Annotated in this window: 57 protein-coding genes (2 of these 57 cut by a window edge); 28 read left to right on the top strand and 29 right to left on the bottom strand. The window is 31.5% G+C overall.

Annotated features, from left to right (window positions below; all coding sequences use genetic code 11):
- Positions 1 to 346, bottom strand: partial view of an ABC1 kinase family protein gene (locus tag MUN68_RS10720; RefSeq protein WP_249996539.1) — the beginning only. 965 nt of this gene lie to the left of the window's left edge; the window shows 346 of its 1,311 coding nt (coding positions 1-346); its start codon is at positions 344 to 346; its stop codon lies beyond the left edge, outside the window.
- A gap of 14 nt (positions 347 to 360) precedes the next feature.
- Positions 361 to 1,014 carry a TetR family transcriptional regulator C-terminal domain-containing protein gene (locus tag MUN68_RS10715; RefSeq protein ID WP_249996540.1) on the bottom strand — a complete coding sequence of 218 codons (654 nt, stop codon included), beginning with the start codon at positions 1,012 to 1,014 and terminating at the stop codon, positions 361 to 363.
- Between the two features lie 286 nt (positions 1,015 to 1,300).
- On the opposite strand from MUN68_RS10715, the gene MUN68_RS10710 reads away from it, so the two are divergent.
- The gene (locus tag MUN68_RS10710; RefSeq protein ID WP_249996541.1) at positions 1,301 to 2,149 is read left to right on the top strand and encodes a DUF2911 domain-containing protein; all 849 of its coding nucleotides are present in this window, start codon (positions 1,301 to 1,303) and stop codon (positions 2,147 to 2,149) included.
- Between the two features lie 71 nt (positions 2,150 to 2,220).
- Here the strand turns inward: MUN68_RS10710 and MUN68_RS10705 are convergent, their stop codons facing one another.
- The 6 genes from MUN68_RS10705 to dnaA form a co-directional block, all read right to left on the bottom strand.
- Positions 2,221 to 3,924, bottom strand: a complete 1,704-nt coding sequence (locus MUN68_RS10705) for a sodium:solute symporter (protein WP_249996543.1) — start codon at positions 3,922 to 3,924, stop codon at positions 2,221 to 2,223.
- Positions 3,925 to 4,040: 116 nt separating this feature from the next.
- Positions 4,041 to 6,542, bottom strand: a complete 2,502-nt coding sequence (locus tag MUN68_RS10700) for a PIG-L family deacetylase (RefSeq protein ID WP_249996544.1) — start codon at positions 6,540 to 6,542, stop codon at positions 4,041 to 4,043.
- Between the two features lie 84 nt (positions 6,543 to 6,626).
- Entirely contained in the window at positions 6,627 to 7,343 is a 717-nt protein-coding gene (locus tag MUN68_RS10695) for an SAM-dependent methyltransferase (RefSeq protein WP_249996545.1), read from the bottom strand.
- A 6-nt stretch (positions 7,344 to 7,349) separates the two neighbouring features.
- Positions 7,350 to 8,720, bottom strand: coding sequence for a PQQ-dependent sugar dehydrogenase (locus MUN68_RS10690; protein ID WP_249996546.1), 1,371 nt, complete (start codon positions 8,718 to 8,720; stop codon positions 7,350 to 7,352).
- Positions 8,721 to 8,790: 70 nt separating this feature from the next.
- Complete coding sequence (locus MUN68_RS10685) at positions 8,791 to 9,255, bottom strand: low molecular weight protein-tyrosine-phosphatase (protein WP_249996547.1); 465 nt, start codon at positions 9,253 to 9,255, stop codon at positions 8,791 to 8,793.
- 8 nt (positions 9,256 to 9,263) lie between these two features.
- Positions 9,264 to 10,691, bottom strand: a complete 1,428-nt coding sequence (dnaA, locus tag MUN68_RS10680) for a chromosomal replication initiator protein DnaA (protein ID WP_249996548.1) — start codon at positions 10,689 to 10,691, stop codon at positions 9,264 to 9,266.
- A gap of 191 nt (positions 10,692 to 10,882) precedes the next feature.
- On the opposite strand from dnaA, the gene MUN68_RS10675 reads away from it, so the two are divergent.
- The gene (locus MUN68_RS10675) at positions 10,883 to 11,293 is read left to right on the top strand and encodes an acyl-CoA thioesterase (protein ID WP_249996549.1); all 411 of its coding nucleotides are present in this window, start codon (positions 10,883 to 10,885) and stop codon (positions 11,291 to 11,293) included.
- Here the strand turns inward: MUN68_RS10675 and MUN68_RS10670 are convergent.
- From MUN68_RS10670 to MUN68_RS10650, 5 genes are read right to left on the bottom strand one after another with little or no spacing between them, the layout of a single operon-like run.
- Positions 11,290 to 11,910: an IMPACT family protein gene (locus MUN68_RS10670; RefSeq protein ID WP_249996551.1), complete on the bottom strand. Its 621-nt coding sequence runs from the start codon at positions 11,908 to 11,910 to the stop codon at positions 11,290 to 11,292. The genes MUN68_RS10675 and MUN68_RS10670 overlap by 4 nt on opposite strands.
- Positions 11,910 to 12,773: a DMT family transporter gene (locus MUN68_RS10665; RefSeq protein WP_249996552.1), complete on the bottom strand. Its 864-nt coding sequence runs from the start codon at positions 12,771 to 12,773 to the stop codon at positions 11,910 to 11,912. The genes MUN68_RS10670 and MUN68_RS10665 overlap by 1 nt, the downstream gene beginning before the upstream one ends.
- Positions 12,770 to 13,384 (bottom strand): HAD family hydrolase, encoded by a 615-nt coding sequence (locus MUN68_RS10660; protein ID WP_249996553.1) that lies wholly within the window; start codon positions 13,382 to 13,384, stop codon positions 12,770 to 12,772. The genes MUN68_RS10665 and MUN68_RS10660 overlap by 4 nt, the downstream gene beginning before the upstream one ends.
- A 47-nt stretch (positions 13,385 to 13,431) precedes the next feature.
- Positions 13,432 to 14,478, bottom strand: coding sequence for a bifunctional diaminohydroxyphosphoribosylaminopyrimidine deaminase/5-amino-6-(5-phosphoribosylamino)uracil reductase RibD (gene ribD, locus MUN68_RS10655; RefSeq protein WP_249996554.1), 1,047 nt, complete (start codon positions 14,476 to 14,478; stop codon positions 13,432 to 13,434).
- Entirely contained in the window at positions 14,479 to 14,934 is a 456-nt protein-coding gene (locus MUN68_RS10650) for an LEA type 2 family protein (protein ID WP_249996555.1), read from the bottom strand.
- A gap of 53 nt (positions 14,935 to 14,987) precedes the next feature.
- Here MUN68_RS10650 and MUN68_RS10645 point away from each other — a divergent pair, with 53 nt between their 5' ends.
- The 4 genes from MUN68_RS10645 to MUN68_RS10630 all read left to right on the top strand — a co-directional run bounded on the left by MUN68_RS10645 (position 14,988) and on the right by MUN68_RS10630 (position 19,357).
- Positions 14,988 to 15,479, top strand: coding sequence for a GNAT family N-acetyltransferase (locus MUN68_RS10645; protein WP_249996556.1), 492 nt, complete (start codon positions 14,988 to 14,990; stop codon positions 15,477 to 15,479).
- Positions 15,480 to 15,533: 54 nt separating this feature from the next.
- The gene (gene prmC, locus MUN68_RS10640; protein WP_249996558.1) at positions 15,534 to 16,403 is read left to right on the top strand and encodes a peptide chain release factor N(5)-glutamine methyltransferase; all 870 of its coding nucleotides are present in this window, start codon (positions 15,534 to 15,536) and stop codon (positions 16,401 to 16,403) included.
- A gap of 114 nt (positions 16,404 to 16,517) precedes the next feature.
- Positions 16,518 to 18,512, top strand: coding sequence for an NAD-dependent DNA ligase LigA (gene ligA / locus MUN68_RS10635; RefSeq protein ID WP_249996559.1), 1,995 nt, complete (start codon positions 16,518 to 16,520; stop codon positions 18,510 to 18,512).
- Between the two features lie 98 nt (positions 18,513 to 18,610).
- On the top strand, positions 18,611 to 19,357 hold the full coding sequence (locus MUN68_RS10630) for a hypothetical protein (RefSeq protein WP_249996560.1): 747 nt from the start codon (positions 18,611 to 18,613) through the stop codon (positions 19,355 to 19,357).
- Here MUN68_RS10630 and MUN68_RS10625 read toward each other — a convergent pair.
- Complete coding sequence (locus tag MUN68_RS10625) at positions 19,354 to 19,737, bottom strand: DoxX family membrane protein (protein ID WP_249996561.1); 384 nt, start codon at positions 19,735 to 19,737, stop codon at positions 19,354 to 19,356. The genes MUN68_RS10630 and MUN68_RS10625 overlap by 4 nt on opposite strands.
- A 184-nt stretch (positions 19,738 to 19,921) precedes the next feature.
- Here MUN68_RS10625 and MUN68_RS10620 point away from each other — a divergent pair, with 184 nt between their 5' ends.
- Positions 19,922 to 20,671, top strand: coding sequence for a hypothetical protein (locus MUN68_RS10620; RefSeq protein ID WP_249996562.1), 750 nt, complete (start codon positions 19,922 to 19,924; stop codon positions 20,669 to 20,671).
- 13 nt (positions 20,672 to 20,684) lie between these two features.
- Here the strand turns inward: MUN68_RS10620 and MUN68_RS10615 are convergent, their stop codons facing one another.
- Complete coding sequence (locus tag MUN68_RS10615) at positions 20,685 to 21,596, bottom strand: bifunctional metallophosphatase/5'-nucleotidase (RefSeq protein WP_249996563.1); 912 nt, start codon at positions 21,594 to 21,596, stop codon at positions 20,685 to 20,687.
- A 4-nt stretch (positions 21,597 to 21,600) separates the two neighbouring features.
- A complete protein-coding gene (locus MUN68_RS10610) occupies positions 21,601 to 22,356 on the bottom strand; it encodes a 5'-nucleotidase C-terminal domain-containing protein (protein WP_249996565.1) in 756 nt (251 codons plus the stop codon).
- 72 nt (positions 22,357 to 22,428) lie between these two features.
- Between MUN68_RS10610 and MUN68_RS10605 the strand changes: the two genes are divergently transcribed.
- From MUN68_RS10605 to MUN68_RS10530, 16 genes are all read left to right on the top strand, one after another.
- Positions 22,429 to 22,947, top strand: coding sequence for a DUF6913 domain-containing protein (locus MUN68_RS10605; RefSeq protein ID WP_249996566.1), 519 nt, complete (start codon positions 22,429 to 22,431; stop codon positions 22,945 to 22,947).
- Positions 22,948 to 23,826 (top strand): 4-hydroxy-tetrahydrodipicolinate synthase, encoded by an 879-nt coding sequence (gene dapA, locus MUN68_RS10600; RefSeq protein WP_249996567.1) that lies wholly within the window; start codon positions 22,948 to 22,950, stop codon positions 23,824 to 23,826.
- A 123-nt stretch (positions 23,827 to 23,949) separates the two neighbouring features.
- Positions 23,950 to 24,765, top strand: coding sequence for an outer membrane protein assembly factor BamD (locus MUN68_RS10595; protein ID WP_249996568.1), 816 nt, complete (start codon positions 23,950 to 23,952; stop codon positions 24,763 to 24,765).
- Between the two features lie 11 nt (positions 24,766 to 24,776).
- Positions 24,777 to 25,112 (top strand): DNA-directed RNA polymerase subunit omega, encoded by a 336-nt coding sequence (locus tag MUN68_RS10590; protein ID WP_249996569.1) that lies wholly within the window; start codon positions 24,777 to 24,779, stop codon positions 25,110 to 25,112.
- A gap of 2 nt (positions 25,113 to 25,114) precedes the next feature.
- On the top strand, positions 25,115 to 26,326 hold the full coding sequence (gene coaBC / locus MUN68_RS10585) for a bifunctional phosphopantothenoylcysteine decarboxylase/phosphopantothenate--cysteine ligase CoaBC (protein WP_249996570.1): 1,212 nt from the start codon (positions 25,115 to 25,117) through the stop codon (positions 26,324 to 26,326).
- Positions 26,319 to 27,206, top strand: a complete 888-nt coding sequence (gene porD, locus MUN68_RS10580) for a type IX secretion system protein PorD (protein WP_249996572.1) — start codon at positions 26,319 to 26,321, stop codon at positions 27,204 to 27,206. The genes coaBC and porD overlap by 8 nt, the downstream gene beginning before the upstream one ends.
- A 93-nt stretch (positions 27,207 to 27,299) precedes the next feature.
- A complete protein-coding gene (recN, locus tag MUN68_RS10575; RefSeq protein WP_249996573.1) occupies positions 27,300 to 28,952 on the top strand; it encodes a DNA repair protein RecN in 1,653 nt (550 codons plus the stop codon).
- 113 nt (positions 28,953 to 29,065) lie between these two features.
- Entirely contained in the window at positions 29,066 to 29,878 is an 813-nt protein-coding gene (locus MUN68_RS10570; protein ID WP_249996574.1) for an enoyl-ACP reductase FabI, read from the top strand.
- Positions 29,879 to 30,067: 189 nt separating this feature from the next.
- Positions 30,068 to 32,383 carry a T9SS type A sorting domain-containing protein gene (locus MUN68_RS10565; protein WP_249996575.1) on the top strand — a complete coding sequence of 772 codons (2,316 nt, stop codon included), beginning with the start codon at positions 30,068 to 30,070 and terminating at the stop codon, positions 32,381 to 32,383.
- Positions 32,384 to 32,495: 112 nt separating this feature from the next.
- Positions 32,496 to 34,220, top strand: a complete 1,725-nt coding sequence (locus tag MUN68_RS10560; protein ID WP_249996576.1) for an FG-GAP-like repeat-containing protein — start codon at positions 32,496 to 32,498, stop codon at positions 34,218 to 34,220.
- Positions 34,221 to 34,355: 135 nt separating this feature from the next.
- Positions 34,356 to 36,269 (top strand): T9SS-dependent choice-of-anchor J family protein, encoded by a 1,914-nt coding sequence (locus tag MUN68_RS10555; protein ID WP_249996577.1) that lies wholly within the window; start codon positions 34,356 to 34,358, stop codon positions 36,267 to 36,269.
- Positions 36,270 to 36,342: 73 nt separating this feature from the next.
- Positions 36,343 to 37,356 (top strand): glycosyltransferase, encoded by a 1,014-nt coding sequence (locus MUN68_RS10550; protein WP_249996579.1) that lies wholly within the window; start codon positions 36,343 to 36,345, stop codon positions 37,354 to 37,356.
- A 67-nt stretch (positions 37,357 to 37,423) separates the two neighbouring features.
- Positions 37,424 to 38,314 carry a CdaR family protein gene (locus MUN68_RS10545; protein WP_272792363.1) on the top strand — a complete coding sequence of 297 codons (891 nt, stop codon included), beginning with the start codon at positions 37,424 to 37,426 and terminating at the stop codon, positions 38,312 to 38,314.
- Complete coding sequence (gene coaE, locus MUN68_RS10540) at positions 38,311 to 38,910, top strand: dephospho-CoA kinase (protein WP_249996581.1); 600 nt, start codon at positions 38,311 to 38,313, stop codon at positions 38,908 to 38,910. Before MUN68_RS10545 ends, coaE begins: the two co-directional genes overlap by 4 nt.
- Before the next feature lie 63 nt (positions 38,911 to 38,973).
- The gene (locus MUN68_RS10535) at positions 38,974 to 40,545 is read left to right on the top strand and encodes a sensor histidine kinase (protein WP_249996582.1); all 1,572 of its coding nucleotides are present in this window, start codon (positions 38,974 to 38,976) and stop codon (positions 40,543 to 40,545) included.
- 3 nt (positions 40,546 to 40,548) lie between these two features.
- The gene (locus tag MUN68_RS10530) at positions 40,549 to 41,259 is read left to right on the top strand and encodes a response regulator transcription factor (RefSeq protein WP_249996583.1); all 711 of its coding nucleotides are present in this window, start codon (positions 40,549 to 40,551) and stop codon (positions 41,257 to 41,259) included.
- A 104-nt stretch (positions 41,260 to 41,363) separates the two neighbouring features.
- Here the strand turns inward: MUN68_RS10530 and MUN68_RS10525 are convergent, their stop codons facing one another.
- The 8 genes from MUN68_RS10525 to MUN68_RS10490 all read right to left on the bottom strand — a co-directional run bounded on the left by MUN68_RS10525 (position 41,364) and on the right by MUN68_RS10490 (position 48,883).
- A complete protein-coding gene (locus MUN68_RS10525) occupies positions 41,364 to 41,555 on the bottom strand; it encodes a cold-shock protein (RefSeq protein ID WP_249996584.1) in 192 nt (63 codons plus the stop codon).
- 96 nt (positions 41,556 to 41,651) lie between these two features.
- Complete coding sequence (miaA, locus tag MUN68_RS10520) at positions 41,652 to 42,500, bottom strand: tRNA (adenosine(37)-N6)-dimethylallyltransferase MiaA (protein ID WP_394357621.1); 849 nt, start codon at positions 42,498 to 42,500, stop codon at positions 41,652 to 41,654.
- 75 nt (positions 42,501 to 42,575) lie between these two features.
- Positions 42,576 to 43,457, bottom strand: coding sequence for an ion transporter (locus MUN68_RS10515; protein ID WP_249996585.1), 882 nt, complete (start codon positions 43,455 to 43,457; stop codon positions 42,576 to 42,578).
- A 20-nt stretch (positions 43,458 to 43,477) separates the two neighbouring features.
- Positions 43,478 to 44,854 (bottom strand): exonuclease domain-containing protein, encoded by a 1,377-nt coding sequence (locus MUN68_RS10510; protein ID WP_249996718.1) that lies wholly within the window; start codon positions 44,852 to 44,854, stop codon positions 43,478 to 43,480.
- A 69-nt stretch (positions 44,855 to 44,923) separates the two neighbouring features.
- Complete coding sequence (locus tag MUN68_RS10505) at positions 44,924 to 45,592, bottom strand: YggS family pyridoxal phosphate-dependent enzyme (protein WP_249996586.1); 669 nt, start codon at positions 45,590 to 45,592, stop codon at positions 44,924 to 44,926.
- Between the two features lie 77 nt (positions 45,593 to 45,669).
- Complete coding sequence (locus MUN68_RS10500) at positions 45,670 to 46,908, bottom strand: DUF1015 domain-containing protein (RefSeq protein ID WP_249996588.1); 1,239 nt, start codon at positions 46,906 to 46,908, stop codon at positions 45,670 to 45,672.
- A 72-nt stretch (positions 46,909 to 46,980) separates the two neighbouring features.
- Positions 46,981 to 47,871, bottom strand: coding sequence for a 3-hydroxybutyryl-CoA dehydrogenase (locus tag MUN68_RS10495; protein WP_249996589.1), 891 nt, complete (start codon positions 47,869 to 47,871; stop codon positions 46,981 to 46,983).
- Between the two features lie 52 nt (positions 47,872 to 47,923).
- The gene (locus MUN68_RS10490) at positions 47,924 to 48,883 is read right to left on the bottom strand and encodes a Gfo/Idh/MocA family protein (RefSeq protein ID WP_249996590.1); all 960 of its coding nucleotides are present in this window, start codon (positions 48,881 to 48,883) and stop codon (positions 47,924 to 47,926) included.
- A gap of 156 nt (positions 48,884 to 49,039) precedes the next feature.
- On the opposite strand from MUN68_RS10490, the gene MUN68_RS10485 reads away from it, so the two are divergent.
- Positions 49,040 to 49,681 carry a protein-L-isoaspartate(D-aspartate) O-methyltransferase gene (locus MUN68_RS10485; RefSeq protein WP_249996591.1) on the top strand — a complete coding sequence of 214 codons (642 nt, stop codon included), beginning with the start codon at positions 49,040 to 49,042 and terminating at the stop codon, positions 49,679 to 49,681.
- A gap of 3 nt (positions 49,682 to 49,684) precedes the next feature.
- A complete protein-coding gene (locus tag MUN68_RS10480; protein ID WP_249996592.1) occupies positions 49,685 to 50,962 on the top strand; it encodes a T9SS type A sorting domain-containing protein in 1,278 nt (425 codons plus the stop codon).
- A gap of 5 nt (positions 50,963 to 50,967) precedes the next feature.
- On the opposite strand, the gene MUN68_RS10475 is transcribed toward MUN68_RS10480, so the two are convergent.
- From MUN68_RS10475 to smpB, 3 genes are all read right to left on the bottom strand, one after another.
- Positions 50,968 to 51,339 (bottom strand): cytochrome c oxidase assembly factor Coa1 family protein, encoded by a 372-nt coding sequence (locus MUN68_RS10475; RefSeq protein WP_249996594.1) that lies wholly within the window; start codon positions 51,337 to 51,339, stop codon positions 50,968 to 50,970.
- A gap of 84 nt (positions 51,340 to 51,423) precedes the next feature.
- Positions 51,424 to 53,892, bottom strand: a complete 2,469-nt coding sequence (locus MUN68_RS10470) for a DUF5686 and carboxypeptidase regulatory-like domain-containing protein (protein WP_249996595.1) — start codon at positions 53,890 to 53,892, stop codon at positions 51,424 to 51,426.
- A 174-nt stretch (positions 53,893 to 54,066) separates the two neighbouring features.
- On the bottom strand, positions 54,067 to 54,525 hold the full coding sequence (gene smpB / locus MUN68_RS10465) for an SsrA-binding protein SmpB (RefSeq protein ID WP_249996596.1): 459 nt from the start codon (positions 54,523 to 54,525) through the stop codon (positions 54,067 to 54,069).
- A 72-nt stretch (positions 54,526 to 54,597) separates the two neighbouring features.
- On the opposite strand from smpB, the gene MUN68_RS10460 reads away from it, so the two are divergent.
- A complete protein-coding gene (locus tag MUN68_RS10460; RefSeq protein WP_249996597.1) occupies positions 54,598 to 55,344 on the top strand; it encodes a DUF6503 family protein in 747 nt (248 codons plus the stop codon).
- Here MUN68_RS10460 and MUN68_RS10455 read toward each other — a convergent pair.
- Complete coding sequence (locus MUN68_RS10455; RefSeq protein WP_249996598.1) at positions 55,337 to 55,846, bottom strand: phosphoglycerate mutase family protein; 510 nt, start codon at positions 55,844 to 55,846, stop codon at positions 55,337 to 55,339. The two genes, MUN68_RS10460 and MUN68_RS10455, sit on opposite strands and share 8 nt — an antisense overlap.
- A 10-nt stretch (positions 55,847 to 55,856) precedes the next feature.
- Positions 55,857 to 56,153, bottom strand: a complete 297-nt coding sequence (locus MUN68_RS10450; RefSeq protein ID WP_249996599.1) for a hypothetical protein — start codon at positions 56,151 to 56,153, stop codon at positions 55,857 to 55,859.
- Between the two features lie 149 nt (positions 56,154 to 56,302).
- Between MUN68_RS10450 and MUN68_RS10445 the strand changes: the two genes are divergently transcribed.
- Positions 56,303 to 56,884, top strand: a complete 582-nt coding sequence (locus MUN68_RS10445; RefSeq protein ID WP_249996601.1) for a Crp/Fnr family transcriptional regulator — start codon at positions 56,303 to 56,305, stop codon at positions 56,882 to 56,884.
- 112 nt (positions 56,885 to 56,996) lie between these two features.
- On the top strand, positions 56,997 to 57,671 hold the 5' portion of the coding sequence (locus MUN68_RS10440) for a pyrimidine-nucleoside phosphorylase (protein ID WP_249996602.1). The gene runs 624 nt beyond the window's last position; only the first 675 of its 1,299 coding nucleotides appear in the window; its start codon is at positions 56,997 to 56,999; the stop codon falls past the right edge of the window.

Genomic DNA, 57,671 nt, shown 5'->3' with positions numbered 1-57,671 from the left:
GAAGTTTTCCAAAGTATTTTTTAAATGTTTTTATTACCAAAGGTGGTGAAAGAGGTGGTACAGAAAATTGGGCTAAAGAGAATTTTTCTACATAGGCTTGAGGCATTATGCTTTTTTCCATACTTAGCATTTGAGCAACTTTTAGAGCACTTCCTTTTAATTGTTTTAATCCATCGTAAATATCTGTAGCATTATTTTTGTTTAAACGTTCTTTTGCTTCTAGTTCTGTTTTGGTTAATTTATCTCCATAATACTTTAGATAGTTCACGCCAACTTTGGCACCTGTTGAAACTAATTTCGATGCACGTTGTATTTTTGATGTTGGTATGTTATCTATCGTTTTCATTTTGGACTAATTTATTACATTTGAATTTTTTCTTTGAAAATAAATTTTCCAAAGTCTATAATGCTTTTCATAGGTGCAACGTCGAGAATATCAAAACTTGTATTGATTGATTTTTCAATAAAAATGTCTGTTTTCTCAAAGCTAGAAGATGTATCATCCATCCAGAATTTGAGAGTTATTAATAGCTGTAACCAAGCAGATTCTTTGAGCCCACGACGTTGAATTTTATCTATTTGCGCTTGCTTAACGTCTATAAGTTCTATTTCTAAACCTCCAATGTAATTGATAAAAGCATGTTTTAGTTCAGAAAGTAGTTGTAAACCCTTTAAGCTATTTTTGTGGTTTTCAAGAGCATAAATAACGTAGCTTCTGTTGGCTGTTAAATTTTCGAAAAATGTAAAATAGAAGCTTAGCAATTTATGTCTTGCATCAAACGAATGGTAGTCATCATTTCTTTCTAGAGCATTATATGTATTATCATAAAATGCTTTGAATATGTGTTTCTCTATGGATTTGAAAGAACTGAAGAATTCATAAAATTTTTGCTCTTCAAAATTATTAGCTTTTGCAAATGCATATACAGTTTTAGGATTATGGTTGTGTTCTAAAACGTAATCCATGTAGAAAGTAATTAAATCATTGCTATTTATGTTTTTCTTTTTTCCCATGATAAAATATTACGATGTAAATATACGATATGTTTAACTATTTTAGATATATGTTAAACAAAATTTAACAAGACATTAGTAATACTTAAAAATTTAATACAGCATCCATCTTGAAAATAGAAAACTTGTAAGATATTAAGAAGGACTTTGTGGTTTAGTTTTGAATTTTTAATGTAGTGGTTTTGAATAGTTCAGTACACTTTAATTTATAGTTTTATTAACAAATAAAGACTCGTCTAGTTCGTAATTTTACAAGAATTATAAACTAATCAATAAATCTAATACTATGAAAAAATTATTACTCGTATTTGCAGTGTTTGCAATTGCTTTCAATGTAAATGCTCAAATTGAAACACCACAACCTAGTCCATTTTCTAAAGTGGAACAAAAAGTTGGGTTAACAGATGTATCTATTGAATATTCTAGACCTAACATGAGAGGGCGTACTATTTTTGGAGATCTAGTACCTTATGGTAAACTATGGAGAACTGGAGCTAACAAAAATACAATGATAACATTCAGTGATGATGTTACTGTTGAAGGTAAGGAGCTTAAGGCAGGATCATATGCTATTTTTGTAACACCTTCTGAAAAATCTTGGGAAGTTGTTTTTTATTCAAACACTGAAAATTGGGGAACTCCAAGTGAATGGGATGACACTAAAGTTGCAGCAAAAGTTACTGCTGAAGTATATCCAATTCCAATGAAAATAGAAACATTTACTATTTCTTTTGATGATTTGACTAGTGAATCTGCTAATATAGGATTGATGTGGGAAAACGCATATGTTGGTGTTAAGTTTGATGTACCAACAGATAAGTCAGTTACTAATGCTATTGATAAAATTATGGCTGGACCTGGAGCAGATGATTATTATGCTGCTGCACGTTATTACTTAGAATCTGATAAAGATATTGATACAGCAGTAAAATGGATTGATAGAGCAATTGATATGACAAAAGATCAACCGCGTTTTTGGTGGTTGCGTCAGCAGGCTTTAATTCATGCTAAAGCTGGTAATAAAGACAAAGCTATTGAAGCTGCAAAAGCATCAATGGCTGGAGCTAAGGAAGCAAAGAATGATGGTTATGTTAAAATGAATATGGAGTCTTTAAAAGAATGGGGAGCAATGTAATCCTATTCATAATTATATAAAAAAAAGACCTTTTGAAATATCAGAAGGTCTTTTTTTATGTGTATTATAAGTTATGCTTCTGAATGCGTATTGTTTTTACTTAAGCTTTGAATTATACATGCTATGCTTATAACAATCACACAACCAACAAAATTCAACCATAAAAATGGAAGGTTGATCAATTCATATTCATTAAGTAGGAATAATCCAATGACAAGAACTTGTGTGATTAAAGCTGCAGAAAATACAGCATTGCCTTTTACGAACTTAAAGAAGAAGCCAAGTAGAAATATGCCTAAGACATTTCCGTAGAAAATAGAACCAATAATATTTACCAGCTGAATCAAATTTTCGGCAAGATTAGCGACACAAGCGACTCCAATAGCAATAATTCCCCATCCTAAAGTAAACCATCTAGACACTTTTACCATTTCGGTATCAGACTTTTCAGGAGTGTTCCTTTTGTATAAATCCATAGTTGTGGTACTTGCCAAAGCATTTAATTCACTAGAAGTACTAGACATGGCTGCGCTTAAAATTACAGCTAAGAGCAATCCTATTAAGCCTCTAGGTAAATTGTTTAAAATAAAGTGTATAAATACATAATCTTTATCATTACTTTCAACTTTAATATTTTGGGAATTTCCAGCTTTTTCAATCAATACTTTAGCGTCTGCTCTAAGTTTATCATTTAAAGTGTTTAAGGAAGCGATTTCTTTAGAGAGATCACTATCATTTGATGCAACAAACGATGAAATTAAAGCTTGTTTGTCTTCAAATATAAGCTGTTGTTTGTCTTGAATGGACTTGTATTCTTCAGCATATTCAGAATTTAAAACGACATCAGTGGCAGTTGGATTAAAGTTTACAGGAGCTTGGTTGAATTGATAAAAAACAAATACCATAACACCTACCAATAAGATGAAAAATTGCATTGGTATCTTTAAAAGTCCGTTAAACATCATCCCAATTTGCATTTCCTTTAAAGATTTTCCGGATAAATAACGTTGCACCTGACTTTGATCTGTTCCGAAGTAGGATAACATTAAGAATGTTCCTCCAATAAGTCCACTCCAAACAGTATAACGATTATTAAAATCAAATGAAAAATCTAGAACTTCCATTTTGCCACTAGCACCAGCAATATCAAGTGCTTTTGAGAAAGTGATGTCAGTTGGAAGCTTGTCAATAATCAAAACAAATGCAATAATCATTCCTGTGAAAATGACAATCATTTGATGTTTTTGAGTCACATTTACGGCTTTTGTTCCTCCAGAAACGGTGTAAATAATAACTAATACACCAATAATCACATTTAGTAGTAGTAAATTCCATCCTAAAACTGCTGATAATATAATTGCAGGTGCAAAAATGGTAATTCCTGCAGCCAGTCCACGTTGAATTAAAAATAAGATAGCTGTTAATGTTCTGGTTTTTAAGTCAAAACGATCTTCTAAAAATTCATAAGCTGTATATACCTTCAGTCGATGGTATAATGGAATAAACACCATACAAATTACAACCATAGCAATTGGTAATCCGAAATAAAATTGCACAAATCCCATTCCGTCATTAAAGGCTTGTCCAGGAGTAGAAAGAAATGTAATAGCACTTGCTTGAGTTGCCATTACAGATAGGCCAATGGTCCACCATTTTGATGTATTACCACCTTTTAAAAAATCTTTTACATTTTTACTGCCTCGAGACTGATATGTTCCATAAACGACAATAAGCAATAATGTACTAATAAGTACAATCCAATCTAATGTTTGCATACTAAAAGGCTTTTGTTATGAAGTAAAACGCAATGATGTAAATAACATTAGCAAGAAGTACAAGTGTGTACATTCGATTCCATTTATACTTTTCCATTGGTTGAAATTTATTTAGTTTAGTTGATATTGTTTTTTCCTAAAGACAGCATGTTTGCAAATAGTCTGTAAGCTCCTGGAACTCCAGCAGGAAATTCTCTAAAGAAACTTAGTCCTGTGTATACAAAATATCCTTTTCCGTGTTTAGCGACTAAAAGACTGCCTTCTTTTGCTGATTCACCTTTATCATGCATTGAAAGAATAGGAGTAAACTCGTTTGCCCATTCATTTGGAAAGTATAAACCACGTTCTTGAGTCCAGCCTTCAAAGTCTTTTGAAGTAATTTTATTAGGATAATTTAAAATTTCATGAGTTGTCGCTAATAAGGTGACATCAGCCAATTCATCAGTAACTCTGTCTCTAGATAATTTTAAATCATAAGGCGCAATAGCGTCAACTTTTACTCTATAACTGGTGTTGTATTGCACAATCATATTTCCGCCTTGAGCGACATAATCAAAAAGAATTTGCTGTTTGAATTTCAGCTCTTCCACTGTATTATAGGCTCTAATCCCTACAACTATAGCATCAAAATGATTTAGGTTTTCTGCTGTAATATTCTTTGGTGTAATAGTGGTTACATTATATCCAATTTGCCTCAGACTTTCAGGGACAACATCACCAGCACCTTCAATATATCCAATATTTTCACCACGTTTTTGAATGTCTAATCTTACAATTTTACTTTCACTAGGTAATAATACAGTTTGAAATGGGATATGGTCATAATCAATTTCTATTAAATCTCTGGTGTATGTTTGTTCTCCAACATGTACCATAGGTGTTAAAAGTCCTTCGCTTTGTTCTTTAGGAGGAATAATAGTAAACGTCAAACGTTGTTCTTGACCTTTGTTCGTAATATTAACTTTTTGTTTTTCTGGGAAAATACTCCAGTCTTTTGGATGCGCAATTTGAACATAGCCTTCAAGATTGTCTCGACCAGCTTTTACAATAACTTCAATGTCACGTTGTGCATCAGAATCTAAAATGATAACTCCTTCTGATAGTTTAGCGGAAGCTTCAGGAATAATTTCAAAAGGTTTGTATAATTCACCTTTATCTGGTTTAGAATAGCGATACACCACAGGTTTTGTAAATGTTATAGGAGTTTTATCAATCAACAGGTTGAAGTCAACATTGAAAACTCGAGGTGTTTCAGGAAGTCCAATATACTTAGCATCCGCTTTATACATTCCTAATGTGCCTTTCTCAGCTAACCAATATGGTGTTGTTGGGTTTTGATTATTTGGAATAGTGATTGGTTCTTTAAAATCAAACTTCATGTTTTCAATAAGTTTGATCTCTTTAGAAATTTGTAAGTTATTAGAAGTGTTAATGCTTCTTAAGGTTATAGATTGTTGACTTCGATTAAGAACTTCAATATTAAGATTGATCGTTTCATTGGAAGTAGCCCAATTAGTTTCAGCTGAAGCTTCTAAATACAATCCAGCACAAGCTACAATAATTGATTTTAATTCTTTGATTTTAATGGTTTTCCAGTGTTTGTCTTCAACTTTAGATAATAGTTGGTAAGCTTGTAATAGTTTAGGAAGGTGTTCTGAAGGATTTCTGAAATTGAAATTCGTTTCAACATCTTGAAGAAGTTCTCCAATTGCATTTCCGCCTTTTACGCGATTCCATGTTGTATCAATGCCTTCAAAAACATTAGTGCTTCCATTTAGAGATTCACCTTTTAAGAATTCTATATATTCTTCTTGAGATCCACGTTGCGTTAATCTGCCAAATCCTTGACATAAATGTTGGCTGCTTGCCATTGAAGCTAGTTCGTTATTTGAAAGTCCTTTTAATGGGTAATAAACACCAATATCAAACATGATCATATTGCTTTTATCTACTTTGTCAAATTCTTCCTTGCCGCCATATCTCCACCAAGATGTGTTATAAAATAAACGCTTTGGTTGCCATAAACCTGTTGTAGATAATTGCTCTGGATAGGATAAAGGGTTGTTTACAAGATCAAAAGCTTCCATGCTTAATAATGCTGAACTCGTATGATGTCCATGAGTTTTTCCAGCTCGTCTGTGATCAAATCTATTAATGATAACATCTGGTTTAAACTTTCTGATAGCTAATATGACATCGCTAAGTACTTTGTTTTTATCCCAAATGGACAAAGTTTCGTCTGGATGTTTTGAATACCCAAAATCATTTGCTCGTGTAAATAATTGCTCGCCTCCATCTACGCGTCTTGCAGCTAATAATTCTTGAGTTCTCATAACTCCAAGTAATTCTCTAATTTCAGGACCAATAAGGTTTTGACCTCCATCGCCTCTGGTTAATGAAAGGTAAGCAGTTCTTGCTTTGACTTCATTAGACATGTATGAAATAAGTCGTGTGTTTTCATCATCTGGATGTGCTGCAACGTATAAAACAGATCCTAAAAAGTTTAATTTTTTTATGGATTCAAAAATCTCGGAAGATGTTGGTTTTTTTTGTTGTTGTGCAAACGTTAGTGATGAAGTAAATAGTAATAAAATTAGGAATTGTAAATGTCTTTGCATATTAGATTTGTTAGCTTAAAATCAAATATAGCAAAGTAATCTAGGGTAGTGGTTTGTTTTAATGTTTCTTTAACTTAAAAGAAATTAGTCTTTATGAATTACAAAAATTGCTGGACGTTTATGTAAATCTACATTAACATGTTTCCATTCTTTAACCGTTAAAGTTTTTATATATTCTGTTGGTAAAGTAATATCACAAGCTATACAAACTCGTGTTTGAGGATGTAGTGCATTACAAATATCTTCTATGATTTTATTATTTCGGTATGGTGTTTCTATGAATAATTGCGTTTGATTTTGCTCATACGAAATACGTTCTAATTTTTTTAGAGTCGCTTTTCTTTCGCTTTTATCAATTGGGATATAGCCATTAAATGCAAAACTTTGACCATTCATTCCCGAACTCATTAAAGCCAATACAATAGAAGAAGGGCCTACCAAAGGCACTACTTGTATGTTGTTTTCATGAGCTAATTTTACAATATCTGCACCTGGATCAGCAATTCCAGGACAGCCAGCTTCAGATAGTAAACCCATTGATTTTCCGTTTTTACAAGTGTCAAGAAAATGTTGGGTTTCTTCTGGCTGTGTATACTTATTTATAATCTCAAATTTAAGAGTAGATTGTTGTTTTCTAGAATCGACTTTTTTTATAAATCGTCTAGCTGTTTTTTCATTTTCAACAATATAATGATCTACCAATTCAATTATTTTTTTTACTGAAATTGGTAATACTTCTAATGGTGGATTGTCACCTAAACGCGTTGGAATGAGATATAGTTTTCCTTTTTCAGTGTGCATCGAATATTATTTTACTATCAATTTTTTAACAATAGTAGATTTGTCATTGAATTCAATATTAATAAGATACATTCCGTTGCTTAAAAATGAAACATCTATATTTTTTTCAGATAATAAAATATTCTCCTCATTGAAGAGAACACTTCCATTTAAGCCGATTATTGAAATAGCATTAATAGTATTATTAAAAAGTGTTATGTTAAGATTTTCTGATGCAGGATTAGGAGTAATAGAAATATTTTGTTTTTCAAACTCAGAAACCGATAATACAGTCCCTTTAACTCTATAAATACTACCTGTAATATCTACGGCATACATTTCTTTATTAATATCTTCTCCAAAAGAGACCCAATACCCATTATTAAAAGCACCATGATTTATTAAATTATTTGAAGCATCAACTGTGCTGATTGTAAAGTCTCCAGTTGTGCCAAAAATATATACTCCAAATATATCACTGTAAACACTTCCTCTATAAACTTGTCCACCAGCTATATTGCAAAAACAAGGTGGAATTGGGTATTCAGCAACAGGGAAAGTTAGAGTTTCCATAGCTGGGCAGCCGTTAGTGTTGTATGTGTTTGAGCCTTCATAGCATCTCCAACCAAAATTATAACCTACAGGATTAACTGCGACTCTATTGACTTCTTCAGTGGTATTTTGTCCAACATCACCAATCCACATCTCATTAGTTTCTTCGTCAAAAGAAAACCTCCATGGGTTTCTCAATCCATAAGCCCAAATTTCTTCTAGAGCATTAGGATTTCCGACAAAAGGGTTGTCTGTAGGAATGGCATAATTATTTCCGTTAGCAACATTGTCAACATCAATTCTAAGCATTTTTCCTAGTAATTCCATTAAATCTTGAGATCTATCTCCTGGATCACCACCTGATCCACCATCACCAGTTGAAATATACAAATACCCATCATTTGGTCCAAAGTGTAAATCACCACCATTGTGATTGCTATAAGGTTGAGGTATGGTCATTAAAATTAATTCAGAACCTGAGTCTGCTGTACTTACTGTACTTCTAGAAAATCTTGAGATTACAGTATCTCCAGAATTATTAGTATAATTCACATAGAAATAACCATTAGAAGCATAGTTTGGATGAAATGCAAGGGATAATAATCCACGTTCACCACCACTAGCAACTCTTGCATCGATATCTAAAAATGGAGTTGAATTGGTTGTGCCATCAGTATTTAAAATTTGGATAGTACCATCTTGTTCAGTAACAAAAAGTCTGTCATCACCTGCGTTTTGTACTTTTATTGGGTCTGAAAATCCAGATGCAAATAATTCTAATTCAATGTTTTGAGAAAAACCATATGCGCACATCATACACATAAAGTATAGGGTAATTTTTTTCATAGCTTTGTAATTTTTTAGGACTCTTTTTGCTAAAAATACAAAAAAACAAATGAATGATTAAAGAAAATTCCTATAAGGTAATGTTTTGTAGCTTGTTTGATAATGTGTTACAAACTTTTTCGAGTAATTGAAAAACATTTTGAAAATCTGAAATATCTCCATAGTAAGGATCAGGTACATGAGTAAGTTGAATTGTGTCTTCTAGTTCCAGAATGCATTTTACTTTAGCGATATCATTAGCGCCTCTCGCTAATGCAATTATGTTTTGGTAATTGGAATCGTCCATAGTGAAAATGTAATCAAATGTATCAAAATCTGACACTTTGAATTGTCTGCCACGTTGGTTTGAAATGTCAATTCCATTAGATTTTGCAACTGCTATTGAACGATGATCTGGAGAATCTCCAACATGATAGTTTGCAGTTCCAGCAGAATCTATATAAAATTGATCAGAAGGTAATTTTGATTCTAATATACCATGAGCTAATGGTGAACGACAAATATTGCCTAAACAAACCATTAAAATACTAGTCATAAGAGAATTTATAAAGAAAGTTTTTTAGAAAGATCTTCTACATACTTTCTAAATTGTTTGTCGGTAGATGATAAGTTGTCTACAGTTTTACATGCATGAAGAACTGTAGCATGATCTCGCTTACCAATTTGAGAACCTATACTTGCTAATGAAGCTTTTGTGTATTTTTTAGCAAAAAACATTGCTAGCTGTCTTGCTTGAACAATATGACGTTTTCTTGTTTTAGATTGTAAAGTGCTAACATCCATTTGGAAATAATCTGACACGACTTTTTGGATGTAATCGATAGAAACTTCTCGTTTAGTGTTTTTAACGAATTTTTCAACAATCTCTTTAGCAAGATTAACAGTGATTTCCTTTTTGTTGAATGATGATTGTGCGATTAATGAAATGATAGCGCCTTCAAGTTCACGAACATTTGTTTTTATATGCTTTGCAACATACTCGATAATATCATCAGGCATTTCAACACCATCACGATATAATTTGTTTTTTAAAATTGAAACTCTAGTTTCAAAGTCAGGGCTTTGTAATTCTGCAGAAAGTCCCCATTTAAAACGAGATAATAAGCGTTGCTCAATATCTTGCATGTCAACTGGAGCTTTGTCACTCGTTAATATGACCTGTTTTCCGTTTTGATGTAAATGGTTGAAAATATGGAAGAATACATCTTGGGTTCCAGATTTTCCAGAAAGAAACTGAACATCATCAATAATTAAGACATCTATAATTTGATAGAAGTGTATAAAATCATTCCTATTATTCTTTTTTACAGAATCAATATATTGCTGTGTGAATTTTTCAGCAGAAATATAAAGGACTGTTTTTTCAGGATACTTATCTTTAATGTCAACACCAATAGCATGTGCTAAATGTGTTTTTCCTAAACCAACACCACCAAAAATCAATAACGGATTAAATGAAGTGCCACCAGGTTTGTTAGCAACAGCTAAACCAGCGTTTCTTGCTAATCTGTTAGAATCTCCTTCTAGGAAATTTTCAAAACTATAATTCGGATTGAGTTGAGATTCGATCTTAACGTTTCTAATTCCAGGAATTATAAATGGATTTTTGAGTTCAGGATTTTTATTATTAAGTGGAACATCAACATCTTGAGATTTCATAGCTCCACGATTTGAACTTGGAATCTTTTCCGTAAATGGTTGTTTGTTACCATACGTATTTTCCATTTTGATAACATAAACTAATTTTGCTGTTTCTCCTAATTCTTTAGTTAAAGCTACTTTAAGAATTTTTACATAATGTTCTTCAAGCCACTCGTAGAAAAATTTACTTGGTACTTGAATGTTCAAAGCATTATCAGAAAGTTTAACTGCTACTATAGGCTCAAACCATGTTTTATAGGCTTGAGGTTGAATATTGTCTTTTATAAAAGACAGACAGTTAGTCCAAACCGATTGCGCAGTTACATCCATTCTCTAAGTGTAATTTTTGTGTTGTTAGTTAGTTAGCAAAAAAAAGAGAAATTCGAGTTTCTCTGTGTTGATTTTTACATGGCAAATATGTGAACAAATTATTTAATAAAAAAATCAAAATGTGTTGATTTTCTAGAATTTTTTCCTCATGTTTAAATCGATTCGAATTTACAAAAAAAATATCAATAACGATGTCCAATTTAACTAAACCCGATGAAATACAATTTAGAGTCCGTTATGGCGAAACTGATCAAATGGGAGTTGTTTATCATGGTAATTATGCGCAATATTTTGAAATAGGCAGAACAGAGTGGTTGCGTAAAATGGGGTTTTCTTATAAACAAATGGAAGAAGATGGAATTATGTTGCCAGTTGTTAGTTTGTCTATAAAATACAAAAAGTCAGCGTGTTATGATGATCTCATTAAAGTGAAAACTAAACTCGTAAAAAAACCAACGGCTAAAATTGAATTTGATTATGAAATTCTAAATGAAAAAGACGAAGTTTTAACAACTGGAAATTCTGTTTTAGTATTTATGGATATTAATAAGAATCGACCTACAAGATGTCCAGACTATATTTTAGACCAACTGCTAATTTAATCGTTTAAAGTTTTGATTTCAATTTCATAAAGTCTGTCAAATATTTCAAATATGGAAGTTGCTTCTTTTAACCTTACAGAAATGATTAGTTCACAACTTAATTCTAAAGTTTGATTTATGACATTTAGATTTTTTTCTTTTACTATACGCATCACTTTATTCATGTTTTTGTAATCAAAAGTAATTGCATATTCAAAGTTAATTGTTTTTGAAATTATTTTTGAGGCTTCTAAAGCCATTTGTGCGCTAGTTCTGTATGCGTTTATAAGTCCGCTAACACCTAATTTTACACCACCAAAATATCTTACCACAACAATAAGAACATTTGTAACTTCAAACGATTGTATTTGTCCATAAATTGGCATTCCTGCACTATTATTAGGTTCACCATCATCATTAGCTCTATACGTGTAGTCTTTTTTTGATTTTCCGATTTGATAGGCATAACACCAATGTCTAGCTTGATGATGTTCTTTTTTTAGTGTTTCTAAGTGTGATTTAACGTCTTCTTCAGTAGTTACAGGAAACGCATAACCAAAAAATTTACTATTCTTATCTTTGAAAAGTACTTCAGGTGATGCTTTGGTAATTGTTTTGTAAATATCTTTTTCGGTCATTAAGACAAAGTTACTAATACAATTGAAATTAGAGCCAATATGATTCCAAACCAATTTGTTTTTGATATAGTTTCTCTAAAAACCATAAGCCCTAAGAGTGTTGATACCATTACAATAGCTACATTGTTCACTGTGAATATTGTAGAGCTTTCTAGGCTTTCGTGATTGAGAGCTTTTAATAAATAATAAATAGAAAAGTAATTCACAATTCCTAAAATACTACCTGCAATAATGGTTCTTAATTGAATTTGTCCAGGTTTCTTAATGTATTTATATATAAGGATAAATGATCCAATAATAAAAGCAAAAGCGAATATGGTTGCTGAAAAAATAGGGATTCCATTTTCTGAAACATAGGTGGTTTCAAGATACTTTATTGAGGTGTCAATAACTCCTGAGCCAAAAAACAATAATATTGGTAGCAGTAAACCTTTTGCAAAATTGCTTGTAGTTTTGGGTCTAACAGAAGTGAGATATACAGCAATTAGTGCGAAAATTATTCCAATAATTTTTTGAAACCCAACTCCTTCATTATAGGCATAAACTCCAAAAATCACTGGTATAATGACACTCATTTTTGAAGCTACAGATACCACTGAAATCCCGTTGCGTTGAGCCGTTAGCGCCATGACATTAAAGACTGCAATAAATAAAAAGGCGAGACCAATTGCACCAAATAACCATTGCGATTCTAAAATGCTTTTTACGTTTAAAGGTTCATCATAACTCCAGATTCCAAATAGGCAAGCAGTGAAATAATTCACAACAATCGCCTGAAATGTATTGATGTTGAATCTATCTAAGAGTTTAAAAATGATAAATAAAAGGGTAGAAGCAGTTATGCTTAAAAGTAGATATATCAAAACAAGTCTTCTTTAATGGAGAATAAATCTATAACATTTTCTTTAGTTTCATCAATATTCCAAATATGAATTCCTAAAGCAGCAGCAGCATCAGTATTGTCTTTTGTGTCGTCGATAAACAAGCATTCATCTGCTTTTAGTTTATTTTGATTTAAAACAAACTGATAAATATCTTGGTTAGGTTTTCTTAAATTTATGTCATGAGATAAATAGAATTGATCAAAACAAGCTTTGAATTCCTCATAAAACGAAACATGTTCTTTAATCCAATTAATATGAATTTCGTTAGTATTACTTAACAAAATAAGTTTGTGTTTCTGTTCTTTTTTTAAGTTTTTAAGGAATGTTAAGCGTTCTTCAGGGAAATCTTTTAGGATGAAATTCCATGCATCTAAAATGTCTTTCTTTGAAAGCTTAGGAAAATTATCAGTATAGAATTCTATAAATTCATCTGAAGAGATTAAACCTTGTTCGTATAAGGTATTAATTGCTATAAGATCTTCAGGTAGTTCGTTTAATTGAAATAATGTGAGTGCATTTTGCATTGCACCTTCTTTATCTAAATTGATGAACACATCTCCAAAGTCGAATATGATTGTTTTAATTTTCATTTTTAAATTCTGTCAGGTCGAGCGCAGTCGAGACCTAATTATTATTGTCAGATTAAGATCTCTCGATTGCGCTCGAGATGACTATTAGAAGTGAGATTTATATAATGCTTCAATGAATCATCTAAAATATGATCTTCAGAAATTAATTCTCCCGAAAATTGAGGTGCTTTTGTTCCAGCTTTAAAAATGGAAGTCCCTTTAAAAACTCGAGCTTCATCCCAAAGGTTTTCATCTATAAAGGTTTGAAGTGTCTGTGCTCCACCTTCAATAATGACTGAATTGATATTTTTTGAATATAAAAATGTGCAAATTTCATGTCCTAAGGGTTTGTTGAAATCTACTTCTTTTTTAGAAATGATGATGGTCTCAGCTTCTGTATTAAAGACTGAAAAATCTTTAGGAAGTGTATTGTTTTTGTCAATTACAATTCTAATCGGGTTATTTCCTGTCCAATTTCTTACTGTTAAACTCGGATTATCTTCTAAAGCAGTATGGGTTCCAACTAAAATAGCTTGTTCTTCAGCTCGCCATTTATGGACCAATTGTTTTGAGTAGGTATTGGTAATCCAAACCGGTTCTTTTTTGTCTTTTGTTGCTGGAGCAATAAAACCATCACTCGTTTCTGCCCATTTCAAAATAATATAAGGTCGTTTTTTATTGTGAAATGTAAAAAACCGCTTGTGATGTGATTTGCATTCTACTTCTAAAATTCCTACTGTAACATGGCAACCAGATGCTTTAAGTTTTGCGATGCCTTTTCCAGCGACTTGCGGATTGTCATCGACACAACCAATCACGACATTTGGAATTTGATGCTTAATAATCAAATCTGAACATGGAGGCGTTTTTCCAATATGCGAACAAGGTTCAAGCGTCACATATAAGGTCGCTTGTTTGAGTATCTCTTTGTCTTTAACCGAATTGATGGCATTCACTTCTGCATGATTGCCACCATAAGCACTTGTGGAACCTTCGCCAATAATTTTGCCATCATAAACAATTATGCTGCCAACCATCGGATTAGGAGCTGTTATGCCTAAACCTTGTTTTGCGATGTCTATACAGCGTTTAATATATGTTTCGTGAGTGGTCAATTAGAATTTTATTTTAACATCTTCAGTTTCGTCAACCGTATAGGTATGCGAAAAGCCTAAAACTTTATATTTTATATCTCCTTTATATTGCACTTTCATTTTTTTGTTGAATAAACTTCCTAGTAAACCACTTAAATTTTTATCACTAAACAAACTATCTGTTGGAACATCAGCTCTAAGCGGAATTGAAAATTCTTTTTTTGCTGGAACTTTAAAAGATTCTGTAGATACTGAAGCCATTTCATTACCATTTACAATTACTTTTATTCCGTCAGTTTTTAATTCGCCTCCAATATCATTTGGATTCATAAATAAAGCATCAGCAGTTAAAGTAATCGTTTTGCTTGTGGATTCTAAAACTTTAATATTTTCAACACGTAAAAATTTAGGCTTTTCTTTAACCGAACAGGATATAAAAGTGAAGACTAATGTTGATAAGATTATAAGTTTCTTCATATTAGTGTTTTTAGATTTGTACTATCTTCACAGCGCAAAAATAGATTATTAAAGTGAGCAAAGATACTATTGTTATACGAGAAATCCGTCCAGAAGACAACCCGCAAATTGAAGCTGTTATAAAAGGTTGTTTTCCAGAATTTAAAATTCCATTAAAAGGCACAGCTTATGAAGATGCCGAAACACCTTTAATGTACGAATCTTATCAAGGTGATAAAGAAGTGTATTATGTTGTTGCCAGTAGCACTGAAGTTTTTGGAGGAGCTGGAATAAAACAATTGAAAAATTTTGATGGAAATGTTTGCGAGTTACAAAAGATGTATTTTTCGCCAAAAGTACGCGGAAAAGGCTTTGGTAGAAAGATGTTTGAAGCCTGTTTGAAAGCTGCAAAAGACTTCGAATTTGAAACCTGTTATCTCGAATCGGCTTTACAATTAAAAGCTGCGATTCATATTTATGAAGACTACGGATTTGAGCATAGAGAAGAGCCTTTAGGAAATACAGGTCATTATTCATGTGGTGTTTGGATGATGAAAAATTTATAATTTTTAATTAACTGTCAGGTCAAGCGCAGTCGAGACCTATTTTAAACTTAAGATTTGGTTTTAAAAGATATTCTAAACAATTATCACACGGAATTAGATGCATTATATGGTAAAGATGAAGTCAATTCATTCTTTGGTATTTTAATGGAACACTACTTAGAATCAAAACGAATTCAATTGGTCTTAAATCCTGAATATAACATAACAGCTAAACAAGGCATATTGTTTTTAAATGCGTTATCAGATTTAAAGAACCATAAACCCATACAATATGTTATAGGTGAAACCGAATTTTATGGGTTGTCCTTTAAAGTCAATAAGCATACTTTAATTCCGAGACCAGAAACCGAAGAATTAGTAACTTTTATTTTGGAAGATGTCACTTCGAACACTGTAGAAAAGTCTTTAAATATCCTTGATATCGGAACTGGAACAGGTTGTATTGCTATTTCATTAGCTAAAAACTTAGCTAAAGCAAATGTTTCAGCTCTAGATGTTTCTAAAGAAGCTTTAAGCATTGCTGAGCAGAATTCAGAATTGAATAAAGTAGTAGTCGGCTTTATTCATGATGATATTTTAAATCCAAGTCATGCTAAACTGATTTCAGTATCTCATAAATTTGACATCATTGTATCTAATCCACCTTACGTTCGCAATTTAGAAAAAGAAGAAATCAAGCCTAATGTTCTGGACAACGAGCCGCATTTAGCTTTATTTGTTGAAGATGATAATCCGTTACAGTTTTATAAAGTCATTTGTGAATTTGCGCAATTAAATCTTAAGGATAAAGGAGCTTTGTATCTGGAAATTAATGAATATTTAGGCGAAGATATGATTCAGCTTCTTAATGATTTTGGTTTCAAATCGATTGAACTGAAAACGGATATATTTGGTAAAGACCGAATGATAAAAGGGATAAAATAACTTGAATAAAAAGCTGATAAAAAGTAAGTGAATCACAATTATTCTGACATTCATTTTAGTATATTAGATGCTTTGAATTTAAAGTAGAAATACAACTTTTCACAACGATTTTTAATGAGTATAGCAGCACAAATCCAATCGCTTCGCAATGAACTACGCGAGCATAATTATAATTATTACGTACTAGATAATCCAACAATTAGCGATTATGACTTTGATATAAAACTAAAGGAACTTCAGACTTTAGAGGAAGCACATCCAGAGTTTTATGACGCTAATTCGCCTACTTTAAGAGTTGGAGGAGAAGTGACTAAGAATTTTCAAACGGTTGAGCATGAGCATCGAATGTATTCCTTAGATAATTCATATTCGAAAGACGACTTATTAGATTGGGAAAAACGGATTGAAAAAATAGTAGATGGAACGGTTGAATTTGTTTGTGAGCTAAAATACGATGGTGCTTCTATAAGTTTAACTTACGAGAATGGAAGTTTAGTAAGAGCTGTAACTAGAGGAGATGGAACACAAGGTGATGATGTGACTGCAAATGTGAAAACGATTAAATCTGTGCCTTTACAATTAAAAGGCAATTATCCTAAAAAGTTTGATATTCGAGGAGAAATTGTATTGCCTTTTGAAGGGTTTCATAAAATGAATGAAGAACGACTTGAAGCAGGAGAAGAGTTATACCGAAATCCGAGAAATACAGCATCTGGAAGTTTGAAATTACAAGACAGTGCTGAAGTAGCAAAACGCCCTTTAGAATGTTTGCTTTACAATATTAAAGGTAGGAATTTAGGATTTGCAACTCAATTTGAAAGTTTAGACAACGCTAGACAAATGGGATTTAAAGTTCCTGAAGCTTCAAAACTAGCGACGTCTGTTGATGACGTTATTGAGTTTGTTGAATATTGGGATGTGCATCGTCATGATTTGCCATATGAAACAGATGGTGTGGTCATTAAAGTAAATAATTTACAACAACAAGAAGAGCTAGGTTATACTGCGAAAGCACCACGTTGGGCAATGGCTTATAAGTTTAAAGCAGAACAAGTCTCTACGCGATTGAATGAGATTACATATCAAGTAGGTCGTACTGGAGCAATTACACCAGTTGCTAATTTAGAACCTGTAGAATTGGCTGGTACTACAGTCAAACGAGCATCATTGCATAATGCAGATCAAATAGAAAAACTAGACATTAGAGAAGGAGATGAGGTCTTTGTTGAAAAAGGAGGAGAAATTATTCCGAAGATTATAGCCGTAGATTTAAGTAAGCGTCCATCTAACTCTCAGCCTACGAAATACATTACGCATTGCCCAGAATGTCACACAGAATTAGTTCGTGAGGAAGGCGATGCAAAGCATTATTGTCCAAATTATAATGGTTGTAATCCACAAATTATTGGTCGTATTCAGCATTATATTTCTAGGAAAGCAATGGATATTGAAGGTTTAGGAGGAGAAACAGTTGCGCTTTTAGTAAATGAGGGCTTGATTTTAAACTATTCAGATTTATATCTTTTAACAAAAGAAGATATCTTGCCTTTAGAACGTATGGCAGAAAAAAGTGCTGAAAATCTAATCAATGGCATTGAAGCTTCAAAACAAATTCCGTTTGAACGTGTTTTATTCGCATTAGGAATTAGATATGTTGGAGAAACTGTGGCTAAGAAGCTAGCTAAGCATTATAAAAATATCGATGCCATAGCTAATGCTTCAAATGAAGATTTAGTTGCTGTTGATGAAATAGGTGAACGGATTGCTCAGAGTGTAGTTGAGTTCTTTTCTTCTGAATCTAATTTGGTGTTTATTGATAAACTCAGAGTATTTGGATTACAGCTTGAATTATCTGCTGAAAAACTAGCCAATCAAACAGACAAACTAAAAGGTCTATCCATAGTAGTCTCCGGAGTATTTGTCTCTCTGAGTCGAACAGAGCTTAAAAAGCTAATTGAAGATAATGGAGGGAAGGTGTCTTCTTCAATTTCATCTAAAACTAATTATTTGATTGCTGGTGATAAAATGGGGCCAAGTAAGCGAACAAAAGCAGAATCTTTAGAAATTCCAATCATCTCTGAAAATGATTTTTTATTAATGATTAAGTAAATTCTTACTTTTAAATGTATCTTATCGATTAAATAAGATTTTAAACGTTTAATATCAAGTTATTTTTATATTTGCTTCATTAATAATGAGATAATAATATGCAGATAGGGAAATTTTTAGGAGCGCTTACTTTAGTTCTTAGTTTGTTTTTTCTTGGATTACAGTTCAAGGGTCTTGAAGTTGAGGCTGCTGGAGTGAGAGCTTTAACTATTGTTATGCTGACTGCCTTATATGTAATTAGAATAAAAAATAGACATCCTCTTTTCTTATCCTTTTTAATAGTCTTCGTTTTAGCTGAAGTATTTAATTACTTTACATGGGTAGTTGACTTAGATATAGCTGAAGAAATAGACTATTATTATTATATAGGGAATACCCTTTATATATTGTCTTACTTGTTTTTAGTAGCTAGAATTACAGTTGGAATGAACATGAAAAGAATAGTTGTTAAATTTCCAATTCAAATTGTTTTGTTATTTGTACTCAGTTTATTTTTTGTGTATTTCGTTTCAGATACAGCTAAAAAAGAATTTAATACTAATGAATACTACTTGGAGTTATTTTATAACGCAGTAATTATGCTATTAATGGCATTAGCGCTTATAAATTATATGTCTAAAGATGATAAAAAATCGATGAACTTACTTCTTGGGACTATTTGTATTATGTTTTCTGAAGTCATTCAGCTTGCTTACTTTTATATTGCAGAATTTAATTTACTTAATGTTCTGTGCTCTTTGTTTTTAGTGTTTGCTTTTCTGTTCTTTTATTTACAATCACGTCTAGAAAATAGACAAATAGTAGATTATAGTCAACAGGATGTTGATATACCTGTTTCAGATTAAAGTCGTTTGCCAATTATTGGAATGTCTTTTCTGTAACTATATAGTATAATCCCAGAAAGTATAAAAGTTACTATAGCTGTACCAAACAAAACACCACCATCACCATGTATTTCGATTCCTAATTTTGTGAGATGCATCATAATTGCACCTCCAATAATTCCTAGTGTTAATATTGCTCCAGTCCAAGCAGTTTTTCTAAAAAAAAGTAAAATACCAGCAATAAGTTCTGCAATTCCAATACCAATTCTACCAATAGGTTCTAATCCTACTTTGGTGAAAATGTAAACACTATCAGGATGAGCAGAAAACTTAAATCTCAACGTTTGAATCAAAATTATTGCAACTATTATTCTTAAAACTAATGGAAAATATTTTTTCATGCTAATTATGATTTAATGATTAGACGTAACATTTCAAAAAAACTACAAAAACAGGTTGAAATCATCATTATAATCGATAAAATACGTATAAATACCGTTTAACTACATGTTTTTTTGTATGTTTGCTTACCTACTTATTAGAAATATCATGAAAAAAGCCCGTAAATTTAAACCAAATTTGATTATGGTTCTTGTTCTTGTAGTCATTGTTTTGTGTTCTGCAGTAGCAACTTATTTCAATTCTATAATGGTGCCTAAAACGGTCAAGCTTATTACTGTTACCATTTTGATGACTTTCTATTTTTGTCAATTGAATACAATGGCGAATGTGTTTTTAACTACGTTTTTAATATTTTTTATAGGAGATGCTTTTGCAGTGTTTAGTTTTGGTGAGATCATGCTAAAACTCTCTAAAAGCATGTATATTGGAGCTTATTTATTGCTAATTTTTATATTGCTTGGAAAGCTTAAAAAAATAAAATTTGATAGCCTAGTATCTGTCTATTTAATCCTCGTATTATTACTAAATTCTTATTTTTTATATGTGCTTTTCGAGGTTGCAAAAGAAAATTTTGTAGACGAAGTAAATTTAGTGTTGTATGTATTTCATGGAATAACTTTAATAGCATTGACTTATCTTTCTTTTGCTGTCTATTTAAGTAAAGAGACTGGGCAATCCATCACTTTTTTATTAATGGTATTTTGTTTTGTTTTTGCTGATGTTTTAGATTATATCAATACGTTATATATCTATTATTGGTTGTTTGAAGTCTTTGAAAGAACGCTTCATATAAGCGGCTTGTTTCTGTTGTATAAGTATGTTTATGATCACCATACTATGGTGAATGAAGATGAGAAAATGAAGTTTAGCGATTATTTTGTGCAAACAACTCAGGAATTGCGTGATATTAGAGTTGATGGAGTATTAGATTAAATGAATCATTGTTTTAAACAATAATTGATGTGCCATTAGCTGATTTATTTTTATTAGAATCAAAATAGAAATCAATTTTACCTAAATTAATTCCGTAGCAACCAACTTGATTTACTAGCGTTTTTTTGCCATTTTTATTTTTTACAACAGTTGGTTTGTCTAAGAATGTATGTGTGTGACCACCAATAATCAAATCAATATCTTTTGTTGCTTCAGCCAGTTTTAAATCACTTATTCTATGAGGCTTATTACTATAATCATAACCTAAATGGGATAAACAAATAATAAGATCGCAGTGTTCGTCTTCTTTTAAAATCCGACTCATATCTTGAGCGGTTTCAGTAGGATCATTGTAGACGGTTTCTTTGTATAAGTCTTGATTTACTAATCCGGTTAGTTGAACACCTAAACCGAATATTCCGATTTTAATTCCATCTTTAATTATGATTTTATATGGCTTGACATGCGTATCCATAATAGTATTTGAAAAATCATAATTTGCCGAAACAAAGTCGAAATCTGCATGAGGTAATTGTGCAAATAACCCATCAATACCATTGTCAAAGTCATGATTTCCTATGGTTGCAACATCATATTTAAGCATGCTCATTAGTTTAAATTCTAGCTCACCTCCATAATAATTAAAATAAGGTGTGCCTTGAAAAATGTCACCTGCATCTAATAATAAGGTATTTGGATTTTCTTTTCTTATAGAAGTAATTAAACTAGCACGTCTAGCTACGCCACCTTTATTTGGATTTCTACCATCGTTGGGACCAAATGGGTCAACGTGGCTATGCACATCGTTGGTGTGTAAAATTGTGATTTTTTTCTGTGACGATTTAAATGACGATAAACCAAAACCACCAAGTCCGATTAAAGCAGTAGCTGCAGTTGTTTGTTGAATAAACGCTCTTCTTTTCATTGGGCTAGTGTTTTATTTGTATAAATCGGTCATCAATTACAGGTGCAATTGTGTCTTTTTTTGTGAAATAATCGATTAATACATTTCTAATTTTATAGTTAAGGTCATCTAAATGTTCATTTGGCTTAAAAAAGATCATTTTATCACCACCACTATATAAATAATCATTTGTTGCAACGTAATAGCTTTTATTGTCTTCAATATTTTTGCCATTAATAGTCGCTGATTTTAACTGTAAGTCTTCATTTAAAACAATTTGTAATCCATATATTGGATGTGGACGTTGATCTCTAACTAAATAATCAACTAATTCTTTGACTTTATTGCCTTTCATTGTAACAACGACCACTGAGTTTTCAAAAGGCATGACATTATAAGCAGTTCTAGTTGTAATATTTCCTTTAGAAATAATAGAACGAATACCTCCATGATTAAGTAAAACCAAATCTATTGTATGTCCAGTTCTTGCTTTAAATATTGGATTTGATTGCTCATATACAGCATCTGCCATCATATTGCCTATGGCAGTGTTGAGGAAACCGTCTTTTTTTGAATAGGTGTCTTTGGCATATGAAATCACACTATCAAGGCTTTTATTAATCTGAATTCTGTAAGGTTTTATGTAATCTTCTATAGATTGATTGGTCTTAAGACTATCTGTAATGGCAATTTGTCTACCTTCAATTTTATAGAGATTATTAGACTTGCAAGACGTAAACAGAATTAAGGATAAGCCTATTAAAAAAAAGATGTTTTTCATAAGGGATTTATGCAATTGTTAACAAAACATGCAGCGACTTTTTTACTACATTTGTACAAAGCATAAATATAAATGATTTTAAAGGCATTTAAGGCAAATTCTAATCAAAAATATATTAACAAATTGCTAAATGCACGACAAGTAGCAGTTAGTAATAGGAAAATGAATTCGGTTGGCGTTATTTTGAATATGACTGAATTTTCAGATTTTGATGCTTTTAGAAGCTTTTTTAATGAACTTGGGATTTCACCAGCAAAGACTAAAGTAATCGCATTTATTGATGATGTTAAAGATGCAAATCCACTTTGGGATACGTATTTTAATCCTAAAGATTTTGGATGGAAAGGCAAAATAAATAACATCGATTTACAATCTTTTATCGATACTGAATTTGATGTTTTAATTAGTTTTTATAAAAATGAAAGTTTAGAATTAAAGCTGATTACTACAGCTTCAAAAGCCAATTTTAAAGTCGGTTTAATTCAAGATGATAAACGTGTATTTGATTTAATGATAGATGTTCAAACTAAAGAATTTCAACTTTTTAAAATTGAATTAAAAAAATACTTAACGGTTTTAAATAAATTATAAATGACAAAATTTCAAGGTACAGGAATCGCCATAATTACACCTTTTAAAGATGATTTATCTGTAGATCATGAAGCACTAAGGAATTTGGTAGACTTTAATATTGAAAACGGTATAGATTATATTGTTATTTCTGGTACAACAGGAGAAAGTGTAACCATAACAAAAGAAGAAAAGAAAGATATTAGTGCTACAATCATCTCAGCTAATAAAGGTAGAGTGCCTTTGGTATTAGGAATTGGTGGTAATAACACTGCAGAAGTTATCAATGAAATTGAATCCACTAATTTAAGTGAGATTGATGGGATTCTTTCTGTTTCTCCATATTATAGTAAACCTACACAAGAAGGCATATATCAACATTTTAAAGCGATATCTAAGGCTTGTCCAATTGATATTATAATGTATAATGTTCCTGGACGTACTTCATCAAACATGTCGCCAGAAACAACATTGCGTTTAGCAAAAGATTTCAATAATATAATAGCAGTAAAAGAAGCTGGAAACAATGTGCATCAGTACTTAAAATTATTAAGAGATAAACCTGATGATTTCTTGATAATTTCAGGAGATGATGATTTGGTGCTAGGTGTTGTTTTAGCTGGTGGAGCAGGTGTTATTTCTGTAATAGGGCAAGCGTTGCCAAAGCAATTTTCTGAAATGATTCGATTAGGATTAGAAGGACATGCTAAGCAAGCTTATGCCATTCACTTTAAATTGATGGATATAACGAGTTTAATTTTTTCTGAAAATAATCCTGCAGGAATAAAAGCAGTTTTAGAAACGCTTAATCTCGCTAAATCGAATGTAAGATTGCCGTTAGTAGAAGCAACAAAAACATTGAAAGAAGAAATAAAAGAAGCTCTTCAAGTACTCGGTTAATTTTTAAAAAGTTAAAATATACTTAAACATACTTATGCTCTGTTTTCAACGTTTATTTTAGCATCAAATATTAGTTTTTATTATACGCTAGAAATGCGTACTTTTGCAACCTGTTTTTTATTTATGAAGAAATTTGTTTACATCCTTATATTAGCCATTACACTATCGTCTTGTAGTGAGTACCAAAAAGCCTTGAAATCTGAAGACGTTAAGGTTAAACTAGATATGGCTACTAAGTTATTCGAAAATGGTAAGTATTCGAAAGCTAATAAGCTTTTTGATCAAGTCGTACCAAAATATAGAGGTAAACCTCAAGCAGAGAGATTGATGTTTATGAGTGCTATGTGTTCATATGAATTAAAAGATTATCATATTTCAGGATACCATTTTGAACGTTTTGAAAATAGTTATCCAAGAAGTGATAAAGCTCAAGAAGCATCTTTTTTGTCAGCTAAAAGTTACTATATGTTGTCTCCTGTCTATTCAAAAGAACAAAGAGAAACTGTTGAAGCTCTTGAGAAATTACAGTTATTTATTAATAAGTATCCAGATTCAGACTATTTAGCTGAGGCAAATGTGCTCATTAAAGAATTAGATTTTAAACTTGAAAAGAAAGCTTTTGAAATCGCTAAACAATATAATAAAATTGCTTATTTTGAATCTTCAGATTATGAAGCTGCAATTAAAGCATTCGATAATTTCTTAGTAGATTATCCAGGAACTAGTTTTAGAGAAGAAGCCATGTTTTTTCGATTAGATTCTGCTTATAAATTAGCAATAAATAGTGTGAAAAGTAAAAAAGAAGAAAGATTAGAGATAGCTAAAGGCTATTATAATACGTTTCATAAATATTATCCAAATTCTGAAAGAACTGAAGAAGTCGAAAAAATGAATGAGGACCTAAAAACCGAATCACAACAATTCAATACCAAAAGTTAATCATATATACTATGACAGATTTAAAGAAAACCAATGCTCCAGTTTCAACGCAAACTTATGATAGAAATATTATTGATGAGCCTACAGACAATATCTATGAAGCAATTTCTGTGATATCTAAAAGAGCCGAACAAATCAATACGGATATCAGAAGAGAATTAGTAGATAAGCTAGAAGAATTTGCTACTTACAATGATAGTCTTGAAGAAATCTTTGAAAACAAAGAACAAATTGAAGTGTCAAAATTCTACGAAAAATTACCTAAACCTCATGCGTTAGCTGTACAAGAATGGTTAGATGATAAAATCTACTATAGAAATACAGACGATGATGTTACTGAAAAATAAGCATGTCAATTTTAAGTGGTAAAAACATACTATTAGGGATTACTGGTGGTATTGCTGCTTACAAAACTGCAGGCCTTGTTAGGCTATTTATAAAAGCAGGTGCCAACGTAAAAGTCGTTATGACACCTGCTGCTAAAGACTTCATAACGCCTTTAACGCTTTCTACCTTATCTAAAAATCCAGTGCATTCTTCGTTTACTAATGAAGACGATGATAATGAGATGTGGAACAATCATGTCGAACTCGGACTTTGGGCAGATCTTTTTATTATTGCACCAGCCACAGCAAATACGATGTCTAAAATGGCAAATGGTACTTGTGATAATTTGTTGTTAGCAACCTATTTATCTGCAAAATGTCCTGTGTATTTTGCACCTGCGATGGACTTAGATATGTACAAGCATCAATCGACATTAGCATCCTTTGAAAAATTAAAATCATTTGGTAATATTATAATTCCTGCGACTTCAGGTGAGTTAGCTAGTGGTCTAGTAGGAGAAGGTCGAATGGCTGAACCTGAAGATGTTGTTGCGTTTATTGAAAAAGATGTATTAGATCAACTTCCTCTTCGTGGAAAAAAGATACTAATTACTGCTGGTCCAACTTATGAAGCTATTGATCCAGTACGATTTATTGGAAATCATTCTAGTGGAAAAATGGGATTCGAAATCGCAAAAGCCGCAGCCAATTTAGGAGCTGAGGTATATCTAATTACTGGTCCAACGCATCAAAAAGTATCACACAGTTTAATAAATGTAGCACATGTAACAAGTGCTTCAGAGATGTATGATGCTGCACATTCGCATTTTAATGCGGCAGATATTGCTGTTCTTTCAGCAGCTGTAGCTGATTATAAACCAAAAAATGTTTCAGATAAAAAAATAAAAAAGGCAGCATCAACGTTTAGTATTGAGTTGGAGAAAACAAAAGACATCTTAAAATCATTAGGAGCTATTAAAAAACATCAGTTTTTAGTAGGCTTTGCTTTAGAAACCAATAATGAACTTGATAATGCAAAAGGGAAGTTAAAGGTCAAGAATTTAAACCTTATTGTATTAAATTCTCTCAATGATAAAGGAGCAGGTTTTGGTGGTTCAACAAATAAAGTTACTTTTATAACAGATACAGAGCAGGTAATAGAGCACCAACTTAAATCTAAAACAGAAGTAGCTCAAGACTTAATGCAACAAATTATTAAACAACAGCATGCGTAAATTTATTTATTTAGTAATACTAACATTTTCTATTCAATCATTTTCACAAGAACTGAATTGCGAAGTTATTGTAAACGCTCAATTTACAGGAAATGAAAACGTACAAGTATTTAAAACACTTGAACGACAACTGAAAGAATTTATTAATAATACAACTTGGACAAAAAAAACGTTTAAGCCTCAAGAGCGTATTAATTGCAGTATGGTAATTAATATTTCTGATTATAATAACGATGCTTTTCAAGCAACCATTCAAGTACAATCTGCGAGACCAGTTTATGGGTCTTCATACAGTACTCCTGTATATAACTATAATGACAAAGATTTTAATTTTAAGTATTTAGAATTTCAAAATATGGTGTACAACCCTAAACAGTTTGAATCTAATTTAATTTCTGTTTTAGCGTTTCATGTATATATGATTTTAGGTATGGATGCTGATACGTTTGCTCCTAAAGGTGGCGCAGAATATTATTCTCAAGCACAAGTTATTTTGAATTATTCACAACAAGGAAATTATGATGGTTGGAAACTTGAAGATGGTAACCAATCTCGTTTTATTTTAATAGATAATATTTTATCTGATACATATAAAGAATTTAGAGATGTGCTTTATCTATACCATCGTGAAGGCCTTGATGTAATGAATAGTGGTGCCAAAGAAGGTAAATTAGCCATCGCTAAAAGTGTAGGGTCTTTAAAAGAAATGAATAACAGGCGACCAAATTCATATTTAATGCGTGTCTTTTTTGATGCAAAATCGGAAGAAATTGAAGATATATTTAGTGGTGGTCCTACGGTTAATATTTCAGATTTAGTGTCTACTCTGACAAGAATTGCGCCTATGCATGCTTCAAAATGGCGTAACATTAATTTCTAGAGTTTACGTTTTTATGCTTATTTTTATATTTCATATTTGGTCTTTACTATAAGATGCAAAAAGTAATTTTGTAGTACGTCTTTAACTCATTGTATGCTTACCAATTTAACAATAAAAAATTACGCTCTCATAGATGAATTAAATGTAAGTTTTAATACAGGACTTACAATTATTACTGGTGAAACAGGAGCTGGTAAATCTATTCTTTTAGGAGGATTATCACTTGTTTTAGGCAAACGAGCTGATTTGAGTAGCGTGAAAGACAATTCAAAAAAATGTGTCATTGAAGCTACTTTTGATATTGCTAAGTATAATTTAAAGTCGGTCTTTAAGACAGAAGATCTCGATTATGAGACTCAAACAATAATTAGAAGAGAAATTTTACCTTCAGGAAAATCTAGAGCGTTTATAAATGATACTCCAGTAAACTTAAATAGCTTGCAGATTTTAGGAGAACGGTTACTCGATATTCATTCTCAACATCAAACCTTGCAACTCACAAATGATAATTTTCAGTTTCAGGTTATCGATGCTTTAGCTAAAAATGAAAAAGCGTTAATAACTTATAGTTCGCTGTTAAAAGAATTCAAAGGCTTAAAAATAGAGCTAGAAGACCTTCAGGTTAAAAAAAATAATGCATTAAAAGAACTGGATTACCAAAGTTTTCTCCTTAACGAACTCGAAGAAGCAAAGTTGATTTCTGGAGAATTAGAGACTTTGGAGATAGAATATGAAACGCTTAATAATGTTGAAGAAATTAAAGAAAAGTTATCCACATCTAATGGTTTATTGGGAAATGAAGACATAGGAATTATTGCACTTATAGGCCAATTAAAGACTCATTTTTCAAAGATTTCTGAGTATTCAAGTGAATATAATTCAATTTTTGAGCGTATACAAAGTAGTTTAATCGAATTAGATGATGTGTTTTCAGAAATTGAAAACTTAGAAGATCAATTAGAGGCTAATCCTAATCGATTAGAACAGGTAAATGCAAAACTTCAAATTATAAATAACTTGTTGCAAAAGCATACTGTATCAAGTATTGAAGAGTTACTTCAAATTAAAGAAGAATTAAATGCAGTGGTTTTTGAAACAGAAAATTTGGATACTATAATTTCAAAAAAAGAAGAAGCTATTAGTTTGTTACAATCAAAATTGATGGTTGAATCAGATCATATTCATAAAAACAGAACAGTCATTATTCCTAAATTAATATCTCAATTAGAATCAATATTAGCTACTCTAGGAATGCCTAACGCTAAATTTAATATTCAATTAAATCCTGCAGATACTTTTTTGAATAATGGACGAGATGAGCTTCAGTTTTTGTTTTCAGCAAATAAAGGTGGTCAATTTAATGAGCTTAAAAAGTCTGCTTCTGGAGGAGAGTTGTCTAGAATTATGCTAGCTATAAAATCAATATTGTCAAAATATATGCAATTGCCTACCATCATGTTTGATGAAATTGACACAGGTGTTTCGGGGGAAATATCGAACAAAATGGCAACCATCATGCAACAAATGAGCAAGTCAATGCAAGTATTTACAATTACACATTTGCCTCAGATAGCAGCTAAAGGCGATACGCATTTTAAAGTATTTAAAGAAGATATTAATAATGTCACTCAAACACAATTAAAACAATTAAGTCCAAACGATCGTATTGTTGAAATTGCTCAAATGTTAGGAGGAACAGATGTAACTACTTCTGCAATAGCACATGCAAAGGAATTACTAAATTAAAAAAATCAAAGTTTAAAGTTTATAGTTTAAAGTTTTCTTAACTTTGAAATTATAATTTGTTTGGGTCATAAACGACTAAGCAGCTTTATAAGAAACAACTAAACAAATAAAACATGTCATACAATTTATTAAAAGGAAAAAAGGGAATCATATTTGGAGCATTAGATGCTAATTCTATAGCTTGGAAAACAGCAGAACGCGTACATGAAGAAGGCGGAACATTTGTATTAACAAATGCACCAATTGCAATGCGAATGGGACAAATAAATGAATTGGCCGAAAAAACAGGTTCTCAAATCATTCCTGCAGATGCAACCTCTGAAGAAGATTTACAAAACCTTGTAGAACAATCTATGGAAATTCTTGGTGGTAAAATTGATTTTGTATTACACTCTATTGGCATGTCTGTTAATGTTAGAAAAGGAAGACCATATACAGATCAAAAATACGATTGGACTCAAAAAGGGACAGATGTTTCTGCAATGTCTTTTCATAAAGTGATGCAAACACTTTATAAGGCTGATGCAATGAACGAATGGGGAAGTATTGTCGCTCTAACCTATATGGCAGCGCAACGTGTATTTCCAGATTATAATGATATGGCAGATAATAAAGCCTATTTAGAAAGTATAGCGCGTAGTTTTGGTTATTTCTTCGGAAGAGATAAAAAAGTAAGAGTGAATACTATTTCACAATCACCAACACCAACGACAGCTGGACAAGGCGTTAAAGGATTTGATGGTTTTATTTCGTATGCTGAAAAAATGTCGCCTTTAGGAAATGCTACTGCTATGGATTGTGCAAATTATACCATTACATTATTTAGTGATTTAACCAAACGCGTGACACTACAAAATTTATTTAATGATGGAGGTTTTAGTAATATGGGAGTTAGTGATGCAGTTATGGATAAATTTGTTGAATAATTAAAAACATACAAATAAAAAAAGCCACTTATCTTTTTGAATAAGTGGCTTTTTTTATTTGAATAATTTATAAAACAAAGTGTATTTTGTCTATCTTTTACGCACTTAGTCGATTTGCTGCTATAGACTTATTAATTCATTTTTAATATGATTAATTTAATGCCTTTATAAACTAAAACTAACTCAAATATGAAAAAAATTACTTTATTATGTGTATTGGCACTTACTTTTGTTTTTACTAACGAAGTAGTTGCACAAACCTTAAACCAAAATGCCAATTGGCCTAACGCTTCTTGGATGGTAACCGGAACTTATACTGTTGCGCCTAATCCAGGAGATGCTTTTCAAGCAGATCCTACAATGGTAGCAAATTTTGCTTATAATGACGATCCCAACGCAACTGGTGGTGATCAAAGTTATGATGATATTGCAGCTGAATCTCCTGTAATTGATTTAACTGCAGCAGCTGGTGCAGGTGAAACTTGGATTTCTATTGCAGGTAATTATGTATACAATAGAGTTGATGTAGTAGGAGAGCTCTTAACGTTTCAATATTGGGATGCTGACGCTACTAATTGGGTGGATTATCCAGGTGGTTTATTTGATGCTGCAAGAGAAACGGTAGATCAGCCAACTGGCGATATGTGTGCAGGAACTTCTGAACCATATACAACTGATGTTTTGGATATTTCAACCTTTACAGCAACTCAATTATCTGGTTTTAGATACCGAATTTTTTATGATGATGATTTTGATGGAGGTAATGCATGGGAATATGGTTTTTGTTTTGATTCACCTACTATTGCTTCTGCAACACCACCTTCTTGTCCAGATCCTACAACCTTATCGGCAACGACACTTAATACAACTGATGTTACTTTAGAATGGGTAGAAATTGGTTCAGCAGGATTATGGAATATTGAAATTGTTGACGTCACTGGAGCTGGTACACAAACAATGGTACCTACGTATTCAGGTGTTTCAAGTCCTTATACAGAAACCATGTTAATACCTGGAAATGAATATGAATTTTATGTACAATCTGATTGTGAAGCTGATGGCACTTCAAACTGGATTGGTCCTGTTCAATGGACGCAACCTAATTTAGGTGATGTATGTGAGTCTGCTATTGTTGTAGCTTCTTTACCTTATTCTGTAACTGATGATACAGGTAATTATGGAAATGATTATGATGGTGCTCCAGGAGGAGTTGCAGATTGTGGAACCGGTAATAACTACTTAAGTGGTGATGACGTTGTGTATGAGTATACTGCAGCATCTGACACCTCAATAAATATTAGCCTTACTGATATTGGAAGTACTTACACAGGAATATTTGTGTATAATGATTGTGCAGATATTGGTGTAATGTGTGCTGCGGAAGGTGATTTTTATAATTTTGTTGATGGTATAGTTCCTCTAGGGTTTGATTTCGCAGTAACCAATAGTGAAACTTATTATATTGTAATTTCAACTTGGGCAACTCCACAAACAACAGCATATACTTTGAATATTACTGAAAACTCATGTACAGATGCAACTGTTGCATATAGTGTTGTAAATGATTGTGATAATTCAGGTGGTTTTAATGTTCTTGTTGATTTAACAAATATGGGCTCATCAACTTCAATAGATATTAATGACGACCAAGGTAGTGCAACACAATCTACAGGTATAGCAGGAATGTTTACGTTTGGGCCTTATGTTAATGCAACAGATGTTGTGATTTCAATTACAGATAACGATGATCCTAGTTGTAATTTAACAAGTGATGTTTTAACACAAGCAGCTTGTCCTCCAGCTAACGATGCATGTGTTGATGCAATAGCAGTGAATGATGGCGATAGTATTACAGGTTCAACAATTGCATCATCTAATATTGAAGGCTTAACGGCTTGTCAAAATGGAGGTGGGAGTGCAACTACTGGTTGTTCTGCTGGAACTGGATTTGTAGGCTTTTTTAATGGTGTATGGTATGTTTATACAGCTGGACCAGATGAGGCTATTAGTGTAACAACAGATAATAGTCTTACGCCATTTGATACAGAAATTTTAGTTTTTTCTGGAGACTGTGCTAATTTAACTTGTGTAGGTGGTGATGATGATGGAGGAGAAAATGCATCTTTATCAACTTTTTGTTGGGAAAGTAGTGCGACTGAAGGGAATACAGTAGATTACTATATTTATGTTGATGGTAATTCTGTAGCGGCTATTGGTGATTTTACTTTAGATGTTTCAGTTGAAAGTACATTATCTACTACAGATTTTGAAAATAAAAATGCATTTACATATTTCCCTAACCCAGTTAATAATGAATTAACATTAAGAGCTCAAAATACGATTCAAAATGTTTCTGTTCTTAATATGTTAGGTCAAGAAGTTCTTAAAACATCTCCTAATGCTTTAGAAAGTAAATTAGATATGAGTGCCTTAACTCAAGGGGCTTATTTTGTTCAAGTTACTATTAATAACGTAACTGAAATAGTAAGAGTTATTAAGGATTAAAACGTATTTATAAATAGTATTAAAAGAGGTTTTGTTTTTGCAAAACCTCTTTTGCTTTTTAGAACTTATTTAGTAATATTGAAAAGGCTATTTTAGTTTAATAAATATAATTATGTTTAAAAAATATGCGCTTGTTTTTATAGGTAGTTTTTTTTTCCAATTTAATGGATTTGCTCAATTGAATTTTGTAGATAGGGCTACTGAATTAGGTATAGGTGTGTCATGTGGAGATGTTCCAATCGGAAATGGGATTACTTTTTATGACTATAATAATGATGGTTGGGATGATATTACTTTAGCAACTCAAGCAGGTGAACCCATTCGATTCTTTAAAAATATGAATGGTGTTTTTATAGAAGAAACTCTCAATATTCCTACCAATACATCTCAAATGAAACAAGTCAATTGGGTTGATTTTGATAATGATGGTCACCTAGATGTATTTGTGACTAGCAATGCAAGTGGAAATAAGTTATACCGTAATGATGGTAATTATAATTTTTTAGATGTTACCATTCAATCCCAATTGCCTACAGATAATATAAAAACGTATGGCGCTTCTTGGGGAGATTACAATAAAGATGGATTTTTAGATGTCTTTTTAAGTAACAGAGATCTAGCTGGTGTGATTCCTAATTATTTGTATAAAAATAATGGAGATGGCACCTTTTCTAATGTTAGTGAAACTGCAGGTATTTTGAATACAAGTAATTTGTCATTTTGTTCTGCCTTTTTTGATTTTAATAATGATGGTTTACAAGATATTTATGTGTCTAAAGATAGAGACAGTAATAAAAATGTGTTGTACAAAAATAATGGAGATGGTACATTTTCTGATGTTAGTGAATCTTCAAATACAGATTTATATATAGACGCAATGTCTGTGACTATTGATGATTATAATAGTGATGGTTGGTTAGATATTTATGTTACCAATACACCAAGCGGAAATATCTTTTTGCAGAATAATGGCGATGAAACATTTACTAATGTAGCAGTGGCTAATGGGACTGATTTTGGAAGTATAGCTTGGGGAGCCGTATTTTTAGATGCTGAAAATGATATGGATTTAGATTTATATGTTAGTGGTTTATTGGATGGTTCAAATGCAAACTTTCTTTCTGCAGCGTTTTATGAAAATGATGGATTTGGAAATTTTACAATTTCAACAACAGGTTTTGTAAATGATAATAGGGAAAGTTATTCTAATGCGATAGGTGATATAGATAATGATGGTTTTTCTGATATAGTAGTTAGCAATGCTGATAATGATAATATTTTTGTTTGGAAAAACGAAACACAATCTACCAATAACTGGCTTAAAATAAATTTAGTAGGCACTCAAAGTAATAAAAAGGGTGTAGGTTCTCTCATTGAGATTTCAGTTAATGGTGTCAAACAATATAGATATACACTATGTGGTGAAGGCTACTTAGGACAGAATTCTAGTTCTGAAATTTTTGGATTAGGTGATCATGACAATGTCGATTATATAAAAGTAAATTGGCTTAGCGGAATTGAGGATGTCCATTTTAATGTCAGTGTTAATCAAACTTTGAATTTAGTAGAAGGGGAAAAGCTTTCTTCTGAAAGTTATATATCTTCAAAGCCTAAAATTTATCCAAATCCAGTTTTAGATGTTGTAACAATTGAAAATTCTAAACCTATGCGAGAAATAAAACTGACAAATACTCTTGGGCAAGTGGTGTTTTCAAAATTATTTGTAAATCATGTAACATCTACAGAAATTGATATTTCTAATTTGCATATTGGTCAGTATATTCTTATTGTTTCATCAACTGAATCTAAACACCAACAGAAACTAATAAAAAACTAAATTTTACACTTTATCGATATTTTTTGTATTTTATCGATTATTTTTATATTTTTGATTTTTAGAAGCTTTCTGATTACTTATTTAACAGATAATCAATACATTTAGCCTCGTTAATAATAAATAAACTTAATCGATATGAAAAAAATTACTTTTGTTATGACCTTTATCTTATTGTGGTCATTTAATTCTTATGGACAATTTATAGATGAAGATTTCGAAAGCGGAACTTTCCCTCCAGCTGGATGGATAGATGAAGCTGGTCCTGCACATGTTCCTAATGGAACTGCTGATAATGATTGGGCTGCTACTACTGCACGTTCTAATTCGCCTACAAATTCTGCTTTTTTTAACGATTTTACAGTTAATAATGATAAATGGCTAATTAGTCCACTTATTGATTTGTCAGGAGCTGTAAATCCAGAATTACTATATTGGGACAACGTGAATTTTGCAGAGTTTGCAGGAACTCATGATGTGTTATGGTCTGAAGATTATTCAGGGTCTGGTGATCCTACACTTGCAACTTGGACTTCACTTTACAATACTGTTGTAGAAGCTGATGAAGATACGTGGATGCAAAGAGGACCATTTGCAATATCTCCAATTGTTGGTACAGGTGACGAAGTTTATATTGCGTTTCATTATGTAGGAAACAATGATGCTGAGTGGTTTATTGATGATGTGTTAGTTAGAAATGCATTAACTTGTACGCCAGCTATTGGTTCTGTAACTTTAGTAGAAGACTGTGGAAACCAAGAGTTTAGTATTGAGGTTGAAGTAACAAGTTTAGGAGATTCTGGTACAGTAACGATTTCAAATACTGGTGGAGAAGCTGATGAAACTGTAAATAGTGTGCCAACCACAGTTACAATTGGCCCTTTCACCACAGGTACATCAGTTGGTGTAACTTTAGAGCACGATTCTAATGCTGCTTGTAATGTCTTCCTAGGAAATACAGTTGATTCGTGTCCTCCTCCAACACCTGCAAATGATGATTTTGCAGATGCTCAAGCCATTGTTTGTGGATCTATGATGAGTGGTGAGACAGATTCTGCAACATTAGATGAAGCTTCAGCAAATCCTACTACTGCAGCATATGGTGTGGATTCTGATGCACCGAATGTTTGGTTTAGTTACGATAGTGCTACAGAAGGAGCTGCAGATGTTACTATTAGTTTATGTGGCTCTAATTATGATACATCAGTAGCTGTTTATACAGGAACTTCTGGTAGTCTAACACTTGTAGCAGGGTTTGAAGATAACGAAGCTGCATGTGGAGTATTTAGTGTACAAAGTGAAGGAACGTTTTCTGCTAACGGTACAGATACCTATTATATTTCTGTAGAAGGTTATAGTGCTTTTGATACAGGAAACTATGTTATGAATGTTACTTGTGTACCATTATGTACAGCTCCACAAACAAATATGGATTGTGCTAGCGCAACTGCACTATCAGTTGACGGAATGACTACTACTCAAGATAATACATGTGCAACGGTTAATCCAACACAATTAAATTGTGATTTATACCATAGTATTGCTGATGTTTGGTATACGTTTGATGCACCTGCAAGTGGACAAGTAAATATCGTTACAGCTTTAGGAACTGCTTCAGCTGCTCACATAGCTATATATGAAGGTACTTGTGGTGCTTTAGTAGAATTAGAATGTGAGGATGATGCAACTTCTAGTGTCAGCTTAACTGATTTGAATGCTGCTGAAACTTATTTTATACAATTATGGAATAATGGTACCGAAGAGGGTACAATTAATATCACGCTTTCTGATGCATCATTATCACTTAATACTATTGAGAATGAAAATGCATTCACATATTTCCCTAATCCAGTGAAAAATGAGTTAACATTAAAAGCTCAAAATAGCATTCAAAATGTATCAGTATTTAATATGTTAGGTCAAGAAGTTCTTAGAGCGAAACCTAATACTTTAGAAACTAATTTAAATATGAATGACTTAAGCCAAGGCGCTTACTTTGTACAAGTAACTATTAATAATGTTACTGAAACAGTAAGGATTTTAAAGCAATAAGCTTAAATAAATAATAGTTCAAAAGCCACCTTTAAGGTGGCTTTTGTGTTTTGTTTATTTACCTTTGTAGTGTATGGATGCATTATATTATTCATTTATAATTCCTGTCTTTAATAGACCAGATGAAATTAAAGAACTTTTACAAAGCTTCAAAGCAATGGAAAGTGATATCCCTTTCGAAATTGTGATTATCGAAGATGGATCCACAATAGATTGTAGAACAGTTGTAAAAGGTTTTGAAGCGGATTTAAATATTTCATATTATAATAAACCGAATTCTGGTCCAGGAGATTCTAGAAATTTTGGAATGCGAAAAGCAAGAGGAAACTACTTTATTATATTAGATTCCGATTGTTTATTACCTTCTCAGTATTTAAGCGTTGTTAATACTGATTTAGAACAAGATTATGTAGATTGTTTTGGTGGTCCTGATGCAGCAGATGAATCCTTCACAAATCTGCAAAAAGCAATTAATTTTGCTATGACATCTTTTATAACAACTGGTGGTATTAGAGGATCAAAATCAAAGAATAAAAAATTTCAGCCTAGAAGTTTTAATATGGGTATTTCTAAAACCGCATTTGAAGCATCTGGTGGTTTTGGATACATTCATCCAGGTGAAGATCCAGATTTGTCAATACGATTAATTAAATTAGGTTTTAAAACAAAACTTATTAATAATGCATTTGTGTATCATAAACGACGCATATCGTGGTCTAAGTTTTATCAACAAGTTCATAAATTCGGTTTAGTAAGACCAATACTCAATTTGTGGCACCCAAATAGTGAACGACTGATTTTTTGGCTACCAAGCTTATTTTGTTTAGGACTTATTTTTGCTGCTTTTTTAACTATTTTAGGAAATTATTTTTTATTGAGTATTTTCAGTTTATATATGATTTTTGCCTTTTTAGTTGCATTATTTCAGACCAAAAGCGTGGTAATTGCTATACAAGCAGTTTTTGCAATATTTGTTCAATTTTTTGGTTATGGTTTAGGATTTTTAAAATCTACATTTGCTATCAAGGTCTTAAAAAAGAAACCAGAAGCATATTACCCTAATTTATTTTTTAATAATGCTGTCTAAATTAAAATCCATACTAATTAGGTCAATTAAGAATAAAAAACTTAATGTTTTTGGTTTATTCTTTCTTTTGGCTTTTTTAATATTGGTGCTTAGTAAACTATCAAAATCTTATACAGAAACTTTAACAGTAGCTGTTAATTATATTAATCTACCTGAGGATAAAATCTTAACTAATAATGAAGACCCTGAAGTTAAGATTAGTGTTAATACATATGGCTTTAATCTTTTTGCATCCTATTTTTATGATAATACCATTGCAATTGATATAGAGAATGATACTTATATAAATAAGGGAACTTATGTCTGGGTTGCAAATCGCGCTTTGACAAACATTGAAACACAATTAGGTAAAAATTTTAAGATAGAATCGATTAAACCAGATACGTTAAGTTTTTCATTCGGTACTTTATCGGTTAAAAAAGTACCAGTCATTCTTAATTCTAATCTGTCCTTTGCTTCAGGTTATGATTCCTTAAAAAAAATTGTTTTGGTTCCAGATTCAATTAAAATAATTGGTTCAGATAGTGAAATTAAAACCATTGATCATGTAGAAACTTTTGAATTACGCTTGTTAGATATTAAAGAAAATATAAATACAACAATAAGCTTAAAAGTTCCCGAAGAAGGTCATACATTTAAATTATCTCAAGAAAAGATTAGAATTACAGCTGATGTAGAAAAATTTACTGAAGGTACTCTAGAAATACCAGTTGTGATTAATAATCTACCATCAGATATTCAAATTAATTATTTTCCAAAAACAATTAAAGTATCTTATGAAGTAAGTTTGAATGAATATAAATCTATAAAAACTTCAGATTTTAAGATTGAATGCGATTATTTAGAAATTAAAACTTCAAATAAATCGTATTTCATACCCAAGTTTGTTAAGATACCTGATAATGTGAAACGCGTAAAGATGAAACAAAATAAAATTGAATACATTATAACAGAATGATTGTAGTTGGACTTACAGGAGGAATTGGAAGCGGAAAAACAACAGTTGCTGAATTATTCAAAAACTTTAATATCCCAATTTATATTGCAGATGTTGAAGCTAAATTATTAATGAATAATTCTCAAGCCATTAAGCAAGAACTTATTTCACTTTTTGGTAAAAATGCGTATAAAAACAACCAACTAAATAAGCCATTTATAGCAGATAAAATATTTAATAACAAAGCATATTTAGACCAAATGAATGCTATTGTACATCCAAAAGTAAGAACGCATTTTAAAAGTTGGTTAAAAGGGCAAAATTCAGCTTATGTAATAAAAGAAGTGGCTATTATTTTTGAGCATCAGCAACAATCTCAGTACGATTTAATTATTTCCGTAATAGCCAATCAAGATAAACGGTTACAACGTGTCTTAAATAGAGATCAAAGTACTCCAGAAAAGGTTTTGGCTATTATGAACAACCAAATGAGCGATGTAGCTAAAGCCAAATTATCTGACTTTGTTATTGTTAATAACGATAAAAACACGTTAAAAAATCAGATAGAAAAAATACATAATTCCATACTAAAACATATTGAAAATACTGCAATTTAACTTTTGTGTTAATGTAAGGTTAAAGAAGAGCACATGTAAATGTTAAAATGCTAAATTTGAACGATGGGTAAAAAACTATTCATTTTGTTAGTGGTTTTAATGAGTTTATCTCTCATTGGTATCATTTTCGTTCAAGCTTTTTTTATAAACAATACTTTAAAAAACGAAGAAAAAAACTTTACATTAAATGTAAAACGTTCTTTAAGTTCTGTTTCGAAAGCTATTGAAGAAAAAGAGTTTGAAGTCTATTCAAAAAAGCTTCAAAACCTTATCGAAAGTGGAATTGATCCCGATTCAACAGCAATACGACAGGTTTTTATTTTAGAGCAAGATGACTTGTCAAATGAGACTAGAATTTATGGTAATTCTATTTCAGAAGAGAGCTTTAAAGTACCATCATTGTTCTTTGACATTGGTTTAGATAGTTTCAATTTAAGTCGCGTAAGAAACACTAAAATTACTGAAACATATGATAATAATAGCCTAGATGGTAACAGATCGATTAGTTTGCAAAAATCGATAAAGAACATCAGTAATTTATCTTATTTAGAAAAGGCGTTGTTTGAATCTGCAACTAGAGAACAGTTTAAAAACATTCCAGTTTATAAACGAGTATCTGCAGATGATGTACAGTTTCTTTTAGAAAAGCAATTGGATTATAATGGTATTGATACAGCTTTTGAATTTGCTATTTATGATAGAGATCTTTCAACGAAAGTACAATCAGGAAATTTTGAATTAAATCCTAATTCAACTACAGGTGTTCCTGTTTTTCTTGATGATAATAATAATAGTGATTATATGCTTTATGTTGATTTTCCTCAAAGAAGAAAATTTTTATTGTCTTCAATTTTGGGCATGATAGCATTATCAATTTTATTTACGTCAATTATTGTTCTTGCTTATTCTAGCGCTATTTATCAGTTGATAAAACAACGTCAAATCTCACAGATTAAAACCGATTTTATCAATAATATGACACATGAGTTCAAAACGCCTATAGCAACTATTAATTTGGCTTTAGACTCAATTAGAAATCCAAAAATAATTGGAGATCAAGAGAAAGTAATGCGTTATCTTAGAATGATTAAAGAAGAAAACAAACGTATGAACGCTCAAGTTGAAAATGTATTAAGGATTTCTAAGTTAGAAAAGAATGAGCTTAATATAAGTAAGGAAAGAGTAAAGTTACACGACATAATAGAAGATGCAATTAGTCATATAGAATTGATTGTTGAAGATCGAAAAGGATATGTTAAAACGCATTTAAATGCTGAAAAATCATCAATTCTTGCAAACGATACGCATTTTACAAATGTAATTGTTAATATTTTAGATAATGCAGTGAAATATAGTGATGAAGCACCTAAAATTGATGTGTATACAGAGAATGTTGGAACTAATATCTTATTGCGGATTGCAGATAAAGGTAATGGAATGTCTAAACAAGTACAGAAAAAAGTGTTTGAAAAATTTTATAGAGAGCACACAGGAAATGTACATAATGTCAAAGGTCATGGATTAGGTTTGGCCTATGTTAAACGAATTGTTGATGACCATCAAGGTCATATATCAGTAGAAAGTGAAAAAGGAAAAGGTAGTGTATTTACAATTAAACTGCCATTAATATCATAAATTATGGAAGAACAAAACAAAAAAATACTTTTAGTCGAAGATGATCCAAATTTTGGAACAGTCTTAAAGGACTATCTTAACATGAATGATTATGATGTTGTTCATGCTAAAAATGGAATGGAAGGGTTCGAGAAATTTAAGAAAGATGATTTCGACCTTTGTATTCTTGATGTGATGATGCCTTATAAAGACGGTTTTACGTTAGCTAAGGAAATACGTGAGAAAAACACAGATGTTCCAATTATTTTCTTAACAGCTAAAGCAATGAAAGAAGATGTATTAAAAGGATATAAAGTTGGTGCAGATGATTATCTAAATAAACCTTTTGATAGTGAAGTTCTTTTAATGAAAATAAAGGCTATTATTCAACGTAAGGCTACTGATACCATAGCAGATAGTAAACAATTTGAATTTAAAATTGGACGTTTTGATTTAAACTCAAAACTGCGTTTCTTAAAATTTGATGGTAAAGATCCAATAAAACTATCTCCTAAAGAAAACGAATTATTGCGTCTTTTAGCACTTCATGTAAATGATTTAATGCCTAGAGAATTAGCGCTTACTAAAATTTGGAGAGATGATAATTATTTTACTTCAAGAAGTATGGATGTTTATATTGCTAAGCTTAGAAAATATTTAAAACTTGATGAGGAAGTAGAAATTTTAAATATTCATGGTGAAGGATTTAGATTAGTTATAAGCCAAGACGTATAGAAACATATGATATAGATTAAAAATCCAGCTTTTAGCTGGATTTTTTTTGCAATAAAAAAGCCCATCATTTAATGATAGGCTTTAGCTTTATAAAACGAATAGTATTAGATAACTTTTACGTTTATAGCGTTTAATCCTTTTTTTCCTTCTGTTAAATCGAATTCAACGGCATCTCCTTCTCTAATCTCATCAATTAAACCAGAAATGTGTACAAAATGTTCTTTGTTGTTGTCATCTTCAGTGATAAATCCAAATCCTTTAGAATCGTTGAAGAATTTTACGGTACCTTTACTCATAATAAAATTTATTTTTATTTAAGTTGCAAAAGTAGTTCTTATTAATGGAATATTAGTCTTTTTATCGTTTAATTTAAATCACGATTATAAAAGATATTATTTATGTTTAATAATAGCATCAAGTATTACATCTGTCTTTGTAGTATTATCAAACCACAATGTGTCTGTGTTTTTTTTAAACCAAGTCAATTGTCGCTTCGCGAAACGTCTGGTATTCTTTTTAATCTCAGCGACTGCAAAATCTAATGTCCACTCTTTGTCAAAAAATTTAAATAATTCTTTATAGCCAACTGTATTTAAGGCATTTAGATCTTGTTTGGGCTCTAAGTTTTTAACTTCATCCAGCAAGCCTTCATCCATCATATTATCAACACGAGTATTTATTCTATTATAGATAAGATCACGTTCTGAGGTTAAACCAATAGTAATGGTTTTAAATGGTCTTATTTTATTAGTAGAAGTTAAAAAGGAAGAATAAGGTTGTTTGCTTCCTATGCAAATTTCCAAAGCTCTTATTAATCGATGTGGATTGTCGATAGCAATTGTTTCGTATGATTTTGGATCTAAAACTTTTAACTGTTCTTGTAAAGATTTTATTCCTTCAGTACTAAGCATTTCATTTAATGATAGCCTAATACTAGGATCTACATGTGGAAATTCATCCAGTCCTTTTGTAACAGCGTCAACATATAAACCTGATCCACCAACCATAATTACAATATTTTTAGTTTGAAAAAGAGTTTTTAATGTTTTAATGGCTTCTTTTTCAAAATCACCAACACTATAACTATCTTCAATAGATTTGTGATGAATAAAATGATGCTGAGCAGACGCTAATTCTGATGGAGTTGGAGCAGCAGTGCCAATTTGCATTTCTTTATAAAATTGTCTTGAATCTGCTGAAATAATCTCAGTCTTAAAATGCTGAGCTAGTTTTATACTCAATGTCGTTTTTCCTATAGCTGTCGGTCCAACTATGGAGATTAGATATTTAGTTTGATTTGTAATGACTTTTTAAAATTAAGGTGAATTTAAATGTAAATTATGCCCACAATTATAGCAAAATTTAGCACCATCTTTATGATTTGAGGTCAAACAATTTGCACAAGACTGTGAGTTGGTATGTATAATTGGATTTGATTTTGGTTTGGCTTTATTTGAAGCCTCTTCTTCATCTTTAGAGTGTTTTGTATATTCAGCAGATACAATTCCTGTAGGAACAGCAATAATACCATAACCCATAATCATAATAAATGACGCAATAATTTGTCCTAAAGGGGTTTGAGGAGTAATGTCTCCAAATCCTACAGTTGTTAGTGTTACAATACACCAATAGACACTTTTAGGAATGTTATCAAAACCGTGTTCTTTACCTTCAACTAAATACATAACAGTACCTAGAATAATTGTAATAATAACTACAGTTAGCATAAATACAGATATTTTAGCTCGACTTGCTTTTAACGCAGTTGCTAAATGGTTAGAAGCTGATAAAAATCTAACAAGTTTTAAAATTCTGAATATTCGTAATAAACGTATAGCTCTAAATGCGACAAGTGCATGTGTGCCTACAAATATTAATGATAAGTATTTTGGTATGGTAGAAAGTAAATCTATAACACCATAAAAACTGGTGATGTATTTAAGAGGTTTTTTTACTGAAATAATACGTAATATATATTCTATAGAAAATAAAATTGTAATAATCCATTCTGAAACATTGAAAAAGGAATGGTATTGCTGGTCTAAGGACTCTATACTTTCGAGCATTACTAGTAGAATACTAGCTAAAATTGCGATAAGTAAAACGATATCAAAAAATTTACCAGCAGGTGTATCTGCCTCATAAATAATTTCATGAACTTTTGCTCTCCAATTGCTATGAGGTTTTTTTTCTGGCATGTATCAAAAATACTAAAAACTTATTTAGAAGGGTTTAAGTGTAAAACTTTAAGGCGTTTGTTTTTTCTTAAATAACTCTGTATGATATGTTGTGTGTCTCTATTATTTTCCATTGGAGTGATAATCGATTGAAGCACTTCAATGTTTGTAATTTGATAATTTAAATCAAAGAAACCTAAACCTTTAAAAACGCCATTTTGTATGTAAATCACGCTTCGTTCTTCGATGTCTCTACCTTTATCGATAATTATCATGTCTTTATTATCGTAACTGTGTTTTTCAATGAGTTGTTGAACACGTTTGTTATAAGATTCTGGAGCTTCTTCTTTGATGCATGCACCAAAACATTGTTTAATTGTATAATTAAAACAACTACTTTTTGTTGGATACAATCCTGTAAGTTTTTGACATAAATTATACGCTTCTACAGCTTTAAACATAAAGCTTTTAGCACTTTGACGGTTTGTAAACGTCGTTATTGGCGTTTTTTTTCCATCTGCAATATCAATATTCAGAATGGTATAATCATTCTCATCTTGATAACTATAAAGTGCATGGGTAAAAATATTACGTCTCAAAGCTCTATTATGTATAGGCTTATTGCGTTTAATTTCTTCACTTTCCTTTAGTAATGCAATAAGTTCGCTTCCAGTTTTTTCATAAGTAACCGAAGCTACTTGTAACTGTAATTTTTTAGATTTAGTACTGTTATTTGTTAAGTGCTGATTGATGCGATGCTTAATATTATTACTTTTTCCTATATAGATGATTTTACCTTCAGCATCGTGAATATAATAAACACCAGTAACAGCTGGCAAGGCGTCTATAATAATTTTATGATTTGGATTTAGTCGTTTTTCAGCAACTGCTTTTTTGATATTGTTTTCAATAATGTACTTATCTAAATCTTTGGTAAGTAACATTTTAAATAGCTTTACAGTTGCCATTGCATCTCCATTTGCACGATGTCTATCACTAACAGGAATTCCTAAAGATCTTGTGAGTTTTCCTAAGCTATACGACGGTTGATCAGGAATTAATTGCTTTGAAAGTTCAACAGTACAGAGTGTTTCACGTTTAAATCCGAAACCCAGTCGTTTGAATTCTGTTCGAAGAATTCTGTAATCAAATTCTGAATTATGTGCAACAATAATACAGTCTTCAGTAATTTCAACAATGCGTTTAGCGACTTCATAAAATTTTGGAGCCGTTTTGAGCATGTTACTATTGATTCCAGTTAGGTTAACTACAAAAGGTTGGATCTCGCGTTCTGGATTAACAAGACTAATAAATTTATCTATGACTTTATGACCATCAAATTTATATATGGCTATCTCAGTTATTCCTTCTTCATTATACTTTCCACCAGTAGTTTCTATGTCTAATATTGCGTAAATATGATAAGAGTTTAAAAGTTATTTGTTTAAAAAAGTTGAATACTTATTAGTTGTCTAAATTACAATTATTTAATTGTAATTTCTTCTTCCGAAGATACGACTTCCAACTCTAACCATTGTGCTTCCGCAATCAATTGCTAATTTAAAATCACCACTCATTCCCATTGAGATTGTTTGAAGTGTGCAGTTTGTCGCTTCAACTTGTTTTAAATCTTCAAATGTTGTTTTAAGTCGGTTGAATTCTTTTTCAATTTGATTGGTCTCATCAGTAAATGTTGCCATTCCCATAACTCCATTAATACAAATGTTGTTTAAGATAGAAAATTCTTCAGAAGTAATTAATTTTTTAGCATCACTTGAAGACATTCCAAATTTAGTATCTTCTTCAGCAATTTTTATTTGAAGCAAGCAGTTAATCGTTCTATTATGTTTTTTTGCTTGTTTGTTGATTTCATTCAGAAGTTTAAAACTATCAACACCATGAATTAAGTTCACAAACTCAGCCATATATTTAACCTTATTTCGCTGTACATGTCCAATCATATGCCATTGAATATCTTTTGGCATTTGTTCATGTTTTTCAGCCATTTCTTGGATTTTGTTTTCTCCAAAAATACGTTGTCCAGCATCATAGGCTTCCATGATATTAGAAATAGGTTTTGTCTTTGAAACTGCAACTAAAGTCACATGTTTAGGCAATTGAGATGTTATATTATTTAGGTTTTCTTTTATACTCATTATAGCTGTATGTTGTATAGATGTATGTTGTAAAGGTGCATGTTGTTGAGTTACTCATCTTAACAACTTCACATTATTTAAAATTCATACACTGTAATACCACTTCTTAATTTTGGCAAGATGTATGTGCTTTTAGGAGGCATTTTTAAACCTTCATCAGCAATTAATTTCATTTGGTTTACGGTAGTTGGACACATTCCGAAGCCCACCATAAATTCTCCACTATCTACACTACTTTTTATAGTTATCATTTCATGTTGACCGTTTACATATTCGATGCGATTATCATTTCGTAAATCATCAATACCTAAAACAGGTTGTAAAATCGTTTTGTAAAGTAATTGAGCATCTAATTTATCTAAAGCTGTATGGAATTCATAACTCGTTTTTCTTAAGTATAAAGAATAGAATTCACCATCTAAATACATACTGAAATGATGTGGTTTTGATGGGTTATATGGTAATACTCCTCTGTTTTCGATGCGATATGTAGTGTCTAACTTGATTAGGAATTCTTCTTTGCTTAAACCATTTAAACCTCTTATTAATCGGTTGAATTCATGAATAACTAATTCTGATTCAGGGATGAGATATGACATGAAAAAATTATAAGATTCAGTCCCATTATGGTTTGGATTATTAGCTTTTTCATCACTATATAGCAAATGCGAAGAAGCCGAACGATGGTGACCATCAGCAATGTAAATGGTATTCATAGTTTCAAATTCTTTCTGAATTACTGCAATAGTTTCGGCATTATCTATTTTCCATAAAAAATGCGTATCACGATAGGTCATAGTGAACTCAAATTCTGCATAGCCTTTTTGAGTTTCTTTTATAATGTCTGAAATGATTTCGTTATCAGGATAAGTAAGTAAAACAGGTTCTGCATTAAAACCGACAGTTTTTAAATAGGTTTTAAACGTTTTTTCTCTTTTAGCTATTGTGTTTTCATGTTTTTTTATGATGTCCTTTTCGTAATCCTCAGCACTTGTTGCTGCGATGATTCCGTTGAATTCTTGTCCAAGTCGATTGACGATTTTATAAACGTAAAAAGATGGTTTTTCATCTTGAACAAAAACACCATCTTCTTTGAATTCTAGATATCTATTTTTCACCAATTTGTAACGTTCTTCTCCAGTAATGACTTGGTCGTATTTATAACCAGGATTTACAATATGAAGAAAACTAAACGGGTTATAATCCATTCTCGATTCACGTTCATCAATCGTATAACTTTGATAAGGACGTGCAGCAACCAAGCCAACAATAGCTCTTGTAGGTCGTACTGCTTTAAACGGAATTACTTTTGCCATGTTTTTTTAGTAGTTAGTAACTAGGAAAAAGGGAATAGAGTCCATTTCTTATGCCTTTTGCCTTACAGCTTTTTACTTCTGAAATTGCTTAGATACATTCTCTGCTTTTCTGCTTTCAGAATAATCGTAAAAACCTTCACCAGATTTTACACCTAATTTACCAGCTCTTACCATATTTACTAATAATGGGCATGGTGCGTATTTTGGCTTTTTGAACCCGTCGTACATCACATTCAAAATAGACAAACAAACATCTAGTCCGATAAAATCTGCTAATTGTAAAGGACCCATTGGATGTGCCATACCTAATTTCATAACCGTATCGATTTCTTCAACACCAGCAACACCATTGTATAAGGTTTCAACAGATTCGTTAATCATTGGCATTAAAATTCGGTTCGCAACAAAGCCTGGATAATCATTAACTTCGGTTGGAATTTTACCCAAAGTTTTAGATAATTCCATGATTGTATTGGTGACTTCATCACTTGTATTATATCCACGAATAATCTCCACCAATTTCATAATCGGAACAGGATTCATAAAGTGCATCCCAATCACCATTTCTGGACGAGAAGTAACTGCAGCAATCTGAGTAATAGATATAGAAGACGTATTAGTTGCTAAAATGGTATCACCACCACAAGCGTCATCTAATTGTTTGAATATTTTAAGTTTTAAGTCGATATTTTCTGTTGCAGCTTCAACAACTAATCCAGCATATTCCACACCAGCTTCTACATTCGTAAATGTTGTAATGTTATTTAAAGTGGTTTGCTTATCAGCTTCAGTGATTTTTTCTTTAGCAACCATACGATCTAAATTCTTCGCAATGGTATCCATGCCTCGTTTTAAAGAGGCTTCACTAATATCTATTAATTGTACTTTAAATCCAGATTGAGCGAATGTGTGGGCAATTCCGTTTCCCATTGTTCCAGCTCCAATGACTGCTACATTTTTCATTTCGTATTTATTTTTTGTTTCCGGAAAAGGAAACTAGAGTTAGGTTTATTGTTTAAAATTGATCGATTATCATTGTTGCTACACGTAATGCTTCAGTACCATCGTGTAGTGTGACAATAGGAGTTGTATTGTTATTAATTGCATCTGCAAACGTTTCTAATTCATCTAAAATGGCGTTGTTATTTGCTATTTCAGGATTGTCAAAATAGATTTGCTTTTTAATGCCTTCTGCATTTTGAAGGATCATATCAAAATCTCCAGGTAATTCTGGTGCATCTTTCATTTTTACAACTTCACATTTCTTTTCTAAGAAATCTACAGAGATATAAGCGTCTTTCTGAAAAAAACGTGTTTTACGCATATTTTTAAGTGAAATACGACTTGCTGTTAAATTAGCAACACAACCGTTTTCAAATTCTATACGAGCATTTGCAATGTCTGGTGTGTCACTTATTACTGAAACACCACTGGCAGACACATTTTTCACTTTAGATTTTACAACGCTTAGTATAATATCGATATCATGAATCATTAAATCTAAAACCACTGGAACATCTGTGCCACGAGGATTAAATTCTGCTAGACGATGTGTTTCGATAAACATAGGATTGTTTACTTGTTCTCTCACAGCAATAAATGCTGGATTAAATCGCTCTACATGACCAACTTGTCCACGAATATCGTGTTGTGCGAGAAGCTCTCTAATGTGTTCGGCTTCTTCAACAGTATTTGTAATAGGCTTTTCTATGAAAATATGTTTTCCTTTAGCGATTGCTTTTTTTGCACAATCGTAATGTGACAGTGTAGGAGTAACGATATCTACCATGTCTACAGCATCAATAAGAGCTTCAATAGTATCAAAGTATGTATATCCAAATTCTTCAACAACTTTTTTGGCATTAGTTTCATCTGCATCATAAAAACCTACAAGGTCATATTTTTCAGATTGGTTAAGAAGTCTTAAATGAATTTTACCGAGGTGACCAGCACCAAGAACACCAGCTTTTAGCATTGTTTTACGTTTTCAACAAAAATAAGATTTTTCACAGTTTTTTTATGCGAATTTTATAATAAATAATGTCAGTTTTTGTATAGTTGATAAATCTAAGAGATTTAACTTTCAGTATAAAAATGTTTCAAGTATTTTTACCTAGTAAACTTAACTACTTTGAAAGATACATTTAAACATCAAGGCTTAAGACAACAACTTGTTAAGACTTTGAAAGCTAAAGGGATAAAAGATGAAAACGTACTAGATGCTATAGGTAAGATACCTAGACATTTATTTATGGATTCTAGTTTTTTGGATCATGCCTATCAAGATAAAGCATTTCCAATTGCTGCCGATCAAACGATTTCTCAACCTTATACAGTGGCTTTTCAAAGTGAATTGTTACAAATTAATCCTGAAGACAAAGTTTTAGAAATTGGTACTGGAAGTGGTTATCAAACTGCAGTTTTATATTTATTAGGTGCAAAAGTATTTAGTATTGAACGTCAGCATGAGCTTTATAAAAAGACAAGTAAGTTTTTACCTAAATTAGGCTATAGAGCAAAGAAACTCATTTTTGGAGATGGCTATATTGGTTTGAAAGCTGAAGCACCATTTGACAGTATTATTGTTACTGCTGGTGCACCTTTTGTTCCGAAGCCTTTATTAAGTCAGTTAAAAATTGGAGGGCGTTTAGTGATTCCAGTTGGTGATGCTGTACAAATTATGACTTTATTTATTAGAAAAGGACCAAAGGAATTTGAGCAACATGAGTTTGGTGAATTTCGATTTGTTCCTTTATTAGAAGATAAGAATTAGACTATGAAAAAAATTACATTACTATTTGTAGTATTCACTCAGATTATAATTGCACAAAATTATACCGAATATACCACTGGAAGTGCTACAGATATATCTACAAACCATGAATTTGGTATATGTATGATGGGAGGAGCGAGTGAAAATGATGATGCTATGATTTGGTTTTTAAATAAAGCTAATGGAGGAGATGTTGTGGTTTTAAGAGCTTCAGGAAGTGATGGCTATAACGATTATTTTTACTCTGATTTAGGAGTGACAATTAATTCTGTCACCACATTTGTAATCAATAACGAAGCTGGAGCAACAAATCCTTATGTACTTCAAAAAGTGGCTAATGCTGAAGCGATTTGGTTCGCTGGAGGCGATCAATTTGATTATGTGAGTTATTTTAAGGATAACGATATGGAAGACACGCTAAACAGTTTTATAAATACAAAACGAGGTGTAATTGGTGGTACAAGTGCTGGAATGGCAATTTTAGGTGGTGCATATTTTTCAGCAGAAAACGGAACAGTAACCAATGCTCAAGCCTTATCAAATCCATATCATAATCGAATGAAATTGGGTTATAATGATTTTTTAGAGATTCCATTTTTAGAACATGTGATTACAGATACACATTATGATGATCCAGACAGACGTGCAAGACATGCTGCGTTTTTAGCTCGTTATGCAACGGATAATAATACGCGTGCTTTTGGTATTGCTTGTAATGAATATACAGCAGTCTGTATCGATAATATAGGTCGCGCTTATGTCTATGGAGAATATCCTGACTATCCTGAGTTTGCATACTTTTTACAGTCTAATTGTATTGACGATTTTATGCCAGAAACATGTGTTGATGGACAAGCATTAACATGGAACCAAGGAGGTGAAGCGATTAAAGTAGCCAAAATACCTGGACTCTATAGTGCAGAAAATTATATCGACTTAACAGATTGGTCAAATTCTCAAGGTGTTGTTTGGGAAAACTGGTCTGTAATAAATGGTGTTTTTTCAACGTCATCTACTGTAAATCCAGAATGTGATTTGTTGAGTGTTACTGAAAATGATAATTTGAAAGTTTTTGTTGGTCCAAACCCGTTTCAAGATGTTTTAACTATTGAATCTCAGTTGTATGAATTTAATGTTAAGCTCTATGATAGCTTCGGAAAGTTAATTGCTCAGTATAAAAACCTATCTCAGATTGATACGTCAAGTTTATCTTCAGGTTTATATTTTATGAGAGTTTCTTCTGAAGGATTACAAGAAACGTTTAAACTAATTAAACACTAAGGCTTTTAGTTTTCTGAAACAATAACTATAGTTTGCTTTTTGTCTTTCGGTTTTTTAATTCTTATGTTGATAGTTTTATAAACCCAATCATTTTTCACTTTATTTGCAATGATATCTAATTTAGCATTTCCTTTGGTTCCAACAATTCTTATGGACGTTTTTACAGAAGAATTATCTTCAGAATAGTTAGCTTGACCCTCTAAAATAGCAAGTTTGTCAATAGGTTGAATCTCTCCTAAAATATTAAGAGCAGATTCATTTGCTTTCACTTTTTCTAGAGCATTATTATATAATTCAGTATCTGAATACGCTATTGTTAAATCTGATGCAACTTTATTCATTCCTGAAGAAAAGAAAATAACTAATAATAAAATCATAACAATTGTTGGAACAAGCCATTTCCAATACATTTGTAACCAATTTTTTTGTCTTATCAAATTAGTTGTCAAAACCTTATGTTTTTAAAAGAATTTTAGTCCAAATAAAACAGCATCACTTACAAAACCACTTTGGTAAGAACGTACATAATCTACACGTAAGAAACGCCATTTTCCCCATCCAATATTGTCTAAACCAATGGTATATTCTTGATATGGTTTGTTGTTTGGAGTTGCTAAAGCATGAGCACCAACTACCAAATTAAAATTCAGTTTTTTCAATAACGGAATTCTACTTAAAATAAACCCGTTAAAATCATGTTCAGCATGCATTTCTAAATAAGAATCATTTGTGCTTAAATCATAATATCCTAGATTATTAAAGACATCTGTATAGTTGCCTTGCTGACTGAAATGAATTTGGTTTCCGTTAAAATGTTGAAAATCTACAAAGGAAATGTCATCCGCATTAAAGAATTTTCCAGCTCTAATATTATAGCTAAATCGCCCTTTGTTTGAGACATTAAAGGATTGATACACTCTTGCTTTTACTTGATCAAAATTATAATCATCATTTGTTGCTCCTAATCCTTTTTCATAGCCAAGTAATACTGTTGGATTTTTATCTTTAGTAATGTTGTATTTACTATCAGGATAACTCAAATATTCTTGTCCGAAATTAATTCGTGCCAACACATTTAATTTAACAATGTTATGAGTTTCAAAAGGTGCAATACCATATGCCGATTCACTCAACGGATTGTTACTTGTGTACACATCGTCATCTTCAGGAAAAAATACTTGTTCAGAAGTATTAAAAAGCGCTTTACGTCTTTCATAACTTAAGGTTGTGTAAAATCTAAATCCATTAAATAACTCTTCAGAAAAGTTAGCTTCAACAAAACTTCGATCGTAAAGCTTCATATAATTATCTTCAAAGTATAACGATGCTATCGTATTTTCAAATCTAGAAATTGGATTTGAAGCATTAAATTGTGCAGCTTCAATTCCACCAGAAACAGTTAAAAATGGTCGACTTGTATCATTAAATTTATACGTTGTAGATAATGTACCACGCAAACGATGATCGCTAAAACCATAATTTATGTTTCCATTTACTGAAAAATAACGCTTATAATCGTCAAAGCTTTTGGTGTAAAAACCACCAACATTTCCATTCCAGCCTTGCACTGTATTAAAACTAATTGCTTCAATTGGAGACGTAATGCCTGCACGCCAGTTTTCGTAAGTATTACTGTACGTATAACCACCAATAATATTGCTAAATTTGAATTTGTTATTAACCTGATCTACAGAGTCTTTATAAACTTTTGAATCTTTTACAATTTGAATGCTATCCTTTTTGATATAGTCAGTGATTTCTTCATCAGTTAATGGAACAGGTCTCACTGCTGTCCAAAATGTAGAATCTTTTTTATTAGCTTCATCTGCAAAAGAGACTATTTCTCTACTGAAATCTTTACGTGTTAAGCCTGGATTAATCACATAATTACTATAAACAGCTGTAAAACGACCATCTCCTTTTATTCCAAATAAGCCGTATTTGAAATCTATATTTTGAGAAATTTTAGTCCAAAGGTTTCCTTGTTCAGAATACGCGAAATTTTGAGTAATTTTCACTTTGTCAACTGCTGGAAGTCGCGCTTGAATACCAGTAATATCTAGTTCGGCAGCGTAGATGGTCCATTGATCTTCTACAATATAAATAAACCCTTCGAAGACAGGATCATTTTTACGACGAGGTGTCGCTTTAATTTTATTGATTAAATGCCCTCTGTCATCATAGAAAACACCTTCTAAAGTATAACGATAATATCCAAATGCATTGTTCGCAATTGGAGAAATGATTTGATTTCCAAGTTCGATGGTATTGTAGTATAAATCAAATTCTACATCAATAGCATTATTAAAGCTAAATCCTTTGTCATCGCCACTTACTTTAGATGCCACAATTTTTTCTTTAAGCTTATTTGGCCTTAAAAATTCAAGTTTTGATATGGTTTCAGATAAATAGATCACACCACTTCGAGTAGAATCTAAACCACCACCAAGATCTCCAACCTCTTGTCCGAGAATTTTTTCAGGAGCATCTTTAATTCTAATTAATCCACGAGAATAAAAATCGGCTTTATAGCTTTTAATTTTTTCAAGATTTTCTTTTCGCTTTGCAATGGCTTGTCTTATAATAATATTGGCTGGATTTTCTCCAGCAGTAACAACGACTTCATTTAAAGAGATTTCTTCGTCAGCTAAAACAGCATCAAGATTAAATGGAAACGATTCAATGGTCACCGTTTTTTTGACTGTTTTATAACCTAAAAACTGAAATACAACCGTATAAGTATCCGGTTTTGAAATGTTGAGTTCATAAATTCCTTCTTCATTACTGGTTGTGCCTTTGTATGTGTTTTCGATAAAGATATTTACAAATGGCAAGGGCTTGCTGTTCGTATCTGCAACGGTTCCTTTAATTTGTGAAAATGAAACAAATGCATATAATAATGTAAGTGTGGTGAGACGTATTTTTTTCATATGGTTGATTGATTGATGGTGTCTTTATTATAAAGACGTACTTTTTATTAAAAAGGTTGCCTTACAATTGTCAAACTTAGACATTTTAACAAATTGAGGTTGTTAAACAATCATAAATAAAACTATTGTAATTGTTAAATGTTTTCACACAATTACGATGCCAAAAAGATGACTTTAGTTATAAATTTTTTTGATACGATCTAAATCTCGTTTATTATCGCGATCTTTAATGGTATCACGTTTATCGAATAACTTTTTTCCTTTTCCTAAAGCAATGTCTAGTTTGGCCAGCCCTTTTTCATTTACAAATAATCGCAACGGAATAATTGAATTGCCTTTAACGTTAACCTCTTTCTCAAGTTTTTTGAGTTCACGTTTATTAAGTAGTAATTTACGTTCAGCCTTTGGTTTATGATTGTAATAATTGCCATAAACATATTCTTGAATGGTCATGTTTATAACGAATAATTCACCTTTATCATTAAACTCACAAAAGCTTTCAGCAATTGATGCTTGACTTTCTCTAATGGATTTGATTTCAGTTCCAGTTAATACAATACCAGCTGTGTACGTATCTAGAATCTCGTACTCAAACTTTGCTTTTTTGTTCTTTATATTTACTGGTTTTTGCATGAGAACAAAGGTAATTATTTTTAACTGTTATTAAAGAATTAGTTTTACGACTTAAGAATCAAATATGCCAAAATGAAATATGTAATATTAGGAATTCTATCTTTTTTTCTTCTGAATTGTAAAAACGTTGAAACAGAAAAACCATCCGCTGAATTAATTATCAATACAGCTATAAAGCATTCAGGAGGAGACAAAATTACGTCTTCTATTATTGATTTTGATTTTAGAGACAAACACTATTCTGCAATTAGAAATGATGGAAGGTTTTTATTAAATCGCTTAACTGTTACAGCAAATAAAGATTCCATTTTTGATGTTTTGACAAATGATGGTTTTGAACGATTTACAGGTAATATGACACCTGTTATTGTTGAAGATTCTATGAAAGTAAAATATTCAGCTTCTGTGAATTCGGTACATTATTTTTCAATTTTGCCTTATGGATTGAATGATAAAGCGGTTAACAAATCACTTTTGAATGATGTTGAAATTAATGGACAAACCTACCATACAGTAAAAGTCACTTTCAACCAAGATGGAGGTGGAGAAGATTATGAAGATGTATTTTTATATTGGATAGATACAAAAACTTTCGAATTGGATTATCTCGCGTATTCTTATGCTGAAGATGATGGAATAGGTGTGCGTTTCAGGGAAGCATATAACGAACGCTATATTAATGAGGTTCGATTTATAGACTATAACAATTATAAACCGATAGATGCTACTGTTCCTCTTTCAGAATTGCCAAAATTATTTGAAAACGGACAACTAAAACTGCTATCTAAAATTGAATTAATGAATGTAACTGTTAATTGATTTTTAGGACCTGATCGATTTTATGGCCTTCAGAAATCGTTACGATAAATAAATAACTGTTATCATTGTCGTTTATATTTTCATATTTTTTTTCACCTAAAATAGCATTTACAAAAGCTGGAGTTGTATTACTATGACCAACAACTAAAACGGTTTTACCATAAGTTTCTTCAGCAAATTCTTCAGAATATAATTGTCTTGGATCATAAAATTGAATCTCTAATCCTTTAGTTTTAGCAGTTGGATTAGCGGTTTCATATGTTCTATAATATTTAGTTGAATACACAGCATCAAAATCGATGTGTTCAAAAACTTTGCTCCAATTTTCCGCTCTTTTAGTTCCTGCGTCGTTTAGATTAGGGTTTTTATTGGTTGTATCGCTTCTATCTTTTTCTGCATGACGAATTAAATAGTAAGTTGTTGTTGAAGGTTTTGTTTGTTCTTGCGCTTTTACTGGAATTATAAAACTTAAAGCAAAGGCCAGGATTAGAAAGTATTTCATTTAAATAATATTAATTACGATTGAGTTTATTACTATTTTGTAAAAGATAAAGTGTTGCTATTATTTGAGAATTGAATGTTTCTACAACTTCAATTTTGATGGGATCTTGTTTACATGTTTCCATGTCTAATGATAATAATTGAGATTTAGGATAAATTTTTTCAAATTTAATATGAATACGATCTTTTTGTGTGAAATAATTAGGTGTACATGATTCTGATTTTATTTCTGAATCATTTGTGTTTTTTTGAGAAAAGGAAGGAATAGTAATTAAAATGGTAAGTAGAACTAGATAAACCGTTTTCATTTAAAATGCAATTATGATTGATAACTCTCAAATATAACATAGTTAATTGATGAACAGCCAAAAATGTTTGTTAAAATAAAAGATTACTTAGTTCTGAATTTGATGTGTTTACGAAGAATAATTTATATCCTTTTTAATACATTTATGCCATGGAAGAAAAATCACAATATTTTATAAACTTCATAAATAATTACGTTGCGCTGTCTGAAGAAGATAAGGAAATCATACTTTCTAAAGTGTCAATCCGAAAGTATTTAAAAGGACAATATGTAGTGCAACAAGGTGATGTTTGTCGAAATAGTGGTTTTATAATTTCTGGTTGTTCTAGAACGTTTTATGTTGACGATAATGGAGAAGAGCATATTGTAATGTTTTCAATTGAAAATTGGTGGGCTTCTGAAATTGGAAGTTTTGTGTCTCAAAAACCTTCAGATTATAATGTACAATGTATTGAAGATACTGAATTGATACAATTATCATTTGAAGATCAGGAAGACTTATTCAAAGCAGTACCCAAATTAGAACGCTTTTTTAGATTAATTTTAGAGCAAGCGTTTGTAGCTTCTCAGAAAAGAATTGTTTCCACGTTTAGTCTTTCTGCTAAAGATCAATATATACAATTTACAAAACTCTATCCTGAAATTGAAAAACGCATTCCACAATACATGGTTGCTTCATACCTTGGTATTACTAAAGAGTTCTTAAGTAAGATCAAAAACACCAACCTATAATCATCATGTTAATCTAGATTAACATTTTTTGATAATCTACTTCATTTTATTTTAGACTTTTTTTTTTGAACTTTGTATAAATGCTACTTATGTAGCGTATTATATCACAACTATGGTTGAATTAATAGTTAAAAAACGTAAAGGTCTTGAGCTAAATAAAAAGGAATTAACATCAATTATTGATGGGTTTATTTCTGGAGAAATTCCTGATTATCAAATTTCTGCTTTTTTAATGGCTGTTTATTTTAAAGGAATGAATAGTACTGAAACTGCTATTTTGACTGATTTGATGATGCGATCAGGTGAATTAATTGATTTATCCCAAATTGAAGGTATTAAAGTGGATAAACATAGTACTGGAGGAGTTGGTGATAAAACCACTTTGGTACTGGCACCATTAGTGGCAGCTGCAGGTGTTCCTGTTGCTAAGATGTCTGGACGCGGACTTGGACATACTGGTGGTACTTTAGATAAGATGGAATCTATAAAAGGGTTATCTGTCGATATGTCTAGAGAAGAATTTATAGAAAATGTAAAAAAACATAATATTGCTGTTTGTGGACAAAATGCAAATTTAGTTCCAGCAGATAAAAAACTATATGCGCTGAGAGATGTTACTGGAACCGTAAATAATATGTCTTTAATCGCGTCTAGTATTATGAGCAAAAAATTAGCTTGTGGAGCAGATGCTATTGTTCTTGATCTTAAAGTTGGTTATGGTGCATTTATGAAAACACTTGAAGATGCTGAAGAATTGGCTAAAGTGATGATTAACATTGGCGAAAAG

Source organism: Psychroserpens ponticola, from assembly GCF_023556315.2.
In the GTDB taxonomy this organism is placed as follows: Bacteria; Bacteroidota; Bacteroidia; order Flavobacteriales; family Flavobacteriaceae; genus Psychroserpens; species Psychroserpens ponticola.
This window is presented reverse-complemented; position numbering and strand designations above follow the sequence as displayed.

What these genes read in the sequence shown, in the direction of transcription:
- MUN68_RS10610 (WP_249996565.1), bottom strand. Translation starts at nt 22,356, where the DNA reads ATGAAAAACATCTTTTTTTTAATAGGCTTATCCTTAATTCTGTTTACG.
- MUN68_RS10675 (WP_249996549.1), top strand. Translation starts at nt 10,883, where the DNA reads ATGTCCAATTTAACTAAACCCGATGAAATACAATTTAGAGTCCGTTAT.
- MUN68_RS10605 (WP_249996566.1), top strand. Translation starts at nt 22,429, where the DNA reads ATGATTTTAAAGGCATTTAAGGCAAATTCTAATCAAAAATATATTAAC.
- coaBC (WP_249996570.1), top strand. Translation starts at nt 25,115, where the DNA reads ATGTCAATTTTAAGTGGTAAAAACATACTATTAGGGATTACTGGTGGT.
- MUN68_RS10535 (WP_249996582.1), top strand. Translation starts at nt 38,974, where the DNA reads ATGGGTAAAAAACTATTCATTTTGTTAGTGGTTTTAATGAGTTTATCT.
- dnaA (WP_249996548.1), bottom strand. Translation starts at nt 10,691, where the DNA reads ATGGATGTAACTGCGCAATCGGTTTGGACTAACTGTCTGTCTTTTATA.
- MUN68_RS10710 (WP_249996541.1), top strand. Translation starts at nt 1,301, where the DNA reads ATGAAAAAATTATTACTCGTATTTGCAGTGTTTGCAATTGCTTTCAAT.
- dapA (WP_249996567.1), top strand. Translation starts at nt 22,948, where the DNA reads ATGACAAAATTTCAAGGTACAGGAATCGCCATAATTACACCTTTTAAA.
- MUN68_RS10570 (WP_249996574.1), top strand. Translation starts at nt 29,066, where the DNA reads ATGTCATACAATTTATTAAAAGGAAAAAAGGGAATCATATTTGGAGCA.
- MUN68_RS10690 (WP_249996546.1), bottom strand. Translation starts at nt 8,720, where the DNA reads ATGAAAAAAATTACCCTATACTTTATGTGTATGATGTGCGCATATGGT.
- ligA (WP_249996559.1), top strand. Translation starts at nt 16,518, where the DNA reads ATGAGTATAGCAGCACAAATCCAATCGCTTCGCAATGAACTACGCGAG.
- MUN68_RS10460 (WP_249996597.1), top strand. Translation starts at nt 54,598, where the DNA reads ATGAAATATGTAATATTAGGAATTCTATCTTTTTTTCTTCTGAATTGT.
- MUN68_RS10625 (WP_249996561.1), bottom strand. Translation starts at nt 19,737, where the DNA reads ATGAAAAAATATTTTCCATTAGTTTTAAGAATAATAGTTGCAATAATT.
- MUN68_RS10630 (WP_249996560.1), top strand. Translation starts at nt 18,611, where the DNA reads ATGCAGATAGGGAAATTTTTAGGAGCGCTTACTTTAGTTCTTAGTTTG.
- porD (WP_249996572.1), top strand. Translation starts at nt 26,319, where the DNA reads ATGCGTAAATTTATTTATTTAGTAATACTAACATTTTCTATTCAATCA.
- MUN68_RS10660 (WP_249996553.1), bottom strand. Translation starts at nt 13,384, where the DNA reads ATGAAAATTAAAACAATCATATTCGACTTTGGAGATGTGTTCATCAAT.
- MUN68_RS10620 (WP_249996562.1), top strand. Translation starts at nt 19,922, where the DNA reads ATGGTTCTTGTTCTTGTAGTCATTGTTTTGTGTTCTGCAGTAGCAACT.
- MUN68_RS10700 (WP_249996544.1), bottom strand. Translation starts at nt 6,542, where the DNA reads ATGCAAAGACATTTACAATTCCTAATTTTATTACTATTTACTTCATCA.
- MUN68_RS10515 (WP_249996585.1), bottom strand. Translation starts at nt 43,457, where the DNA reads ATGCCAGAAAAAAAACCTCATAGCAATTGGAGAGCAAAAGTTCATGAA.
- MUN68_RS10560 (WP_249996576.1), top strand. Translation starts at nt 32,496, where the DNA reads ATGTTTAAAAAATATGCGCTTGTTTTTATAGGTAGTTTTTTTTTCCAA.
- MUN68_RS10525 (WP_249996584.1), bottom strand. Translation starts at nt 41,555, where the DNA reads ATGAGTAAAGGTACCGTAAAATTCTTCAACGATTCTAAAGGATTTGGA.
- MUN68_RS10615 (WP_249996563.1), bottom strand. Translation starts at nt 21,596, where the DNA reads ATGAAAAGAAGAGCGTTTATTCAACAAACAACTGCAGCTACTGCTTTA.
- MUN68_RS10450 (WP_249996599.1), bottom strand. Translation starts at nt 56,153, where the DNA reads ATGAAAACGGTTTATCTAGTTCTACTTACCATTTTAATTACTATTCCT.
- smpB (WP_249996596.1), bottom strand. Translation starts at nt 54,525, where the DNA reads ATGCAAAAACCAGTAAATATAAAGAACAAAAAAGCAAAGTTTGAGTAC.
- MUN68_RS10705 (WP_249996543.1), bottom strand. Translation starts at nt 3,924, where the DNA reads ATGCAAACATTAGATTGGATTGTACTTATTAGTACATTATTGCTTATT.
- MUN68_RS10475 (WP_249996594.1), bottom strand. Translation starts at nt 51,339, where the DNA reads ATGATTTTATTATTAGTTATTTTCTTTTCTTCAGGAATGAATAAAGTT.
- MUN68_RS10670 (WP_249996551.1), bottom strand. Translation starts at nt 11,910, where the DNA reads ATGACCGAAAAAGATATTTACAAAACAATTACCAAAGCATCACCTGAA.
- MUN68_RS10685 (WP_249996547.1), bottom strand. Translation starts at nt 9,255, where the DNA reads ATGACTAGTATTTTAATGGTTTGTTTAGGCAATATTTGTCGTTCACCA.
- MUN68_RS10590 (WP_249996569.1), top strand. Translation starts at nt 24,777, where the DNA reads ATGACAGATTTAAAGAAAACCAATGCTCCAGTTTCAACGCAAACTTAT.
- MUN68_RS10480 (WP_249996592.1), top strand. Translation starts at nt 49,685, where the DNA reads ATGAAAAAAATTACATTACTATTTGTAGTATTCACTCAGATTATAATT.
- MUN68_RS10500 (WP_249996588.1), bottom strand. Translation starts at nt 46,908, where the DNA reads ATGGCAAAAGTAATTCCGTTTAAAGCAGTACGACCTACAAGAGCTATT.
- MUN68_RS10695 (WP_249996545.1), bottom strand. Translation starts at nt 7,343, where the DNA reads ATGCACACTGAAAAAGGAAAACTATATCTCATTCCAACGCGTTTAGGT.
- MUN68_RS10550 (WP_249996579.1), top strand. Translation starts at nt 36,343, where the DNA reads ATGGATGCATTATATTATTCATTTATAATTCCTGTCTTTAATAGACCA.
- MUN68_RS10565 (WP_249996575.1), top strand. Translation starts at nt 30,068, where the DNA reads ATGAAAAAAATTACTTTATTATGTGTATTGGCACTTACTTTTGTTTTT.
- MUN68_RS10650 (WP_249996555.1), bottom strand. Translation starts at nt 14,934, where the DNA reads ATGAAGAAACTTATAATCTTATCAACATTAGTCTTCACTTTTATATCC.
- coaE (WP_249996581.1), top strand. Translation starts at nt 38,311, where the DNA reads ATGATTGTAGTTGGACTTACAGGAGGAATTGGAAGCGGAAAAACAACA.
- MUN68_RS10445 (WP_249996601.1), top strand. Translation starts at nt 56,303, where the DNA reads ATGGAAGAAAAATCACAATATTTTATAAACTTCATAAATAATTACGTT.
- MUN68_RS10455 (WP_249996598.1), bottom strand. Translation starts at nt 55,846, where the DNA reads ATGAAATACTTTCTAATCCTGGCCTTTGCTTTAAGTTTTATAATTCCA.
- MUN68_RS10530 (WP_249996583.1), top strand. Translation starts at nt 40,549, where the DNA reads ATGGAAGAACAAAACAAAAAAATACTTTTAGTCGAAGATGATCCAAAT.
- MUN68_RS10595 (WP_249996568.1), top strand. Translation starts at nt 23,950, where the DNA reads ATGAAGAAATTTGTTTACATCCTTATATTAGCCATTACACTATCGTCT.
- MUN68_RS10495 (WP_249996589.1), bottom strand. Translation starts at nt 47,871, where the DNA reads ATGAAAAATGTAGCAGTCATTGGAGCTGGAACAATGGGAAACGGAATT.
- MUN68_RS10555 (WP_249996577.1), top strand. Translation starts at nt 34,356, where the DNA reads ATGAAAAAAATTACTTTTGTTATGACCTTTATCTTATTGTGGTCATTT.
- MUN68_RS10715 (WP_249996540.1), bottom strand. Translation starts at nt 1,014, where the DNA reads ATGGGAAAAAAGAAAAACATAAATAGCAATGATTTAATTACTTTCTAC.
- recN (WP_249996573.1), top strand. Translation starts at nt 27,300, where the DNA reads ATGCTTACCAATTTAACAATAAAAAATTACGCTCTCATAGATGAATTA.
- MUN68_RS10490 (WP_249996590.1), bottom strand. Translation starts at nt 48,883, where the DNA reads ATGCTAAAAGCTGGTGTTCTTGGTGCTGGTCACCTCGGTAAAATTCAT.
- MUN68_RS10470 (WP_249996595.1), bottom strand. Translation starts at nt 53,892, where the DNA reads ATGAAAAAAATACGTCTCACCACACTTACATTATTATATGCATTTGTT.
- MUN68_RS10505 (WP_249996586.1), bottom strand. Translation starts at nt 45,592, where the DNA reads ATGAGTATAAAAGAAAACCTAAATAATATAACATCTCAATTGCCTAAA.